Genomic DNA, 57,671 nt, shown 5'->3' with positions numbered 1-57,671 from the left:
AGCAGCTTGCGCTGGTCAAGGGCGGCCGTCAGCGAAGCGGCCAGGCTCGGGACGATCAGCGCGGCCGCCTCGGTCCCCGGGACAGTGACGGTCTGCTCGTCCAGGGCGACGAAGATTTCCTCGACCAGTCGCTCGGCCATCCTCGGCGCTTTCGGCCGCAGCAGGGTGACCAGCCGCCGGTATCCTGCCTTGCATATCTGCGCTGGTGACCCGAACCGTTCCAGCAGCGTGAGAACAGCCGGGTACTGCAACCGCGGCCCCAGGACTCGCTCCAGCGAGGGATGGATCTGACACGACGCGGTGTCGGTGGCGGCGGGGACACTGATCGGGGACCAGTTGGGGACCGGACGGTGTCCGCGCATCTGAACGCTACGCATGGCGGCACACGCATTGCTCCCTGACTTCTGGCCGTACGTGCAGAAACAAGGGATAGCCCCTATTCCTGGAGGTCAAGGGGTCGCGGGTTCAAATGCTGTCGTCCCGACTTGTGGGAGGCGCAGTTCGAGGGGCCGTTTCAGAGAGATGTGAAACGGCCCCTCGACCGTTGTCGGGGTCGGTTGCAGACCGACCGGCCCCGGCCGTGTCAGCAGACGGCCATGATTGAGCGCCTTTGGCCCGTGCGCAGCGCTTCTGTCACCCCGTCATGGGGGCCGGGGCGGCCCCAGTACCTCCGTGCCCGGACCCAGCGACAGCGGTGCGGGGAGCGCCTTTTCGACGGAACCGATGGGGCGGCCACCCGTGTCAACCGTCCGCCTTGGGCTTTGCGGACTCCTCGGTGGTCCGGAAGGGAGCTTCGAGTACCTGCCCGATACCCCCGAGGCGAGGGCCTCGGGCGACAGGCGGAGCAGCGCCCTGTCGAGGTATCACCGCGTGTCGAAGGCCGCCAGGTACTCGCGCCAGTGTGCCGCCGGATCGAATCCGGCAGGCCGTGTGAACGTCTCAGCCAGGGGCTCCAGTTCCGTGATCCGGGACACACGGCAGGTCCGTACGCCGCGCGCGGCCCGGCCACCAGGCAGTTGGTGTGCTGACCCGGACTCCCGCCTGTCCTTGCGGTCAGAACCGGCCGTGTCTGCCGGAGGCCCGGCATGAGGGCACCCGGACAGGACACGATCAGCACATGGAGAATCGGACGAGAACCTTGCCCACCACCCCCGTTCGTCTGGCCGGGCGGGGCATTGTGCTCAGGGAGTGGGACGAGGAAGACATCCCCACATTGGTCGAGATGTACGACGATCCGGAGATCAGCCGCTGGACTCCCGTACCTTCGCCGTTCGATGTGGACGCCGCTCGCGAGTACCTCGGGCGGGCCCGCAAGGCCCGGAGCGAAGGCCGTTGTGTGCAACTGGCCATCACGGCCGACGGCGGGCAGCCGCAGGGGGAGGTGTTGCTCTTTCAGGACGACCTGGACGACCGGGACATCGAGCTCGCCTACGGTGTCGGGCCCCGGTACCGGCGTCGCGGACTGGCGTCCGCGACCGTCGCGGACTGGCGTCCGCGGCGGTCGCGGTCGCCACCGAATACGCCGTTCAGCACCTGGACGCGAGACGGGTGATTCTGCGGACAGAGGTCGAGAACGCCCCGAGCGCCGGCGTGGCGCGATCGGCCGGATTCGTGCCCACCGCGGACGAGCTCGTCGCGCGGGAGGCGAAGGGGCGGAGGGTGCTGCTGCGGACCTGGTGCCACGGGAAGGGCGAACCGGAGTCCTGAGCCATCGGTGCCGCGCCGCGCCGCACCGCCTCCTCCCGTCCCGCAGCAGCGGACGCCCCAGGCCCACTACTCTGGTGCGAAGCAGTTGAAATGGGTCATAGCGGACCTCAAGGAGGCGTGATGAGTCAGCAGCCGGTCCTTCTTCCCTACACCGATCCCGCCTTCGTGGCCGACCCCTTCCCGGTCTACCGGCAACTGCGCGAGGACGGCCCGGTGCGGCGTGCCATCATCGCCGGCGGCCTGGAGGCATGGCTCGTCACACGGTACGAGGACGGCCTCGCGGCCCTCTCCGACCCGAGGCTGAGCAGTGACGTCAGTGATGCGTCGGACCCCCGGCTCATCGAGCGGCTGCCCGCCACCGACCGCGGATCCGTCCTGCGCAACATGCTCCGCACCGATCCGCCCGACCACACCCGACTGCGCCGCCTGGTGTCCAAGGCGTTCACCGCCCGCAGCGTGGCCGAGCTGCGGCCCCGCGTCCAGGAGATCGCCGACCGGCTGCTCGACAAGATCGCGCCCGACGGCCGTGCCGACCTCGTGGCGAGTTTCGCGCTGCCGCTCCCGGTCACCGTGATCAGCGAACTGCTCGGCGTTCCCCTGTCGGACCGGCACGACTTCCAGCGGTGGACCGACGACCTGGTCCTGCAGGGGGCCGAGCCGCCGGACCCGGCCCGGACGGACGAGGCATGGCGGCACATGCGTGGTTACCTGACCGGGCTCATCGGGGCGAAGCGGGCCCGGCCCGGGAACGATCTGCTCAGCGCCCTGGTGGCCGCCCGGGACGAGGAGCGGAGGCTGGACGAGGACGAGCTGATCGCCATGGCCTTCCTGCTGCTGGCCGCCGGGTACATCACCACCGTCAACCTCATCGGCAGCGGGATCGCGGCACTGCTCGCCCACCCCGACCAGCTCCGGCGGCTGCGGGAGGATCCGGCGCTGCTGCCGGGGGCGATCGAGGAATTCCTGCGCTACGACGGGCCGGTCAATCCCGGCATCGCCCGGTTCGCGCGCGAGGACGTCACGATCGCGGGTGTGGACATCCCGCGCGGCGCGACCGTGCTCGTGGCATCCGCCATCGCCGACCGCGACCCGGACCACTTCCCGGAACCCGACCGCCTGGACATCTCCCGGCAGGACAACGCCCACCTCGCGTTCGGGCACGGCATCCACTACTGCCTGGGGGCGCCGCTGGCTCGGCTGGAGGGCCAGATCGCCATCGGCACCGTCCTGCGCCGCCTCCACGGTCTCGCCCTGGCCGTGCCGCCCGGCGAACTGCGGTGGCGGCCGGGAGGGCTGCGCGGCCCGGAGCGGCTGCCCGTCACCTTCACCGCCGACACCCTGGCCTGAAGACGCCCGGCGGACAGGGAGCCGGTCGGGCCGCCGGGCTCAGGCGTAGAGCTTGCCCAGGAACGCGTCGAGGTTGCTCCTGGTCCGCGCCACCTGTTCCTCCATCGTCAGGGACTCCTCGAAGCGGCCACCGGGCGCCGGGGTCTTCCGGCCCCGGACGTACAGCGAACAGGCGAGGTCGGTGCAGATGTACAGGCCGACCGAGTTGCCCTCGCGCCCCGCCGCCCCGGTCTTGGGGGCGGTCATCAGCGAGACGCCGTTCCCCGGGTGCGTCGTGAGGCACAGCGAGCACATGCTCCGATGGAGGAAGCCGCGCTGCTTGGCGGGGAAGCGGAATGTCACGCCGATGAGTTCGCCGTCGCGTTCGGTGACGATGTAGCTGCGTCCGGGGGCGGAGAGATCCCGCCACCCCAGATAGTCCAGGTCGTCCCAGGGCTGCTCGTCGAGATCGCGGGGGAGCGGCAGACGCTTGGCCTCCCCCTTCGAGCAGTTGATGAACGATGTGCGGATGTCCTGCTCAGTCAGGGCCTTCATGCGAGGGACGCTAACGCTGCCTATGAGGGCTAGGCAAATGGTTAATGGGGCAAGGTTATGCGGCGGCGCCGGCGCCGCCCGCGCTGTCCGCGATCATCAGCCGGTGCGCCGGCGGGTGCTCGATCGACAGATCCGGGCGCCAGGCCGCGAGGACCTGGGCGGAGGGACCGAACAAGGACCTGGGCAGGTCGTCGAGCCCGGTCCACTGCCAGGCGCTGATCAGATGGGGCTCGGTCACCTCCGGGTTTCCCGACCGGACGGTCACCTCGGCGCCCATCGACACCCGGTTGATGCCCCCGACCACGTCGTGGAGCATGGCGAAGACACGCACGCCCGCCGCATCGACCTCCAGCCCCGTTTCCTCCCGGAGCTCACGGGCGGCCGCCTCGGCGATGGACTCATGAGTCGGGTCGACCTTGCCGCCGGGCAGCTCCCAGGTTCCGCCGTGGTGCCTGCCCAGGAGGATCCGCCCCCGGCCGTCCTGCACGATGACACCCACACCGAGCGCTGCCTGTGCCTTCGGCGGACGGGTGTTGCGGGAAGAAGTGTCCGGGGTTGTGGTCGTCATGGTGCTCCCTGTGTTCCTGGTGTTCCGGTCGTACGAGGCAGCCTACGGACAGGTCGTACCGCCGTCCGCCGCGCATCCGTCGGCCGGCGAGGAGGCCGGACATTCAGACGGTGAGCCGCAGCGAGGTCGCCGAGATGCCGAGCCGCACCGTCTGGCCCCATGTCAGCTCCAGTGCGTCCGCCTCCATCCCGTCGCCGAAGACCACCAGCCGGTCGGACTCGACGGTGAGCCTCAGCCCCTGCCGGCGTCCCAGCTCGCCCGCGACCTGTGTGGTGCCGGTCGTGGGGGACGGCCAGGCCTCGCGGACGAACCAGAGGAGGCGTCGGTCGGTGGGCGCCGGAAGGCGGAGGTCGCTGCGGCGTTCCTGCCACAGCGAGCGCAGCCACCCCGTGGCGCCGGTACCGGTGCCGACGAGCACACCGGAGGAGGCCTGCGGCTCGGCCGGGGCATCGGGGACGTCCGGGCCGAGCCGGTAGCGAGCGGTCTGATGGCCGGGCGGGCCGAGATAGATCTCGTTGAGGGCGAGGAGGCGCTGGGTGTCGTCGGACACCGCCTCGACCATGGTGAGTTCGTCCGCAGTGCCGCCGGGGGACGCGGCCGCCCGGAGAAGGGCGGCCGCATCCCGGGGCCGGTGGCGTACGAGCACGCCCGGATTGCGCCCGGGGTCGGTGTCGATGCCCACGACCGGCTGGCCGGAGAGGTACTTGGCGGCGTTGGCGACCAGCCCGTCCTGTCCGACGACGACCACCACGTCCTCCGGCCCGAACAGAAAGCGGTCGAGGTCCGCGCGCTCCACCCGCGACTGACGCCACTGAAGCGGTACGGCCGCCGCCACATCGGCCAGTGCCTGCTGGGTCTGCCGGTGCCGCTGCGCCACCCCGTCGATGGACCGGCCGCGGCTGGACAGGAAGAAGGCGGCCTGCCCGTGCGTGCCGTGCCGGGCCAGCAACTCCTCGTACTCGGTGGTGCGGTGGACCAGTACCGCGCGCGGCGCGAGGCTCATACCCGGGTCTCCGGGCCGGCGTTGCCGAGCTTGCTGAGCAGGCCGGTGAGCACGTCGGGGGAGAGGGTGAGGCTGTCGATGCGCGGCAGGTTCTCGGCGAGCCTCGTCGCCGCCAGGGCGTGCAGGGTCGCCGCGTCCACCTCTCCGTGCACCCGCAGCCAGGCCGCCTGGGACTCCGCCCGCGCGGCGCCGACCTCGCGGGCAGCTTCGGCCTCGGCCCGCGCCAGCCGCACCTTGCGGGCCGCTTCGGCCTCGGCGCGCACCCCGTCGGCCGCCGCGTTCTCCTCGGCCTCGCGGCGGGTGTTGGTACCGCGCTGCTCCACCAACTGCTCTTCCCTGCGGGCCAGTTCGATCTGGCTGGCGAGCTCGTTCTCGGCGATGGCCCGTTCCCTCTCCACGGCCACCGCACGGCGCTCGTAGGTGGCCCGGTCGGCTTCCTGCTGGATCTGCTCGCGGGCGGGGGTGCGCAGGGCGCGCTCCACCTCGGCCTCGGGCCGGATCGCCACCACCCGCACCGCGACCACATCGATCCCGGTGGCGGGCAGCCGCGGTTCGGCGGCGAGCCCCGCGGCGACCCGCTCGCGTACCGACGCGACACCGTCGACCAGCGCCTCGGCCAGCGCTGTCCTGGCCAGTACGTCCAGGGTGTGCTGCTGGGCGGTCTCGGTCAGCAGGGTGGCGATCTGCTCCAGCGGCGCACCGCGCCAGACCCCGGTGTCCGGGTCGACCGAGAAGTCCAGCCGGGCGGCGGCCTCGGCCGGGTCGCTGATCCGGTACGTCACGGTGGCCTGCACCGTCACGTCCTGGAAGTCGGAGGTGCGGGCGTGGAATGCCATCGCCAACTCCCGGTCGTTCACCGGGACTTCCGAGAGGGCGGCACTCAGTGAGCGGTACCAGAAGCTCAGTCCTGGCCCGTCGTGGGCCAGCCGGCCGCGCTTGTGGTGGCGGATGTGCGCGGTGGGCGCGGAGCGCAGATGGCGCCAGCCGAAGCGCCTGGTGATGTCGGCCATGTCGGACCCCCTCTTTTTCTCGTCATGAAGACGATAAGGGGAGTGGTGATTATCGTCAAGGGGACGAGAAAGGGGGATTGCCCGCCCCGGCCGACGTGTCCCGCGCCATTGCGAGGAATCTGGCCGGCACTTCACCCCCGCCGTGCACCGCCAGATCGGCGCCGTTGACGTAGGAGGCCAGATCGCCCGCCAGGTACAGGCAGGCGCGGGCCACGTCGTCCGGTGTCGCCATCCGTCGCATCGGGATGACCCCGGCCAGGGCTGCCACGCCGTCCTCGCCGTAGACCGATGCGGCGCTCTCCGTGCGGACGAGTCCGGTCGTGATGTGGTTGACGCGCACCTTCGGTGCCCACTCCAGGGCCAGTGCCCGGGTCAGTGCGAGCAGCCCGGCCTTCGCGGCCGTGTACGCGGCCGTGCCCGGCTGCGGGGTGTGCGCGGAGACGCTGCCTATGTTGACGATCGAGCCCCCGGTGTCCTGTTCCCGCATGACCAGGTTGGCGGCCTGTGACACGTAGAACGGGGCCAGGAGGTTGACGGCGACGATCTTCTCGACGAAACGTGGTGACACGGTGGCCGCGTCGGAGTCGGGGGAGCCGCCCGCGTTGTTGACGAGTACGTCCAGCCGCCCGAAGCGTTGCGCCGCTTCGTCGACCAGGGCGGCGGCGGCCGCCGGGTCACGGACATCGGTCGACCGGAAGTGCGCCCTGCGGGTGCCGCTCCCGGGCAGCTCGGCCGGTTCACCGCGGCCGCAGACCAGTACGTCCGCCCCGGCGGCGAGGAACGCCTCGGCGATCACGGCGCCGATGCCCTTCGTGCCGCCGGTGACGATCGCGGCCCGCCCCGTGAGGTCGATGGGATTGCCGATGTCCATGGGTCCGCCCCGCCGTCATCCGTCCTGCACGGTCGGGTAAATCTACCAACTGTTTGTTTGGTGGAACAGGGGTGGAAACCGCGGGCGGCCGGTGGCTCCCTCGAAGAGTCACCGGCCGCCCGGATGGTGCGCCGCCCCCGTCCCCACGGTGCGGCGCCGGCGGGTCGTCGTCATCCGCTCGGACAACGGCCCACGTCTGTCGGGACTAGTGCGCGGGCGCACTCAGTCCGAGTGAGGGAAGGATCGCGTTCTCGATGAAACGGGTGAGATACGCCTCGTCCGCGTTCTTTCCCTCCAGCAGTGGCCGGGCGCGCATCACGCCCAGGAGTTGTGCGGAGACGAACTCCGCCGCCGGGTTGTCCGGCCGGATCTCGCCGCGCTCCGCTCCGCGGCGCACCATGGCGTCGATCGCCGCGAGTCCGGGCACGATCAGGGCCTCGCGCAGCGCGCACAGCAGCTCGGGGCTCTGCAGCGCGGCATGGCTGAGTGCGTGCATCAGCGGGGTGTCGCGCCCCGAGTCCGCACCGATCGACCGTGCCGCCTCGCGCAGATCGCCTGCGAGGCTTCCGGTGTCGATGTGCGGAAGCAGTGCCTGTCGGGTGCCGTGCAGTGCGGCCACGACCAGTTCGGGCTTGGAGCCCCACTGCCGGTAGAGCGTGGACTTGCCGCAGCGGGTCCGCGAGGCCACCCCCTCCATGGTGAGCGCCTCGTAACCGGACTCTCTCAGCATGTCGAGCACGGCCACGTAGAACTCCTGCGCCCGCTCCGGCGTGATCTTCGAGCGGCGTGGCGTCTGTGCCGGTTCCTGTGCGGCTTCCTGCGGCGACATGTGCCTTTCCTCTCAGCGACTCTGCGACGAGGCCTTCGATACGCCAGTGTACCGATACGCGCGTGTACCGATACGTTCGCGTATCGGTACACTGGCGTATCGATGCGGCATGGACTGGACCATGCCGCCGTAACACCGCTTCGTCAGCAAAGGGGCACCGGGTGATGTACGCCGGTAGCGAGCCAGCAGATCGGGAGCCGGACAGTTCTGCCCGACCGCCCCTCGTCCGCGAACTGCTTCTGGTCGTGGGACTCTTCGTGATCTACAAGCTCGGCCGTCAGGTCGCGAACGGTCACGTAGACGAGGCGTATCGCAATGCCGGAAACGTCTGGGACTTCGAGCGCTCCGTGCACCTGCCCGGCGAGGGCGCGGTGCAGAGCCTGCTGCTGCACAACGAGACGCTGATCCACCTCGCGAACACCTACTACGCGACCGTTCACTTCCCGGCCACGCTGCTCTTCCTCGTCTGGCTCTACTGGCGCCGCCCCCGCCACTACATATGGTCGCGACGTATCCTCGCCGCACTCACCGGCGCCGCACTCGTCCTCCACCTGCTCTTTCCGCTCGCCCCGCCGCGGCTGCTGGCCGTCACCGGGCTGGTCGACACCGGCCAGGTGTACGGGCCGTCGGTGTACGGGGCGACGCCGGCGACCGACTCGATGGCCAACCAGTTCGCAGCGATGCCCTCGCTGCACTTCGGCTGGGCGGTGATGGTCGCCGTCGGGCTGATCGTCGCGACCCGCTCGCGGTGGCGCTGGCTGTGGCTGCTGCATCCGCTCGTCACCCTGCTGGTGATAGTCGGCACAGCCAACCACTACTGGCTCGACTCGATCGTCGTCTCCGCGCTGCTCGCGGTGGCCTTCGCGGCGCTGCGGCTGCCGCGCACGGCTCCGGTACGGGCACAGCTCCCGTGGCCGTCCACGACGGGCGAACCCGCGCCGCAGGCCGTTCCGTACGCCACCGATCCCGCCCTCCCGGCCGCATACGCCTCGACCGGGGCCCGGCGATGAACGCCACCGTGATCGCCGTCGCGCTGTCCCTGGTCTCCGCCGTCGCCTACGCCTCGGCCGCGGTGGCGCAGTCCCGGCTCGCCGCGCGGACCGAACGGGACGCCGGTGTGCTTCGGCTGCTCGGCCGGGGCGCCTGGTGGTCGGCGGTCGCGCTGAACGCGGGCGGTGCGCTGCTGCACGTCGCGGCGCTCAAGTACGGGCCGCTCACTCTCGTCCAGCCGCTCGGTGCCCTCACCCTGGTTGCCGCGGTTCCGCTGGGCGCCAGGGCCGCCGGACGCCGGGTCACCAGGACCGAATGGCGCGGCACGATCCTCACCCTGCTCGGCCTGGGCGCCCTGCTGATGACCGCGGGCGGCGTCGCCCCGCACGAAACACTCAGCCTGCCCGAGGCGCTGGCCGTCGGGGCCGGGACCATGGCCGTCGTCGCCGGACTCAGCCGTCCGGGAGCGCGCCCCGGTCTGCGGCACGCCGCTGCGTCCGGCATCACGTCCGGGGTCGCCTCCGCGCTCACCCAGACCTTGACCGTCTCGGTCACCGACCACACGGGCCCGCTGTTCAGCTGGCGTCTGATCGTCGTCGCGCTGCTGGTCTCCGCGTTCGCGATGAGCGGGCTGCTGCTCTCCCAGACCGCCTACCGGCGTGGTCTGGGCGCACCGCTGGCGGTTGTCACGCTCGCCAATCCGGTGGCTGCGGCGGCCATCGGTCTGGCCCTGCTCGGCGAACGCCTCCAGGGCGGGACGACCAGCCTGTGCCTGGCCCTGCTCGGGACGGTGGCAGCGATACGGGGTGTGATCCTGCTCAGCCGCGCCCAGGCGCAGACCTCGGCCGCCGCCGGTCCGGCCGGGGACGAGCCGAAGCCCGGGGCCGGGGCGCCGTCAAGGGTCGTCATCGCGAGCCGGGGGCCGATGGACCAGCCGACGCTGAGACGGGAACTGGGCCGGGCACCGGTGGGTGGTCCGTAATGCGTGGAAGCGATGCCTGCCGGCCGGTGGTGTGTCGTAGGAACGTGACATCTGCCCACCGAAGTGTCACGTGGAGAAGCAACTCACCGGAGAAGCGATGCCTGCCGGCCGGTGGTGTGTCGCGGGAACGTGACATCTGCCCACCCCACTGTCACGTTCTGAAACGACCCACCTACGGACCCGGCCTCTCTTCCTGGTCCAGTGCACGCGTCAGCCAGCCGATCCAGAAGTTCTCCAGATCGATGCCGCCGCGCAGCACCAGATGCCGCAGCCGGTCCTCCTCGGAGTTCCGCTCGGGCGGGAAGTCCCGCTCCTCGATCTCGAGATACTCCGCCAGCTGCCGACGGTGCAGCTCCAGGTGGCGACGGAGTTCCGCGTCCAGCCCGGGGGCCCCGACGACCGCCGCCGCCCGCATGCGCAGCAGCAGCGGATCCCGGACCTGCTTGGGGTCCTCGGGGCGGGCCACCCAGGCGCGGAGCGCCTCGCGGCCGGCCGGCAGCACCTCGTACTCCTTCTTCTGGCCGCGGGCGGGCTGCTCCGAGGGCAGCGCCCGGATCTGCCCGGCCCGCTCCAGCTTCCCCAGTTCCCGGTAGATCTGCTGGTGCGTGGCGGACCAGAAATAGCCGATCGACCGGTCGAACCTGCGGGTCAGCTCCAGCCCCGACGACGGCTTCTCGAGCAGGGCGGTGAGGATCGCATGCGGGAGTGACATGGGGTGCATCCTATGGACGGCCGGGCGTGGCCCGGCGCGGCAGCGGCCTCGTGGATGTCGTGGCCCCGTGGCGCGAGCGCTGGTCCACGAGGCCGCGGTGTCCGCGCGTCAGAGCGAGGCGGCGAGCTCCGTGCCCTGGCGGATCGCCCGCTTGGCATCCAGTTCGGCGGCTACATCGGCGCCGCCGATCAGGTGCGTCGAACGACCTGCGGCGAGCAGCTCCTCGTACAGGTCACGGCGCGGCTCCTGACCAGCGCAGAGCACGATCGTGTCGACCGGCAGGAGATGCTGCTCGCCGCCGACCGTGAGGTGCAGGCCCTCGTCGTCGATCCGGTCGTAGGCGGCGCCCGCGATCGTCGTGACGCCGCGGTGGCGCAGCTCGGTGCGGTGGATCCAGCCGGTCGTCTTCCCCAGCCCCGCCCCGACCTTGCCGGTCCTGCGCTGGATCAGATGGACGGTCCGGGGCGTCTTCGCACGTTCCGGGGCGCGGAGCCCGCCCCGCTCGCGGTATTCGGTGTCGACGCCCCACTGCCGGAAGAACACCTCGGGGTCACTGCTCGCGACGTCGCCCGAGTCGGTCAGGAACGCTGCGACGTCGAAGCCGATGCCGCCCGCCCCGATGATCGCGACCCGATCGCCGACGGGCGACCCGTCGCGCAGTACATCGAGGTAGCCGACCACGCTGGGGTGGTCCTGGCCCGGGATCCCGGGGGAACGCGGGGTGACACCGGTGGCAAGGACGACCTCGTCGAAGCCGTCGAGCGCGTCGGCCGTGACCCGAGTACCGAGCCGGAGCTCGACCTTCTCCTCCCGGAGCCGGGTACGGAAGTAGCGCAGCGTCTCGTCGAACTCCTCCTTGCCGGGGACCCTGCGCGCCACGTTCAGCTGGCCGCCGATCTCCTCGGCCGCGTCGAACAGCGTCACCTCGTGACCGCGTTCGGACGCCGAGACGGCGCACGCGAGACCGGCGGGTCCGGCGCCCACGACCGCCACCCGCTTCACGGTGCGGGTCGGCGACAGGGTGAGTTCGGTCTCGTGACAGGCGCGCGGATTGACCAGGCAGGAGGTGACCTTGCCGCTGAAGATGTGGTCCAGGCAGGCCTGGTTGCAGCCGATGCAGGTGTTGATCGCGTCGGCGCGGTCCGCGGCCGCCTTGGCGACGAAATCGGGGTCGGCGAGGAACGGCCGGGCCATCGACACCATGTCGGCGCGCCCCGAGGCGAGGACCTCCTCGGCGACCTCGGGAGTGTTGATGCGGTTGCTCGTCACCAGCGGTACGGAGACGGCTCCGCGGACCTTCTCCGTGACCCAGGTGTAGGCGCCGCGCGGCACCGAGGTGGCGATGGTGGGGATACGGGCCTCGTGCCAGCCGATCCCGGTGTTGATGATCGTCGCGCCCGCCGCCTCGATCTCGCGGCCGAGCCGCACGACCTCCTCCAGCGAGGAACCGCCCGGCACCAGGTCCAGCATCGACAGCCGGTAGATCAGGATGAAGTCGCTGCCGACCCGCTCGCGGACACGGCGCACGATCTCGACGGGGAACCGGATGCGGTTCTCGTACGAGCCGCCCCAGCGGTCGGTGCGGTGATTGGTGGCGGAGGCGATGAACTCATTGATCAGGTAGCCCTCGGAGCCCATGATCTCGACCCCGTCGTACCCGGCTCGGCGCGCCAGCTCGGCCGCCCTGACGAAGTCCTCGATGGTCTCCTCGACCTCGTCGTCGTCGAGGGCGTGCGGGGTGAAGGCGCTGATCGGGGCCTGGATCGCGCTCGGAGCCACCAGATCGGGGTGGTGCGCGTACCGGCCGAAATGCAGGATCTGCATGGCGATCCGTCCGCCCGCCGCGTGGACGGCCGAGGTGACCAGCGCGTGCTGCTCGGCCTCCGCCTCGGTGGTCATCTTCGCCCCGCCTGGGAAGGAGCAGCCCCGGGCGTTCGGGGCGATGCCACCGGTGACCATCAGGCCGACGCCGCCGCGGGCGCGCTCCGCGTAGAAGGCGGCCATCCGCTCGAAGCCGCGCTCGACCTCTTCGAGACCGATGTGCATCGAGCCCATCAGCACCCGGTTGGGGAGAGTGGTGAACCCCAGGTCGAGCGGGCTCAGCAGATTCGGGTACGGGCTCATGCGGCGGCTCCTCACGCAGTGTCGTCTGCGCCAGTTGTAGACCACCGGAACGCCATTGTGCAACAAGTTGCACAATGGCGTGGGTCTCATGGGTGCTAAGGCCGCCGTCCCCCGGACGGCGTAACACAGGGACACGTCGGCGCCCCGCGCCACGGAAAGTGGAACCGCGGCATCCGGCCGGCATCGACACGGATGCCTTCCACTGCACGCCCCCACCTCCACCCCCGAACCCCTGCGGAGACACCCATGGCCTGCCTCGACCGGCATGACCTCGGCCTGCTCGTCCTGCGCGTCGGCACCGGCGCGGTACTGGCCGCGCACGGCGCCCAGAAGCTGGCCGGCTGGTTCGGCGGCGGAGGCATCGAAGGAACGACCGCAGCGATGGAGGCGATGGGTTTCCATCCGCCGAAGCACAGCGCGGTCGCCGCCGGGCTCGGCGAGGCGGGCGGCGGAGTGCTGCTGGCCCTCGGGCTCGCCACCCCGGCGGCCGGTGCGGCGGCGGCCGGGGCGATGGCGGGGGCCGTGGCCGTCCACGCGCCCGCCGGGTTCTTCGCGCAGGGCGGCGGCTACGAGTACCCAGCCTTCCTCGGCTTCACCGCCGCGGCGATCGGCCTGACCGGGCCAGGGCGCTACTCCGTCGACCATGCGACCCGGCACGTCTTCAACCAGCCGTGGATGGTCGCCCTGGCCTTCGCGGGCAGTGCCGTCGCGGCGGCGGCCGTGGTCGGCAGGCGCACCAAGGGGCGGGTCGCGGTCGACCCCGACGCGACCTGACCCCCCGACAGGACAGGGACCGGGCGGCACCCCAGGGAGGGAGTCGTCCGGTCCCCCGCCACCTCGGGGTTTCAGCCCGGCAGTTTCCAGCGGCCGCTCTTCGCCGCCGCGATCAGCTCCGGCACCGTGCCGAACTTCACCCGCGGGCGCCCGCCGTCGCGGCCACGCGCGATCTCGGCCCTGTCGATGGCGGCCAGCCCCTTGGCGTCGACAACATGGCGGCTGCGGCTCCGGGCCAGCCGGAGGAACGCCTTGGGCGCGGGCGACGGTGCGGGCAGGGCGCCGGCCACGGCATCGTCCAGGAGCGTGCCGATGGTCTCGGCGGCGCAGGCACGGTTGGCCCCGATGCCACCCGAGGGCCCACGCTTGATCCAGCCGACGACATACGTCCCGGGCATCCCCGTCACCCGGCCGCCCTCGTGCGGGACGGTGCCGGTCGCCTCGTCGAAGGGCAGCCCCGCGACGGGCGCGCCGCGGTAGCCGACAGCCCGCAGCAGTGTGCCGGACGGAATGTCCAGCTCGCCCGGACCTCCCGTCACCCGCACGGCCCGTACGGCGTCGTCGCCGAGCACCTGGACGGGGGCGGAGTGGAACCGGAGGACGATGCGCCGTCCCGGCCCGGGCGTACGCGACCAGTCCACCGTCTCGCGGGTCACGTCCCGCAGCAGGCCGGCCTTCTCGTCCGGCGCCGCGCCGTCGATCGTCGCGCCGGTTCGCGGATCGTGGTCGTCGACCACCAGTTCCACGCCCGGCAGATGCTTGAGGGCGAGCAGTTCGGAGGCGCTGTACGCCGCGTGCTCCGGGCCCCGCCGGCCGAGCAGCGCCACCTCGCGCACCTTCGAGGCGCGCAGCGCGGCGAGCGCGTGATCCGCGATGTCCGTGCCGGCCAGGGCCGACGGATCCGCGACGAGGATACGGGCGACGTCGAGGGCGACATTGCCGTTGCCGACCACGACGACCCGTTCCGAGGAGAGGTCGACGGCGTCCGGTGCGACCTCGGGGTGGGCGTTGTACCAGGCCACGAACGAGGTCGCCGATATGCTGCCCGGCAGTTCCTCGCCCGGTACGCCGATGCGGCGGTCGGTGGAGGCGCCCACCGCGTAGACGACCGCGTCGTGGTGGGCGGCGAGCTCCTGAGCAGTGATGTCCTTGCCGATCTCGACCCCCAGGTGCATGCGTACCCGCGGGTGGTCGTGGAAGCGCGCGAAGGTGTCGCCCACCTTCTTGGTCGCGGGGTGGTCGGGCGCCACGCCGTACCGGACCAGCCCACCGGCCACGGGCAGCCGGTCGACCAGGGTCACCTCGGCGTTGGTGTGCAGGAGGAGATCCTCGGCGGCGTACATCCCGGCCGGGCCGGTGCCGACGACCGCGACGCGGATCGGTGCGAAGTCGGACGGCAGACTGCGCTCGAACGACGGGGCGCTCCAGTGGTGGAAGTTCGGTCCCGTGCCGACCGGATCGGGCTCCTGCCCGGCGAAGTACGCCTCGTTGATCGCGGCGTACCCCGCCTGCACGGCCGGCAGGCTGTCCACCGGGAATATGGCGTCGACCGGACAGGCGTCCGCGCAGGCACCGCAGTCGATACAGGACTTCGGGTCGACGTACAGCATCTCCGTGCTGCCGAAGGCCCGCTCCTGCGGTGTCGGATGGATGCAGTTGACGGGGCACACTGCGACGCACGTGGCGTCGCTGCAGCAGGTCTGGGTGATGGCGTAGGTCATCTCGTCAGCTCGGCTCGCTCGGCTCGGATCAGATCAGGTTGGCGCGCTTGTACAGAGCCAGCGCGGGCCTGGTGAGGAGGCGGGCCGAGGCCAGGAACTCCATGAGTCCCGAACAGCTGGACCGCATAAGGGACTTGTGGTGCTCGTTCGCCCCGGCCTCGGCGACGGCTCGCCGGGTGTCGAGTCCGGCGTTCTCGTACACCTGCCGGTTCACCATGCTGGTGACGATGAAGTAGGACGCGACCGCGATCACGAACGCGTTGAGCTGCCGGCGCAGCGGGCCCGCGTTCCGCAGCCGCTTGCGGGTCTCGTCGCGGGCGAACTTCATGTGCCGTGATTCCTCAACGACATGGATGTTGTTGATGGTCCGCACGAACGGCGCGACCCGTTCGTCCCGCATCCAGTCCCGCTGCATGACGTCGAGCACTTCCTCGGCGACCAGGATCGCGGCGTACGCGGCCTCGCCGAACGCGAGCGTCTTGAACGCCCGGCCGAGCTCCACCACCGCACGGCGCGGCCGGTAGGCGGGGGCGCCCAGCTTCGCCGCCCCGCGGGCGAACATGATGGAGTGCCGGCACTCGTCGGCTATTTCCGTGAGCGCCCACTGGAACCGCGGGTCGGTCGCGTCCGTCGTGTAGATGTCTCGCAGCACCATCTGCTGCAGGATCATCTCGAACCAGATGCCGGTGCTGGCCACCGACGCGGCCTCCTGCCGCGTCAGCTCCTTGCGCTGGGCATCGGTCAGCTCGTTCCAGTACGCCGTGCCGTAGAGCGTGCTCCACTCGGGGCTCGCACCGTGGAAGTCCTTGTCCAGCGGGGTGTCCCAGTCCACCTCGGTGACGGGGTCGTACGACAGCTTCGCCGACGAGTCGAGCAGCCGCCGGGCGACGTCCTGCTCGTCGAGCCGGTCCTGGTCCTCCGGCCGAAGGGTGCTGCTTGCCATGGTGCGGCTCCTCGATTCGACAGCTCGACTCGACGCCGGGCCGGCCTTGACCCCACCCCGTATCCGCTCTATGGGTGCGTGGTTGCCGAGCGCCTCCATCGCTTGTTAGACGTAGCGTCTAGCAAGCTGTTAGACGGAACGTATAGCAAGAGTGCCGTGCGGGCCTACCCCCCGTGCCGAATCCGCTCGATCGATCACCGGCGGGACAGGCCGGACAGCGGGTGAGACGGCGGTTCGATGTTCAGCGCACGGCGGGACGCCGGTGCGTGGCCCAGTATTCGTCGGCGGTGATGCCGAGCAGCACGACGTCGTGGTGACTGCCCGCGAAGAACTCGTGCTGCCGCAGCCGTCCCTCCTCCATGAAGCCGAGCTTGCGGTAGAGGGCGAGCGAGGCGTCGTTGAACGCATGGACCTCGACCTCGCACTTGTTGTGACGCTGCTCGGCGAACATATACGTGAGGAGCAGTTCGGTGGCCTCGGTCGCGTGGCCTCGACCACGGTGATCACGGGCGATCTCGATCCCGGTCCTGAACCGTCCGGCACGTGTGTCCGTCTCACCGACCGTCACGGACCCCGAGAACGTGCGGTCGGCCAGCGTCTCGATCACCAGCCGGAACGCCACACCGCCAGGAGCCCGGGCAGCACGGTCGGCCGTCCAGGCCCGGAAGCTCTCATCGGAGCGGGGCGGCTCGACCAGACCGGCGTTGCGGACGTCGACGGTGTCCCGTGCCAGGGACCGGAAGCCCTCCCAGTCCCCGGGCTCGACGCCGCGCAGACGCACCTTCTCACCGGTCCACATGTCGCTCATGACTTCCATCCCCTCAGCCGACCGCAGGCACTGATGGCCATGCTCTTCGAACGAGCAAGACTAGGGGCGGGAGGCACGGCGCATCGGTTCGGCCCGAGGATCCTGCTTCGTTCGACTCCGTTACGGGGAAAGCCTGTTGGCGCCCGTGCGGGGAAACCCCCCTCACGCGTCCGGCACCCAGCTCCCATGGAAGCCGAGCGGTACCCGTCCCGGCAGGTGGACGCGGGCCAGGGGACGGGCGGTGAAGTCCTGCGCGGAGAGGATCACCAGGTCGCTCGCGCCGTGATCCGGGTCGTGCACGTAGGAGAGGAGGTAACCGTCGTCCTCGTCACGTGCCCCGCGACGCGGCACGAACACCGGCTCGCCGGCCGCCGCGCCGTTCGGGAAGCGGTGCACCTGCCGGCTGCCGCGCAGCATGTCGTGTTTCACCAAACAGTTGGTGAACTTGTCGTCCGGCGGCGCCCCGTCGACCGTCTCGTAGGCGCGCCACATCTCCGCCGCGCTCGCCGTGTACGCGAAGCGGTGCCGCCGCGACACCAGGGACTCGTTGACGCGCGGGAACTCCTGCGGCAGGTCGTCGATGCGGGTACTGCGGACACGGCCCGCACGCAGGTCGATGGTCCAGCGGTCGAGCACGGGTGTGCCGGTCGTGGAGGGGCCGCCGTTGCCGCGGCCCGCGGCGTAGAACGGAGCGGGCATGGTGGTGAGCTCCATGACGATGGTGTCGCCCTGGTCGTAGGCGTTGAGCGTGTGCGAGTAGTACACCGGATCGATCTCGAACCAGCGGGTGGTGCCACCGCTCCGCGGCATCACCCCCAACCGCATCGGGTGCTTCGCGTTCCACACGTAGGGCACGGGTGCGCCCGCCTCGGCGGCTGCCGTGTCGAACGTGATCGGCACATCGACGATCACCACGTACTTCCCGGTCAGGGCGAAGTCGTGCATCATCGGCGCGTCCGCGACCGGGATCCTGTGGGTCCTTGCCACCCGGCCGGTCCGGTCGATCACGATGTGCCGAACGTGGTCCCAGGTCGGGTAGTACGCCACCGCGTGCAGTTCGTCCGCCGCCGCGTCGTACTTGGTGTGCGCGGTGAACGCGCCCTCCAGCGTGGAGCGGAAGTCGTACGGGCGCAGCGTGTTCAGCTCGCCGTCCAGTTCGTACGGCAGCGGCCCGCTCTCCTGGAGGGCCAGGATGCGCCCCTTGTACGGGACGACGTGGGTGTTGCAGGCGAAGTCGTCCGGCGGCACCTCGCCCGGATACGGCTCGCCCAGCTTCCGCGCCACCTGAGAGGAGCGCACCCAACGGTTGCGGTACCACTCGGCGCGCCCGCCGCGCAGCCGCACCCCGTGGACCATGCCGTCGCCGAGCATCCAGTGGTGGGCCCGCGGGTCCTCGATGCCCAGCGCGTCGGGTCCGGTACGCAGGTAACGGCCGTCCAGGTCGTGCGGGACCCGGCCGGTCACTTCGAGTCCGAACGCGGTGAGTTCCTCGGTGACCGGAGCGAAGGCGCCCTCCAGGAACGGGGTCGACCCGGGGCCTTCGGAAGCCGTGCCGCGGGTGGCGGCCTGCGCCGGAGCGGCGTAGTGGCCGAGACCGTAGCCTCCGACGGCGCTGCCGGCCGCCGCGAGTGCCGCTCCCCGGAGGATCCTTCGGCGTGTGTGACCGCTCATCGTTCTTCCCCGTCCGTGACCCGTGCCCGGCGGGTCCTCGCCGGTGCTGGGAACGAGTCTGCTGCGCGACCGGCGTCCGGTCGGTCGGCCTGGGGCCCCGGTCGGGGGTGTTGCCGGCAACACCCCCGACCGGGCCCACGACGCCCGGGCCGGCCGTCGCCGCCGGACCGCGGAGCCGACGCCTGAGACGTGGGCAGCGCCACGGCACGCAGGCGGATCAGGCGCTCGGGGCAGCGGCACGACAGGTGCACCGCGGGGACGGCCCCGGATGGCCCTGGTGGATGAAGGCGGCCCAGGCCGCCGGACGGTGGAGCTCCGGTCGGCGCGCCAGTTCGTCGAGCAGGTCGGCGCTGAGCGACCCCGGGTTTTCACGATCCGGGTCGAGCATCCACATCTGCGCGGCCCTCAGCGCGTCCACGGGGCTCCTTCCCTCGATGGCCAGGTAGTGGTGGAACACGGCCATCATCAGCGCCGCGGCCGAGTCCTGGGTGGCCCAACGGGATCCCACCACGTCCCGCGCACCGCTTGCCACGAAGGCGGTCGTCAAGGTGAGCGCCTCGTCGTGGTCGCGCTTGCTCAGGTCGGTCTCGCAAGCACTGAGCACGACCAACGGCCCGTCGGCGGCGCGCTGTTCGCCCCTCGGACGGTCGAGCAACCGCGAGACGGTCAGCAGGCCGGTGCTCCGATGTTCCTCCTGCCCGTCCTCCTCGGGCGCCAGGAGCAGCGCGGACGTGGTCGGGTTGGTGCCCGCCGATCCGTGGCACGCCACGTGGAGCAGGGACGGGCCGTGGGCGAGGGCTTCGAGGAGGTCGCCCGGAGTGCCGGACGCCTCGGGTTCGACGGGCGGTTCGTAGAACTCCCCGTACAGACGCGCCTGCGGATACAGGGACTGCTGAAGTGCCGCCACCTCCAGCTCCACGTACGGCAGGGTCATGGTGGGGTCGGCCATCAGGACGGGAGCGGAGGCGGGGGCCCGCCGTGCCCGCCGGACCGTGTCCAGGAACTGGCGGCCGGAGGCCGCGTAGCTGATCACCATGACCTGGCAGACGTAGTCGCGCGGCGCCCCGGCGGGCAGGCGGGCCGCGTGCCAGGGCACGATGCCGAGGCGCCCGCAGGGCACCAGCACGATCCGGGGCGGGCCGGGACGGTCCCTGCGCCGGTTCTCATTCGCGGCGAGCCGCTCCGCGACGCCGCTCATGACCGGGAGGATCACCGCCTCCGTCGCCCAGTCGCAGAGCTCGGACAGCGCGTGCTCCCACGCCTGCGCGGCCGCGGGAACGCCGGGCTGCTTCTGGTACTCGGTCGCGGCGTCCAGATACCGCTCCAGCGGGCCGCTCCGCGCACCGGACAGGAGAGGCAGGGCCCGTACGCCGGTACCGGTGTCAGGGCCCACCACCACCGCCATGCCCGGCTCGGTGTCCTCGCCCGTGAGCAGGTAGACCAGCGCGTCCGCGTCGCCCTCGGCCACCCCGGCCCTGAGCTCCTCGACCGTGGGGGTACGGAAGAGGACGCCGTCCGGGTCCCGGTGGCCCAGGGCTTCGAGGGCGTGGCGCCGCAGGGAGCTGGGCAGTTCCCTGGGGAGCGCGCCGGGCGCCTCATCGGGTCCGGCGCCGCCCCCGTCCCCTCCGTGGGCAGCCGACCGCCATTCCTCCGCGAGGTCGTGGTGGCCGAGTTGCTCCAGCAGGTCGGGTACGGCCCGTGAGGTGGACGCCGCTTGCAGTACCAGGGCCCGGCCCAGTTCCAGTGCGGCCACCGCTTCCTCGACCCGGCCCTGCGAGGCGGCCCATCGGGCGGCCCGCAACCCGCGGTCGGCGCCGGAACGGGCGGCCAGCAGGCCGTGGTCGGGGCCGACCTGGAGGACGACGTCACCGGCGAGCGCCCGGAGGGATTCAAGCGCCGCGTCCGTGGCCGCGTCCCGGTCCGCAGGGTCCCGGGTACGGCCCAGCCGGCGACGGTAGTTCTCCGCGAGCTGCCACAGGGCAGGGGCGGCGATCTGCGGCGACCGGCCCCGCCGGACATCGCCGCGGACCTGTTCCAGCGCGTCGATGGCGGCGTCCAGGTCCGCGGGGTCGTCGGTGGTGGAGTGCCGGAGGGTTGCCGTGAGCGCGGCGAGGTAGCGAGTACCCGTCGACGCGTCCGGGCCCGGCGGCACGGGTTCGGGCATGAGGTCCGGGTGCTGACCCAGCACAGCCCGCGAGGCCTGGAGCGCCTCGCGGACCATACGGATCTCCGCCTCGGGAATTCCGAGGTCCGCCAGGGGCGCGGCCGCGAGGGCCGCCTCCTTCTGCGCCAGGCCGCGCACGGTCATCCCGGTGTCGCCGGTGAGGTCACCGAGCGAGGTGAGTGCGGTGCCATGGGCCACTTCCACCATCCACCGGAAGGGGTGCCCGGCGGCCGTGGAACGTTCGAGTGCGTCCAGTTCGCCCGCCAGCCGCCGGCACTCCTCCTCGTTCTCCCCGTCCTCCGCCGCCAGCACTCTGCCGAACAGATCCATCGTGCGCACGGCGACATCGAGGTCGGCCGCTCCAGGATCACCGGCCGTCCACTGCTCGAAGAACTCGACGATCGACTCCTGGTGGCGGTGTGCCTCGCCGCTGTCCACGCGGCTGCCTCCGAGGGGTCCCGCCAACTGGAGCACCATGCGCATCAGGTTCTGGATCTCGGCACTCCGATGATGTTCTGCCGGCAGGCGGTCATGCTCCCCACCCAGCCGCTGCAGCAGCCGGCTGAGAGCTTCCGGATCGCCGGTGCTCATGGCTTCCCGCACGCCCAGCAAGGAGGCGAGCCACGCTCCTGTGACGGCGGTGCCAGCCTCGTCCTTCGCCTCCGGCCGCGGATCCGGCTCCGTCTCGGGGCCCGGCGGGACGGGCGGCTCGGGTGCGGAGGCCAGCAGGCCCAGCAGGGTCCGCAGCTGACCACCGAACGGCAGATCGGGGGGCAGCATGGCCAGCAGCGTCCCGGGGTCGGAGAGATCGGTCTGTGCCGCGTACGACACGAGGTCCTGCATCCGCCGCAACTCCTCCCGGAGTTCCGGGGGCACCGGCATCCCCCGGGTCTCGGCGACGAGTGCAGCGATCCGCTCCGCCTCGGCAGTGGCCCCGCCTTGTCCCGCGGCCATGGACCGGTCGAACACGGGCCAGAAGTCCTGGGGCTGCCCGACCGGGCGACCCCGGCCCGCCGCCCCGGCCTGCCCCGTTGTGAGCAGCAGGAACATCGCCGCCCACTGCCTGCCCTCGTCCGTCATCCGCTCGCCGACGGCCGTCGTACGGTCCCGCACCTCGTCGAGCAGGCGCCGGGCATGTTCCGGGTCGTCCGGTGTGCCGTACCCGGTGGCATGACGCGTGGCGAGCAGGCCGCCGAGGACCAGCGTGACCCTGCCGAGCAGTTCCCGGTCGTGGTCCAGCAGGCCACGCAGCTGGGAGAGTTCGGCAACCAGGCCCTCGGACTCCTCGGCGGACACCGGGTCGCTCTCCCCTCCCCGCCCGATCAGCCGCGCAGCCCGCTCGGTCGCCTCGGCGGCCCAGGTTCGCAGCGCCCGGATCCCCCCGCTCTCCTCGTCACCAACCATGTCTCCCCGCCCGTCCGTCGCAGTCCGGCTCCTTGCCGCTGTCTTCCCCACTCTTCCCGGCTCCGCTGGTCGGCAACAGGGCGAACCGTGGGTGATCTCCGGGCCGGCCCTTCACCCGGCACGCCGTCCGCTGCTTCGCTGTCTGTACGGGGGAACGAAGGGGAAGCAGCGTGGACATCGGAGTGCTGACCGCTCTGCTGGTGGCCGTCGTGGGCGTCATCGGCACACTGATGTCCGCGCTGCTGACCCAACGGGCGGCCGACCGCAGCAGACAGCGTGAGCAGGACCGGGCCGAGGAGGTGCGGGACCGGCGCGCCGAGGTGCAGGAACGGTGGTCGTGCTACGTGGCGCTCAACAGCTCCGGGCGACACTATCTGGCCGCGCTCACCGACCAGTTGCACGCGCTGGACCGTGAAGCGGGGCTGCCGTCCGTACGACAGCGGCTCACCGATGCGCGCGACCAGCACCGGGAGGTGTACGCGGAGGCGCAGATGCGGCTGCCGGAGCGGGTGCTCGACCACGCGGGCGCCGTCAGCCACGGTCTGGGGGCGGTCTACGGCATGGTCCGGCGCCTGGACGAGGGCCTGCCGCGGCCGGGCGACTCGGCGATCGCGGCGCAGGAGGGCATCGAGGTCCTGTGGGCCCGACTGCGGGAGATGCGGCGGGAGATGCGGGCCGATCTGGGTGTCTCCCGGTCGGACTCCGGTCGTGGTCGGGGAGAAGCTGGGCAAGTCCCGGCGGCGCCCGGGACGGATCGGCATAGTGGGGACGGTTGAGGTCAGTTGAGGACTGTGGAGGGCCGGCGGTGGCCCGGAGAGGCGGGATGCCGGTGAGCGGGGAGGGGAACGGCGGCGTCCAGGGCCTGCGCGCCTGGGTGTCGGACGCGGTGGGGCGGGTCAAGGGGCAGCTCCCCGGCCTGGGGGCGGGGTCGCTGTCGCCGCAGGCGCACGAGGCGTCGGTCGCCGAACTCGACCAGCTCAGCCGGTTGCTCGACCACGACGAGGGCCTGCGGGGCTCGGTGACCGTGTGGCTGGCCGGTGCGCTGACCCTGCGGCACGCGGCCGGCGGAGGCACGGACACGGACCGGGACCTGGCCGAGAGACTCCTCCGGGAGGCCCGGGACCGTACGGCGCCGCTGGGAGCTGCGGTGTCCGAGGAGGACCGGCGGTGGGCGGCACTGTTCCTGATGAGCCACCTCTCGCCGATCCGACCGCAGGCGGGGTTCGGTGCCACTCCCGACCTCTCCGTCTTTCTCGACTGGCTCACGCGGGCTGGGCCCACCGGCATGATGGCCGCGGCCACGGAGCTCGACACGCTGATGGCCGACGTGGTGGAACTCCCACTGCCTCCGGAGCTCCTGGATCCGCTGCGCCAGGCGCGAGGGACCTTCTCGGTGCCGTCGGCACAGGGGCTCTCCGATCTGCTGGCGGGGATGATGCCGGCCGATTCACCGTTCGCGGATCAAGCGCGCGAGATGATGGACCGGATCTTCAAGGCCGCCGGGGGCTTCGGAGGCGAACAGAAGGGGCACGGGCCGACGACTCCCGACGCGGAACCGGTCACCGAGCCGGAGCCGATTCCGCGGTCCGGTCCGGAGCCGGTCAACGGGTCGGAGCCGATTCCGCGGTCCGGTCCGGAGCCGGTCACCGAGCCCGAGCCGACTCAGAGGCCCGGTCCGGAACCGGTCACCGGCCCGGAGCCGACCGCCGCCGCCCCGAAGCCCGGGCCGGCGATCACTCTCGATGACGTCCGCCACATGGCTGCCGCGCTGGACGCCGTCAATGCGACGGCCGAGGGCCTTGACCCCCTCCTGCGCAGCGGTGATCCCCAGGCGCTCGACCGGCTCCTCCGCAGGCTGCGTTCCGTGCAGGACGTGCCCCTGCCGGGTGTGGACCCGACGCCGACCATGGAGAGCCTGCGGACGCTGCTCCTCGGCATCAGCCCGGCCGTGGGCGGCACCTATCAGGACGTGTCGGCCGGCCGCGCTCACATGGACACGATCCTCGGCCACCTGGAGGGAATCGCCGGATCGCTGCCGAAGGGAGTGGGCGACCCCACCGTCCTGGCCCGCGCGCTGGACCTCAGCTCCAGGGCGATGGCGGCGAAGGAGACCGAGGACACCGACGCCCTCCGAAAACTCCTGGCCGAGGCCGAAGCCCTGAGCGCGGCCGTCTCCGACACCGATCCGCTCCGCTTCGCGGTCGAGGGGGCACTCGGTTCGGTCCACGCCTCGCTCGGCATCGTGACCCGCGACAAGGAGGCGCTCCTGCGGGCCCTGCCGCACATGGAGAAGGGTGCCACCGGCGCCAAGGAGAGCGGGCTGCCGTTCGCCGGCGAACTGCCCGTGCCGTGGATGGAGAACTTCGGCCTGATCCGCGACGCCCTCACCGGTGAGGCGACGGCGGCCCCGGAACACGTCTCCCCGCCCCCGGACGCCTCGATGGAGGACCTCTACGCCTCCACGCTCGCCCTGGGCGCGCGCTTCGGCCGCGACCGGGATCCGGCCGTGCTCGACGCCCTGATCGACGAACTCGAACGCCTCCGGGACGGCGTACGCGCGAACAGGGCGCCCCGGATCGCCGCCGACGCGCTGTGGCACCTGGCCGAGGCGTACCACATGCGCAGTCTCCTCGGGAAGGACGCGCCCGACCCGGCGGACACGCGCGCCCTGGACGCCGCCGAGGAGGCGCTGATGGCGCTCGCCGCCGACGTCCTCCTCCAGGCAGGCGCCGAGCACGGGCTGCTGGCCGCCCGTACCGGGGCCAGCAGAGGCGTACGAGCTGCCCGGATGGCGGCCTCGTACGGAAAACTGCACGAGGCCGTCGCCGCCCTGGAGTTGGGGCGGGCCCTGGTCCTGCAGGCGGCCTCCACCTCGCCGGCCGTGCCCGAACTCCTGGAGGCGGCCGGACGCCACGATCTCGCCGAGTCCTGGCGGGCGGCCGCCGCTGGTCACGGTCCCGGCGACGCGGGCGAGGTTCCGGGCCTGCTGCCGAGTTCGCTGCGCCGCCAGGCCCTCGACGCCCTCGGTCACCGTCGCGAGGGCGGACTGCCGGGCACGCCCACGGCGGCCGAACTAGCGGACGGGATCGCCGAGGCAGGAGCGGACGTACTCCTCTACCTGGTGTCCGGCGACGAGGAGGGACCGGGCCTGGTGATCGCGGTGGGTCCGGAGCTCGGATTCGGCGCCGGCGCCCTGCCACAGCTCTCCGACGTGAAGGGCGGCCCGCTGGCGCGGTACGTCGACGCGGCGGCGGCACGAGACCTCAGCCCAAAGGACGATTTCGTCGTCCAGGCATGGGAGGAGGCTCTCGACGCCTTGTGCGACTGGGCCTTCCCGGCCCTCGGCCCGGTACTCGGCGGGATCGAGAAGCGCCTGGCGGCGGCCGACGACCAGTGGGAGGACCGGCCGCTCCGCGTCGTCCTCGTGCCCTGCGGGCGCCTGGGCATCGTCCCGTGGCACGCCGCGCGCCTGCCGGCGGAAGCGGCCCACGAGCGCCTCTGCCAGGTGGCGGTCATCAGCTACTCGGCGTCCGGAGGACAGTTCCTGCGGGCGGTGGGACGGGCGCCGAGGGACCCGGCGGAGGCCCCCGTGCTGGTCGCCGACCCGATGATGAGCCTCGACTACGCGGACACCGAGGTTTCCGCCCTGCGGGACGCGTTCTATCCGCACGCCCGGCTGTACGGCACGCTCTACGACAGGGAACCGGAGGAGATGGAGCGCGGAACGCCGGACGCAGTCCTCGGGTTCCTCGCCGACGGCACCTCCGTGCTGCACGTGGCCTCGCACGGAACGGCGGGCACCCGGCCCACGGTCTCGGCCCTGGACCTCGAATCCGACGAGGGCGGGCCGAGTCGGCTGACGATCACCCGACTGCTCGATCGCGAGCACCAACAGAACTCGGGGGACGGGCCGTTGGTCGTCCTGAGTGCCTGTCAGACCGATCTCAGCAAGCGGGATCACGACGAGGCCCTGACCCTCACCGCGGCGTTCGTCGCCGCCGGGGCGCGGGACGTCGTGGGATCGCGGTGGCTGGCCCAGGACAGCGCGTCGGCGCTGTTGATGGCCGTGTTCCACCACCGCCTCGTCGTCGACGGGCTCAGCCCCGTTGACGCCCTGAGGGCCGCGCAGGTGTGGATGCTCGACCCCCACCGCGAGGATCCGGGCTCCCTCCAGGGCGACCTGCTCAGGGAGATGCGCCGACCGGGACACGACCGCCCCGCGCTCTGGGCCGCCTTCGTCCATCAGGGTCATCCCGGCCCGAGCACGACGAACACAGCAGAAGGGACAGCATGAACGAGGAGGGCCGCGGACCGTCCGCGGAACCGTTGCTCGCCCTGATCCGCGAGCACCAGGGCACCATCCGCGCGGCGCTCGACGACGAGCAGTACGCGCTGCTGCTCAGCCGCCTGAGCGCACTCGCCGGGGCGCCGCCGGCCGACGACAGAGCGGTCCGCAGGGCGCTCCAGGGCGTCCGGCTGGCGCTGCGGCCGCTGCCGTTCGACCATCCGGTGCGCATCGCGCTGGAAGGGGTGCGGCTGGTGGCGGCGCCCCCCGGGCCGACGACCGTGACGGAAGCGCTGGCGCTGGTCGATCTGCTGGCGGCCCCGGAGCCCGCACCAGCCCAGACCCCGGATCCTGCACCAGCCCAGACCCCGGAGCCTGCGCCCGCCGCGACTCCGGACCCGGCGCCCGACCCAGCACCTGTCCAGACCCCGGACCCGGCGCCCGACCCGGCATCCACCCCCGCGCCCGGCGGCAGCGGCACACCGACGCCCGCCCCTTCGGCCGACCCCCTGCTCCGCGAGCCCGCGCTCACCGTGGCCGAGGCGACCGCCCGCTGTGGTGGCAAGCCGCCGCCCGAGCTGATCAGGCTGCCGGACCCGCCGAACGGCTACCGCTACCCGGAGTTCCAGTTCCCCGCGGGCGGCGGCACCCCGCACGAGGTCGTCCTCGTGGTCAACCGGCTGCTCCTGGCGGACATCGATCCCCGCGGCGCCGCGTCCTGGTGGCTGGGCGGCAACACCTGGCTGGGCGGGTCCCCCGCGTCGCTGCTGGGACGACTGCCCGACCACGAGCTCGTCGGCGCGGCCGCCACCCTCGTGGAGGGAGAATGATGAACGACTGCCCGCACGGGACCAGGTTCTTCCCCATGATCAAGGAGAAGCTGGTTCCCCGTCTCAAGGCGATCCCGGCCGGCACGGAGCTGTGGCGGGTGCACAAGTCCAAGTACAGGGCGGATCAGTTCAACCCGACCCTCGCCGACATCCATTTCAATGGCGGCCGCTTCGAGGGCACCTTCCTGGACCCGTACCACAGCCTGTACGTGGGCGACTGCGCCTTGACGGCCGTCGCGGAGAGTGTGCTTCGCTCCGTGCCCTGGAACGGCGGCAGGAGGGTGGTCCCTTACGCCACCGTCCAGGGCAGGTCGCTCAGCGTGCTGCGCACCACGCGCGAACTGACCGTGGTCTCGCTGATCAAGGAGGCCGACCTGGCCGCAGTCCAGCAGAATGCCGACCTCCTCGACGACGAGAGGAGCTACGCGAAGGCACGGCGCTGGGCGAGCGAGATCAGGGCGCAGAGCCCCGACGCCATGGGGCTGGAGTGGCAGTCCCGCCGGAACCGGCCCGAGTCCGCCATCGTGCTCTTCCATGATCGCTTCGACGACCGCGACGGCAGGGCCCTGGAAGTGCTGCCCGAGCGGGGAATCGCGGATCTCGGTTCCTCGGAAGGTCTCAAGGAGGTGAACCGGCTCCTCGACCCGTTGTGGGCAGAGGTGTCGGAGCCCGAGCGCCCGTGACTCCCGCCGGGGTGACCGGCCGCGGCTTGTCCACCTGCGAGAGGTGATGCCATGGTGGGGCCATGGCATCACCGAACTCTGACTACGCGTCACTTCTGGCCGAGTTGAAGGAAGTCAGGCGCGCGGGACTGGTCCGGCTGAGGGGACGTGCGCTGCCCGCGATCGAGGCGGCCGCGGAGGCGGTCGCCCCGCCCGGCGTGCAGGCTCCGGGAGCGCCCGTCGAGGTGTTGCTGCGGAGCGCGGTGGGGCGGCTGGACGCGGGGACGCTGCGCACCGCCGCCGAGTACACCCTGGGCCTGGCCCAGGGGACGCGGGACTGGCCGGCGTCCTCCCGTCGCGCCAGGGCGGCCGCGGTCTACGGGGTGAGTGTCGAGCGGTTCCGCAAGGACCAGGAGACGATGGTTCTCGGCCAGGTCGCCGAGCACATCGTGCGGCTGGCGGCGGAAGCGGCCGGAGCGGACTCGGGTACGGACGCGGTGAACGGGTCGGATGCGGGCGGTCCGGGCGCAGCGGAGTCACATCGGACGGTGGAGGTACGGGCCGCCGGCCGCCCGGTCCGGCTCACCGTGCACATGCACCCCGTCGACCTGCTGCGTGACGTGGACGTGGTCGTCTCGCCGTCCAACGTCCACTTCGCGCTGCCCGAGCCGTACAAGTCGTCCGTCGCCGCGTCGCTGCGGCGGGCGGCGGGCGCGTACGGAGTGACCGGCGAGGTCCTGGCGGACCCGCTGCCGGAAGAACTGCGCAGGTGGGCCGAGCGGCACGGCACTTCGGGGCGTGCGGTGCGCACCGGCACCGTGGCGGCCACCGGAGCGGGGGCCCTGGCCGCGCAGGGAGTACGGCGCATATACCACGCGGCGATCGCCGTTCCCCGGGCCGGGACCAACGACTACGACGTGCTGCCCGCCGACGTCACCCGGGCGGTGTCCCAGGTCCTCGCGGTGCTCGCCGAGGAGCACGAGCACCATGCGCCACCGCTGCGTTCGGTGTGTTTCCCGCTGCTCGGTTCGGGCCGCGGCGGACTGCCGTACAACGTCAGCCTGAACGCCATGTGGGCAGCCATTGAGGCGGAGTTGGCGCGCGGTGCGCGCTGGGACGTCCACTTCGTGGTGCGCACCGCCGAGGCGGCGGCGCTCGTCGAGCGAATTCCGGCCGGAATCCGCCCGGCGTACGACCGGAGGCCGACCGGCTGATCCGGTGGAATGGAAGGGCGCACCGGTGCGCGGGGCGGCGCACGCGGCGGCGCACTGGGGAACGGGGGATCTTCGTGTGGGTAATCTCTGTCGTCACACCAATAGTTGACGTTGTGTCATCTGGTGTGTGCGCATGAGTGGTGGGATGGAAAGGTGGGGTCATGGGGCACCGGGCCGCATCGTCACATGGCCGGCTCCCGACGCGTACGTCCTGGTCGAAGGTGTGCTGCTGCGCGTGCTCCCGGACTCCCCGGGTATGGCGCCGGGCACGGAGGTCGTCGTGTGGTTCGACGCATCGCGGCGCCGGCTCGTCGCTCGTGCGGCGGCCGGGGCGGACAAGAGCGGAGCGCGCGGAGATGAGTGAGTACGACTTCGGACTGGCACAGGGCTACGACGAACGGCAGCCGGTCGTCCTGCTCCTCGACACCTCGGCCTCGATGGGGCGTCCGGCCGGGAGCCCTCGGATCGACGAGCTCAGCGAGGCCCTGGCCCGCTGGTTCGACGGGGTACGGGCGGAGCCGAGGCTGCAGGCGCGGGTGGAGGTGTGTCTGATCACCTTCGACTCCCGGGTCCTGGTCTTCGATCCGGACAGGGAACGGCTGGTGCCGGTCGAGGAAGCCGCGCCGGACCGGCTGTTCGTGCCGGTGGACCGGATGCGCCCGCCCCGGCTGACGGCATCCGGACTCACCCGGATGACGGAGGCCGTCGAGACGGCGCTCGACCTGGCCCGGGAGCGCCACCGGGAGCTGCAGGCACGGCAGGTCCAGGCGCGCAGGCCGTTCCTGTGGGTGCTGACGGACGGCGCGCCGAGCGATGCGGACGGGGAGCCGGTCGCCCCGGAGGTCCTGGCCGGTACGGCGGAGAAGGTGCGCCGAGGCGAGGAGCGGGGCGAATGCGTGCTCCAGGCGATCGGTGTGCGCGGCGCCGATCTGGAGCTCCTGCGGGTTCTCGCCCCCACGGGCGCGCTGATGCTGGAGGGTCTGGACTTCGGACAGATCCTCGACCTTCTCTTCCAGAGCTCGGACCGGATCGGGGCGGTCCAGGCCGCCGACGAGATCCATGGTCAGGTGGCCGACCTCATGGACCGGCAGAGGCGCCTGCGGCTCCTTGAGGAGAGGTACCAGTGATCGTGGCGGGGGCCGCCGTCCAGGGAGCGGCCCACCTCGCCCGCGGGCAGGGCTGCCAGGACGCCTTCAAGGCGGTCGACCTGGGGGCGACGGCCGTGCTCGCCGTCGCGGACGGCGCCGGCAGCCGGGAGCGCAGCGCGCTCGGGGCGCACCTCGCCGTCGACACCGCCTGCCGGATGCTGGCCGCGGACATCCCGGAGGCGGGCGACGCCCCGGAGACGTGGACGGGGTGGATCGCCGCGGCGGGCGCCGCGGTGATCCTGGAGCATCAGCGGACGATCGAGGGGGTGCTGTCGGCGGCAGGCCCGTCCGGGCCGGTGGACGCCGGCGCGCTGGCCGCCACGCTGGCCGCGGCGGTCGTACGGCCGCCCTGGGCGGCTTTCCTCTCGGTGGGTGACTGCTTCGGGACGGTGCTGACCCGGGAGCCCGAGGGGACCGGGCCGGCTCCCGGGGTGCGCGAGCGGTGCCATCTGGTCCTGCCGCCGCCCGCTCCCGGCGCGCCGGAGACGGTCTTCCTCTCGGCGCCCGGGGCCGCGCTGCGCCTGCGGTCCTTCGTGGTGTGGGAGCCGCGGCTCAGCGGAGTCGTCCTCGCCACCGACGGCTGTGCGCCCCTGACGCTCGACCACCCTTCGGTGCGGGAACTGCCGGTGGAGGCCGGTCCGTTGCCCGCCGAGCGGTTCTTCTGCGGGCTGGCCGCGACGCTCCGCGCCAACGGCGGTGACGCCGCCCCGCTGCGGGCGCTGCTCTCCGGACCCGAGGCGGCACGGACCGGTGACGATCTGACCGTGCTCTGTGCCCTGACGGACGGCGAGTGACGATGACCCTCACGCTGGTGTCCGGCAGCGGGCACACATGGCGCCTCACGCGGCGGATCGGCAGCGGGTCGGAAGGAGTCGTCTACGCCGTCGACGACGCGCGCCCCCTGGTGGCCAAACTCGTCCCCGACCCGCCGGACCCGGCCGCGTACCGGCGCCGCATCGCCCGGCTGGTACGCCAGCGCCGCGAGCCGCGTACCGTCCGGCTGTTGTCCGCGACGCCCGTGCCCGTCGCCTGGCCGATGGCCGGGGTCCGCGCCGGCGGCCCGGGAGCCGACGGGGTGGACGGATACCTGATGACCGACATGCGCCACGCCCACCAGCCGTTCGCGCACCTGCTGACCCCCCGGGCCCGGCGGGCGCACCTTCCCGGGGCGACCTGGGCCACGGCACTCGCCGCCGCCCTCTCGCTCGCCCGTCTCCTCGCGAATCTGCATGCCGAGGGCTATGTGGTGGGCGACCTGAAGCCGGACAACCTCTGGGTCGACGCGCACGGCCGGGTAGGGATCGCGGACGTGGACTCCTGGCAGTTCACGGACGGCGGCGAGGTGTTCCCCGGGCGGATGGGCAGCCCGGGGCACACGGCGCCCGAGCGGATCGGCGCGCCGGCCGGCACCGCACCGGACCGGGCGTCCGACGACTTCGTCCTCGCCGTCCTGGTCCATCAGCTGCTGATGTGCGGGCTCCACCCCTTCGCCGGGCACCCCGCGACCGGCGGCGACTACCTGTCGTACGACGACAACGTCCTGCACGGCCGGTGCCGCCTGCTCGACCGGACCTCGGTGGCCCTTCCCCGCTCCGCGCCGCCTGCCGACCTGCTGCCCCGGCGCCTCACCGGCCTCTTCCGGGCCGCGTTCGGCGGGGTGCGGCCGCATGCCTCGGCCTGGGCCGAGGCGCTGGCGGCCGAAGCGGAGCCGGCGAAGCTGCGGTCCTGCCGACGGAACACCCTGCACGTGTACACGGCGGAGCGGCCCTGGTGCCCCTGGTGCGACCTGGCCGACCGCGGTGCGGAGTGCTACCGGGCAGGCCAGGAAAGCCCGGAAGGCCCGGAGAGGAACACCGTATGGCAGAGGTGACCCGGCTCTCGGTGGCGAGGAGACTCGACCGCTGCACCGTCCTCGGACCGGGCACGCGAGCCGTGATCTGGGTGCAGGGCTGCCCCCTTCGCTGCCGTGGCTGCGTGGCGTCGGAGACGCTGCCGTTCGAAGGGGGAACCGTCCACACCGTGGCCGAACTCGCCGACTGGCTCGACGGGTTGCCCGGCATCGAGGGCGTCACCCTCTCCGGCGGCGAGCCGTTCAGCCAGGCGGCCGGGCTCGCGGAGCTGCTCGACGCCGTACGGGAGCGGCGCCCCGGCTTCAGCGCGATGGCCTACTCCGGATTCCGGCACGAGGCCCTGCTCCGGGGCGGCCCGGACCGGCGCGCGCTGCTCCGGCGTCTCGACCTCCTCGTCGACGGCCCGTACGTCGCGTCCCGGCGGCACGGACTGCGCTGGCGCGGCTCGTCCAACCAGCGCGTCATTGCGCTCACCGGCCGTTACGCGCACGTGGGAGCCGAGCCCGACTCCAGCGCGGGCGTGGAAATGTCCGTGGAGGCAGACGGATCGGTGTCCTGGGCGGGAGTACCGCCGACTCCCGGATTCCGGGAGGGACTTGAGGAACGACTCGCGGAGCGGGGCTTCGTCCTGCGTACCGAGGAACGGAGGGAAGCATGAGCGGATCACCGAAGTACAGCACCGTAACGGTCGCGCCGGCCTACGCGCGACTCGAGGCGCAACGGCGCCGCGCCCGGGAGACGGCGCGCCGGCGGCTGGAGGCGCAGCGCGCCAGGGAACGGGCCGAGCGCGCCGCAGTACGGGCGAAGGAGGCGGCGGCGCGCCGGGAACGGGCCAGGGCCGAGGCCGAGCGCAGGGAGACCGAGCTGGCGAACCGGCGGGCCGTACGACAGCAGGACCATGCCGCCCGGTTGCTCCGGGACCAGGCCGGAGCCGACGGGCGCCGGCTGGCCGAGGTGCGGGAGCTCCTCGACCAGGTCCGGACGGACGGCCTCGAGGCGCAGGCCCTGCGACAGCGGCTGGACCTGCTCCAGGGCCGCGTCGACCGCGCCGGAATCCCCGGTGGGCACCCCGGTGGGGCGGCCGACGGCCTCGGCGGCGCGATCGAGGAGCTGCGCGGGCGGATCGTCCTGCTCGTGGGGGAGGCGCGGGAGTCGGGCCGGGGCGCCGACCACGGAACCGTCCTGGCAGGGTTCGAGAGCCGGCTTGCCGGGATCGGACCGGAAGCCCGGGACCGGGATCCGCAGGGGTACCAGCAGTGCGTCGGCCTGGTCGGCGAGCTGCGCGCCGCGACCGGGCCCGGCGGGGAGACCCGCTTCCAGGCCTTGCTGGGCACCGTCGAGCACGCGCTCGCCAGGCATGCCGCGACCGCCGGGGAACGGGCCGCCGAAGCGCTCCGCGAGGCGGAGCGGGCCCGGGAGACCCAGCGGCAGGCGGAGGAGCGCGCCGTTGCGCAGGAGGCGGCACGGCAGGCGGCGCGGGACGCGGAACAGGAGCGTCTCGCGGAGCAGATCGCCGAGGCGGCGGACCGGCTCGGTGTTGTGCGGCAGGCCGTGCAGGAGGCGGTGGCCGAGGCCCGGGAGCTTGCCGAACCCGAACTCGCCGAGCGGATCGAGGCGGCACTGACCGCCGTCACGGCTCCCCTCGCGGCCGGTGCGGGGGCGGCCGCCCTGACGGCCGTAGCCGCCCTTGAGGGGCTGCTCGTCAGCGCCGAATCCCAGCTGGACGAAGCCCAGTTGGCCTATACGCGCCGGATGGATCTCGCTGAGGCGCTCCAGGACGCCATGATCGGCGAGGGCTTCGCCTTCACCGGCGGCGCGGAACGGGACGGACGCCTGCTGCTCAGCTTCGAGCGTCCGAGCGGTGCCACGTACGAGACCACGGTCACCGAGGACGGCGAGGGCACCCCCGTCCTCGTCTACCACGTCGACGGCGAGCCGGATGTCGTCCTGCGCCCGGAACCGGACGGCGCGGTGTGCGACCGCACCGAGGACCTCCTGGAGCGGGTGCACGAGGCGATCGTCGAACGGGACGGCTTCGTTCCCGGCCGACTCGCCTGGCAGGGGAAGCCGCCGGGGCGGCAGGCCAAGCGGCGGCCGGGCGAGGAGGAGCAGGTGCGGACCCGATGAGTACGGTCGACCGGGCGAAGCGGCAGAACGGCGTCGGCGGCACGGAGCACACCCCGCAGGAGGGCCACCGGAACGGGCATGCCGGGGAGGGACAGCCGACCGCCGCGGATGCCATGATGCCGCTGTGGGCGGTGTCCCTCGGCTGGGAGCTGCGGCGCGGGCGGCAGGTGATCCTGGACGGGCAGATCAGGGACCGCTGGTGGTTCGCGGACCGGCCGGCCTCCTTCCGCTCGGTGGTCGCCGGCCTGCTGGAGACCCGCGGGGCCGAAGTCGTCGGCTGGTGGGACCCGGTGGCCGGGCTCACGTTTCCGCTGCCGGGCCACGCGGAGCGCTTCGACCGGCTGCGCGACGGGCGCCCGCCGGAGCGGGCGGATGCTCCCGACGGGGTGTCCGAGGCGCCGGCCGGAGGTGCGGAGGGCGGGCCGCCGTACCGTGAGGAGGCCGGGGACGGCTCTTCGGACGGCGCGGCCCGCTCCCGACGCGGAGGCGAACGGGACCGCGGCCGAGAACGCCTGTTGGCGCCGCGCCGTTCGGGCCGGCCGCGCACCTTCGAGGACGTCGTCGCCACGGTGCACCGTCTGGCGGCCTCGCCCGACGCGGCCACCGCCTTCGTCTTCGAGGACGTCGACCACCATCTCCCGCCCGGCCGGCCCGAATCGCTCCTGGGCTATCTCAGGCTGCGCGCCGCGATGACGGACGCCGTGACCCCGCGCCCCGCCGCCGGACCGGCCCCGCACGCGCGCAACGCGGTGCTGTGCGCGGTGGGAGATGTCGGGCGGCTGCCCGGCTGGTTCCACCTGGAGGACCCGAGGATCGCCGCCCTGCACATCGGCCCGCCGGACCCGAGCGAGCGACGACTGTGGCTCACCTGGCTGCGCCAGGGCTTCAACGGGGCGCAGGACTCCTCGCGGGCCGACCTCGAAGCACTCGTGGGGGCAACCGACGGGATGACGGGGTGGGACATCGAGTCGCTGGCCCGGACGTCCTGGCTGCGCAACGCACCCTTGCAGAAGCCGGACAAGCTGCTGGAACTGCACCGGCTCAACGTCAGCGTCGACCCGTGGACCCAGCTCGACCGGGACACCGTCGCACGGGCCGCCGACGTCCTCGGTACCCGGGTGGTCGGCCAGTCAAAGGCCGTCGACGCCGTGGCATCGGCCCTCCAGTCCGCCTTCGTGGGCGTCGACTTCGGGAGTTCGGGGACCGCCCGCCCCCGGGGCGCCTTCTTCTTCGTGGGGCCCACCGGCGTTGGCAAGACCGAACTCGCCAAGTCCGTGGCCGAGTTGATGTTCGGTGACGAGAGTGCCTATGCCCGCTTCGACATGAGCGAGTACCAACAGGAGCACGCCGCCGAGCGGCTGGCCGGCGCGCCGCCCGGATACATCGGCCACGAGCAGGGCGGCGAGCTGACCCGTAGGGTGCTGGAACGGCCGTTCAGCGTGCTGCTCTTCGACGAGATCGAGAAGGCCCACCCCAAGGTGCTGGACAAGTTCCTCCAGATCCTGGAGGACGGCCGGCTCACCGACGGGCGCGGCCAGACGGCGTACTTCTCCCAGTGCCTGATCATCTTCACCTCCAACACGGGGGCGGAGCAGCTCCGGGACCTGCTGGAGGAGCGCGAGGAGCTCTCGTACGCCCAGCTGGAAGCGCACTTCACCCGGGCCGTGGAGGAGAAGTTCCGGCAGATCGGCAGACCGGAGATCTACGGTCGGCTCAAGCCGGGCGTCGTCGTCTTCGACATGCTGCGCCGTGAGCACGTCGTCCGGATCGCCGACCGGCTGTTGCGCCAGCTCGCCGAGTCGGTCCGCGAACGGCACCGCGTGGAGCTGGTGTCCGACCTGGACACCTTGCGCCCGTGGATCACGGAGCGGATGGCGGACCCCGAGCACCAGGCGTACGGCGGCCGGCAGATCCGCAACGAACTGGAGCTGGTGCGGTCGGCCGTCGTCGGCCATCTGCTGGCGCACCGTCCGGAGCCGGGTTCACGGATCCGGGTCGGCATCGGGACCGACGGCACGGCGCGCGTCACCGTCGACGGCACGGAGCCGTTCGTGGCCGAAGGGAGCGGGTGAACATGATCGCCATCGACCTGGGACACCGCTTCGGGCGCGTCGCACGCATGGGTCCCGACGGGCTGCAAGAGGTGACCACGACCCGGCTCGTCGGTGTGGACGGCGTCCTCGACCCGGTCCGGGCGCTGCCGCTGCTGTTGGACGCCGCCGTCGCGGAAGGGACCGCGGTCACGGGAGAGACCGCGGTCCTCGGGCTTCCCGTCGCGGGCGGCCGGGAGGACGAGCTCCGGTACGCGGTGGAACACGCCGGACTCGGCGTCGGACGGGTCGTCCCGGAATCGGTCGCGGTGGCCCTGCACTACGGGGCGATCGCCGAGGGCGTCGACCACACGGTCCTGGTCTGCGACCAGGGGGCGACGACGCTGGACCTGAGCGTCCTCACCATCGCCCCCGACCTCACCGTGCACGTGGTCCGCGCAGTCAGCCTCCGCAACGGCGGCGACGACTGGGACGCGGCGATCGCCGCCGTCCTCACCGGACGGTTGCCGGACGTCGCGGACCCACTCGGAGCGGCGGAGACCGTCCGACGGGCGCTCGACACCTCGGACGGTGTCACCGTGCCGGTGTCCGTGCAGGGCACGACGGGCGAGCGGCACGCACTGGCCCTGGATCCGGCCGCCGTCGAAGGGGCTGTGGCGCCGCTGCGAGAACGCGCGCTCGCCGCTGTCCGCGACCAGCTCACCGCCGCGGAGCCCGCGGTGGACACCGTGCTGCTCGCCGGCGGCATGTGCGCCTCGCCCCGGATGCGGGCCGGCATCGAGGCCCTCCCGGCCGCGGGCGGTCTGACCGTGCGGTGCGACCGCCCCGAACGGGCCGTCGCAATCGGGCTGTTCGCGCTCCGGGACTTCGGCGTGCTGCGCGTCGTCGCCGGGCCCGCGGCCGGACCGGGGCGCCCGGAGGCCGGGTACGCCGGTCCGGGCTCCGGATACCCGTACGTGGGAGCCGGGAACGCCATGGACCGGGACCCGGAGCCCGTTGTAGCCGCCACGGACCCGGAGCCGCGCGCCGGTCGCACCCTTCCGGAGGACCCCGAGCCCGGCACGTGGCAGGGTGGCGCGTCAGCAGCCGAGGACAAGGACAGCGGTGGGCGCGGCTCCGGGGCCCCGGAGGCCGAAGCGCCGGGTCGCCCGGACCCCGGACAGTCACGTCCTGACCCGTCGTACGCAGAGCCGCCGCACGCCGACCCGGCGCACGCCGAACCCCCGCGCCGCCAACCGCCGCGCCCCCAACCCTCCCGCACCGAACCCTCCCGCGCCGAACCCCCGCGCCGCCAACCGCCGCGCCCCCAACCCTCCCGCACCGAACCCTCCCGCGCCGAACCGTCGCACGCCGACCTCGGGCCCTGCGAACCGGGTCACGACGAGCCGCCCCACATCCCCGCGCAAGGCACCGGTCCCACGCCCGAATCACCGCCCCCGCCCGTCAGCGGCCCCTACGACACAGCGGCCCCGACCCCAGCCCCCTCCCGCACGCCCACGGGATCCCGGATCGATCCCCCGGCCCACTTCGCGATTCCGGTCGACCAGCTCCAGGTCGTCCGGCGCGGGGACCACCTCCTCGTGCTGTGGGCGTGGCCCGACGGCGCGCTGAGCGCCCGGGTCCGCTGGCGCCGGGAGGGAGGCGGCACCGGTGCGACTGCCCCCGCCGAGGGGGATGTCGTGTGCCGGCGCCGGGTGTACGAGCACGACGGCGGGTTCGACCTGGCCGTCGGGCGGGAGGCCGTCATCCTCACCGTGGAGGCGTTGGTCGCCGAGCTCAGCGACGGCTGCGAAGGCGCGTCGTCGTTGCTCGTCCCCGCCGCGCCGACGGTCGTCGCGTACGAGCCGAGTGTGCGCCGCCGCCTCAGGGGCCGGGTGGCGTCGGTCTCCTTCACCTCCGAAACGGGCTGCGACCTGCCCGCCCTCCGTATCGTCCACAGCCTCGGCCGCTTCCGCCCCACCAGTACGGCCGAGGGCACCGTCCTGCACGAGGTGCCCGCGCAGCGGCTGGCCGCCGGCACCCCCTTGACCGTGGAGTTCCCCCTGCCCGCGACACGCGGCCCGTCCTGGCTGGTCTGTTTCCCGGCGTCCGACGACACGGACACCGGCACAGGCGCGGGGACCGACTCCGGTATCGACATCCGCCCTGCGGCGCTGCACAGACTGCGAGTCACCTGATGGCCAAACACCTCACCTGTCCCTACTGCTACGAGAAATTCGGCCCGCGTGAGATCCGGTTCCGCTGCAACAGCCGCCTGAGCCGTACGGGGAAGCAGTGCCTGCGCCGCCGCGACCAGGTCCTGGACCAGCGCAAGGGGCCGCGTCGCAGCCACGACCTCGGTCCGGAATTCGGCGCGGACGGTCGCAGGCCCACAGCTGTCTGTCCGGACTGCGACGGCGAGACCACCTACCGGATCTGCCCGGTGTGCCACTCCGAACTGCCCGTTCAGTTCGGCATGGTGGACAACCGGCTGATCGCCATGGTCGGCCCGAAGGCGTCCGGCAAGACCGTCTACATGACGGTGCTGCTCCACGAGATGCGCAACCGGGTGGGCGAGGCGTACGGGGCTGCCCTGATGGGTTCGGACGACGAGACGATGCGGCGCTACGGCTCCGACTACGAGGACCGTCTCTACCGCGACAACCAGATGTTCCCCGGCACCCAGACCGCCTCCACCACCCTCAACCGCGTGGACCCGCTCGTCTTCCGCTTCGGGCTGCGCCGGCGCACCCTGCTCGGCGAGCGGCCGCAGCACACCGTGCTGTCGTTCTTCGACACCGCCGGTGAGGACTTCAGCTCCCGGGAGAACGTGGAGCTGAACACCCGCTATCTGGCCGGCGCCGACGGCATCGTCCTGCTCCTCGATCCGCTCCAGCTGCCGGGCGCCCGGGACGGTGCCCTGCCCGGCACGCCGCTGCCGGGCACCGAGGGCCTGGACACCCCCATCAACGTCCTCTCCCGGGTCACCAACCTCCTGCTGGCCCCCCGTTCCGGCCGGTCGGCACAGAAGATAGACATCCCGATCTCCGTCGTCTTCTCGAAGATGGACGCCTTCTGGCACCTGCTCGATCCGGGCAGTCCGCTGCGCGACTACGCGCCCCCGCGCGGCCGCTTCGACGTGAGCGACAGCCTCAGCGTCCACGAGGAGGTGCGCCGACTCCTGAAGGACTGGGACGGAGTGGCGATCGACCACTTGCTGGACAACCATTACAGCCGCTACCGGTACTTCGGGGTCTCCGCCCTCGGCCGCAACCCCACGCCCGACGCCCGGGTCGCCCCCACCGGCATCCAGCCGTACAGGGTGGCCGACCCGCTGCTCTGGCTGCTGAGCGAGTTCGGTTCGGTGCCGAAGGCGGGCCGGGGATGACGCTCTTCCAGCAGCTCTACTACACCTCCTGCGAGCACGGGCTCAGCGGGTTCTCCGGATTCCAGTTCAACGCCGTCAGCGCGGGCGTCACCGCCGGGACCCGGCAGACCGTGGAGGCGCTGGCCGGGTACGAGCCGCCGCGGTCCCTGGTGGAGTCGGACACGCCGGAGGCTCTGGAGCGCTGTCCGGTCAACCTCTGCTACCGGCCCGACGACCGGGAGGGGGCGGGCGCCACCGCGCTGTGCGTGCGGTACGTGGGCCGTGACTCCGCCCGTCGCTTCGGCAACTACTTCGCCCACGCCCTGCACAGTGAGGACTTCACAGCGGCGGGGCGCGGGCTGCTCCCCATCGAGCTGTGGAACTCGCCGGTGTGGTCCCGCGAGGTGTCCCCGAGCACGGAGATCCCTGCGCTCGCGGGTCCCTCGCCGGGGCCGCTCGGGGCCCGGGGCGTGAGCGCGTTCCTGCGAGGCCATCCCCACGCGGCCAGGCTGCCGGAGCTGCTCGCCGCCGTCTTCGCCGCGCTGACCGAGCACGGTTCGGTGGTGGTGATCGACGAGACGACCGAGCGGATCGCGCACTGGTTCGCCGCGGTGTCCTACCTGCTGCCACCCCCGCTCGCCCGCGGCCTCTCCTTCGCCACGTACGTCCTCCGGCCGGCCCGCAGCCAGCTGCACCTGATCGGCACGGTCCCCGAGGCACAGCTCGCCTTCGGACCGGACGAGGAAGCGGCATACACCGTGTTCGACTTCGCGCGGGGCGTCTTCCCCGAGGTCCACGTCGGGGACCTGGTCCGCCTCCTGACCAGGATCGGCGTCGGCTCCGTCCGCCCTGTCTGGTCCTGGACGGCGGACTACGTCCGGGGCGGGGAGAAGACACCGGACGAGTGGTACGCGCCAGTTGCCGCGGCGGCGGCCTCGGGCGGCATCACGCTCACCACTGCCGACGCCCACGCGGTGATCGACTGGCTGGCCGGGGCCGATCACCTGGGGGCGCGCCGGGTTGCCGTCGCCGCGGACATCCACCGCGAGCACCGGGACCTGGACGACCGTCGGATGGCAGTGCTGAGTGCCGCCGCGAAGGCCGGCGGCGGCACGGCAGTGCACCAGGAGATCGAGGGAAGGCTCCACGGGTCGCGCATGCGGGCCTACGCTTCCCCCGCCGCGGACGCCGTCGCACCCGTGCCGATCACGGACCCGGTGGCACGCGATCGGGCCACGGCCCTCTGGGAACGGCTGCTGGAGGCCCAGGCGCGGAACCCGCACGAGCGGACGCGCCTGCTGCTCTGGGCACTCGGCGCCCACCTCCCGGTGGAGCCGGAGGTCATGGCGCGTGAGACGCTCACCCTGGCCCGCGCACTGGTCGGTTTTCCCATCCCCGGCCCGCGGTTCCGATCCGACGTGTCCGAGCTCCTCGGTTCCCTGCCGGTGATGAGGACGTCCCTGGTCACGGCGGTGGAGGAAGTGCTGGAACAACGCGCGGGACAGGAGCAGCTGTTCTCCCAGTTCCCCGCCGAACTGCTCCGCGAGGACGACCTGCAGGGCTTCCCCCTGCTCCAGGAACACCGCCTCCTGGCGAGGGGCGAGCGCGAGCCCACGAACACGGTCCCGATCATGTTCCGGATCCTGCGGATCCGTGGGCGCACGTCGCCCGACGAGGACCTGCTGTCCGGTCTGTGGCGGGGGCCCTCTCGCACCTGGACCCACCGGGAGGCGACCCGTATCGCCGAGGAGCTGCCTTCCACCGTGCCGGTGGACGAGGCGGTCGGGGAGTGGTTCGACCGCACCCTGGGCCAGCGCATCGAGGACGAGGCCACGCTCGATTCCTGCCTCGACCTGTGCCGAACGCTCGCCCCTCCGAGCCGCTTCGCGTGGCTTCCGGCGAGTGCCGGAGAATACGTGCGGGTCACGCTCCGGCTGGACGACGCGCTCCAGGACGCCCACGAGGCCACGGAACTCGTCGACGCGTTCGCGATCCCGGAGACCGGCACGCGGTCGGCCCCACGGGCGCTCAAACGCTTCCGGCTGGTGCCCGCCATGCTGCGCCTGCCCGCCGACATCGGGCGGCTCCGGGGTCGGCTGGCGGAGTTGAACCACCGCGATCTGGACCGGTACCTGTCGGTCGTGCACCAGCGGGTGACGCGCGGCGAGCGGATCGACGACGTCATGCTCAGTCATGTCGCCGCCGTCGTGGCCCTGCCCACGGGAGCGCCGCTCTCCCAGGCTCACGAGGCGACCGTCGCGGCGATCCGCGCCCGTACGCGGAAGCACTGGCGCGTCACGGACCTGAAGCGTCTCGAGGAAGCGGTCCGGCCCCACCGGGCCGAACTCGCCGACCGCTACGCCGAGGAGGTGGAGGCCGTCCGGCGGCGCGGTCCGCTGAGTCTGGGCAGCAGGTTGGCGTCCCTCGGCCGCCGCTCAACACCCGCCCCGTCCGACACTCCCGCCTCCGTGAATCCCGACAACTCCCGTAAAAAGAAGGGGCGGTGACTCGCCGTGGCAGAAATCGTCGCGTTCGTTTTCATGCCCGTCGCCTTCATGTTCGCGCTCGGGGCGTACCTGCCCTTCGTCCCGGTCATCGCCGCCCTGCGGGGCCTCGCCCTCGTGGTGCAGCTGCTCACCCGGCACGGACAAGCACTGGTCGGCGTCATGTACCGGCGCACCCCTGAGTTCCGGACACTGCCGCCCTACCGGCCGCAGGACGAGGAGGTGAAGGCGTACCGCAACTACTTCTTCGGGCCGGGCTTCCGTGACCTGCGCCAGCTCCTCACGCTGACCTGCCGGTCGTACGCCACGACAGTCGGCGATTCCTTCCGCGCCGTGACCTCGCGCCAGTTCGTCGCCCCGGCGCGCACCCGCGCCCTGACCGTGCCGTACGGCCTGACCCTGTACCTGGGACTCTGCCTGGGCACGGTACTGGCCCCGCCGCTGATCGGCCTGCTCCTCGGCCTGCACGCGCTCGTTCTGGCCCTGCTCACGGCCGGCGCCCGGACCATCGCCGGAGCCCTGCGGGCCGTCGACCGGGCGACGCTGTGGATGCGACGGCTGCGTACCGGAATGCTCTGCCCGCACTGCTTCGAGCGCGTGCCCTATCCGGCGTACGACTGCCCCGCCCCCACGTGCCGCCGCCGGCACACGGACATCCGCCCCGGGACGTACGGCATCTTCCGGCGCCGCTGTGAGTGCGGGCGGCGCATGCCGACGCTGCTGATGCTGATGAGCCGGAACGGGCGGCTCCAGGCGTACTGCACCCTCCCGCACTGCGGGAAGCCGATGAACACGGACGCCGGCCACATGCCCGAGGTGGTGATCCCGCTGATCGGCGGGCAGGCGGCGGGCAAGACCCAGCTGATGGCGGCCATGCTGCTGTCCCTGGAACACGCGGCGGCGAACGGCGGCCCGGCGATCGCCCTCGCCGACGAGGAGTCGGACGCCAACTACCAGGTGCTCCGTGAGGTGATTCGCATGCGGGGACACACCCTCGCCACGCAGAAGTCCCTGCCCAGGGCCCACTCCTTCGTCCTCGGCCGCGGCCGTTCCCAGCGGCTGGTCCATCTCTTCGACACGGCCGGTGAAAGGTTCGTCGACCGCGACGACACCGACGCGCTGCGCTACGCGCGGGCAGCGCGGACCTTTGTCTTCGTCCTCGACCCGATGGCCGTGAAGGCGTTCTGGACCGCACTGGAGCCCGCTCCCGGACCCCTCCTCGACCGTACCCTCGGCTCCACGGTCGACCCGGAGGAGGTCTTTGCCCGCTCGGTCCAGGCGGTGGCCGCGATGGGTGCCCCGCTGGAGCGTTCCCGGCTGGCGGTCGCCATCACCAAGACGGACCTGCTCACCGAGCACGGCCTGGTACCGGCCCGTACCGAGGACAGCGACGACACCCGGACCTGGCTCCGTGACGTGCTCGGCCTGCGCAGCCTCGTGCGAGCCATGGACCTGCACTTCCGGGAAGTCCGCTTCTTCCGCACGGCCGCCGTGGCGGACGAGCGGGCCGGCGTGGACGCCAGTGTCACGGGATTCGTCGACTGGTGCCTGCGGAGCTGATCCGGGCGCCGACGAAGCGAATTGCCTGAACAGGGCGTTCATCGACACCGAGGCCGGTGGCCCGGGGCGCTGCGCCCGTGACGGCACCCGATGCCTGATTCGCACGGTTCATGGAGGGGCCCGCGTCAGCGAACTCGGCAAGCAGTCGAAACAGTTCGGTCAAGCACGGCCGCATGGGCCGGCAACGGGCCGTTGCAGGCTGCGGGAACAGCCCTTGACGGGGTGATGTGGAGGAGGTGTGTGCGGTGGACGACAGGCGATCTCCCGTATACGCAGTGCGTGTTAGCTGCCCGGCGGTCGTGATCGAATGCGTACGGGGGAGATGCGGTGGGCGACGACGGCTACCAGATAGAAGCGGGAATGACGGGCCAAGCCCGGCAACTCGACGATGCCGGCACGGACATGGACGGCGTCAGCTCGGCCGTCAAGTCCCGCAAGACCTACTCGTACGACGATGCCGGCGGCAATGACGCCGCGTCGGCACTGAACGCGTTCGTCAAGGCATGGGAGGCCGAGGCGAAGACGCTGGCGTCGGCGTTGCACGAGCTCGGTGGCAAGGTGCAGTTGGCGAAGAAGGCCTACCACGGCACCGACGGCCTGGTGAGGACGGGCGTGGACAGCGTCCACGTCGGCGGTACGAGCGCTCGCACCGACACATCGACGCAGGGCGGGCGCACCTCGGTCCTGTCGGGCTACTGAGGGACGGGCCGATGTCGTTCTTTTCCTCTCCTTTCGAATCCCCTTCCTTCCGCCTCGCGTGGCTTGCCGGACTGTCCAAGAAGATGCTCGGTGCCGGGAGCAGGAACGAGCTCCTCGACCTGATCGACGACGCTCTCTCGGTGCCCGCACCGGGTGGGGACCAAGGCGTTCTGGAGGGACTGGCCAGCCTCTACCGCGGCCAGATCGGCCACGTCGAAGGCGTCTTCGACCAGGTCGACCGGGTGGGCCGCAAGGGGCTTTTGGAGGTGTGGGTCGGCGACACGGGCGTCCTCGCCTCCGACGTGGTGAACGCCGCCGGACGGGCCGTGACCCAGATGAGCGAGGCGTTCCAGGGATGCGCGTCGGTGCTGCTGACGCTGGCCGACGCGATCGGTGCCGCGCAGCGCAACGACGAACGGGGCCGTGGACAGCTGCTGGAGCAGAAGAAGATGCTCGGCGGCAAGGACGGGTTCTTCGACAACCTGCACGAGAACGACGAGGAGGAGTGGGACCGCAAGAACGCGGCCCACTTCGGCTCCTACGCCGTCGACCTGATGCACGACGCCGTCTCCGAGGCGCAGGAGGCCACCCGCATCGCGGCCCGGGACCTGAACAAGTGGGCCGCCGAGGCACGGGCCGGGAAGACGGAGACCAGCGAACTCACCGCCGTCGACAAGCTGATGCTCGCCGACACCGGCGTCGCGGGCGCCGACACCGAGCTGAACGAGATCCTCACCGCCGGCGACCTGGAGCGCGCGTCGACGCGCATGGACCAGCTGAGTCTCGACGACGAGACGGCCATGGAGCGGATGCTGGCGAAGTCGGAAACTCCACAGGAGCGGGCCTACCTGATGAAGGCCCTGGCAGCCGGTCACAGCGTCGCCGAGATCGGCGCATTCCAGGACAAGATCCACGGCAAGGACCCCGACTGGATGCGCCGGCATCTCACTCCGGTGGTCACCGCCACGGACAGCATGAACGACGAAGGCCTGGCGCCGGACGGCGCGAACAACAACACGGACTTCGTCACGTTCGACGGCCAGCGGTGGATCCAGGGCGGCGACGGCTCCGAGGGCACCTGCGTGGCCTCGTCCACCGTCACGTCCCGCGCCATGGTCGACCCGCTGTACGCGCTCGACCTCACCGGCGGCCCCGACGGGCAGCAGGACGACCCCGAGGCCTTCAAGCAGCGGCTGGTGGCCGAACAGCACCGGCTGCACACCGAAGGCGAAGGCGGCGAGAACTGGGGCGGAATGGGGTCCGAGGGGCAGGAACGGATCAACGACACCGCCGTCGGCAGTGCCACCGGCAGTGACTACGAGCGCCAGGACCTGAACAGCGCCGCCGACCGCAGGGCGGTCCTCACCGAAGTCGAGAAGTCGGTGGCGCAGGGGCGGCCGGTGCCGGTCGACGTCTCGGGCGAGGAGGGCGCCCACGCGATGACCATCATCGCCCAGGAGGGTGACATGCTTCAGGTGTACAACCCCTGGGGCTCGACCACCTGGGTCAGCGAGGACGACTTCATCAACGGCCACATGGGCAAGGCTTCCAACAGTGATCTCCCCAACGCGTACAGCGTCTATCTTCCGCGGTAGCAGGGGCGGTGCCGCGATCGCGGCGGCAGCGCTCCTCGCTCTCGCCACGGGCTGCGGCTCGGGCTCCGACGAACCGGCCGGCGGCTCCACGAGCAGCGCGAGCCGCCCGGTGGACGACACCAGCATCACCGCCGAGCCGGGCGAGCGCTTCACGCTCACCGTCGACCAGAACGCCTCCACCCGCGAGTACTGGTACCTGGTCGGCCCCGAGCCCGACAGCTCGGTGCTCGTCAGCCGGGGCCAGGACTACGCGTCGGACTCCGGCGACGCGCCGGTGCCCGGCGCCGGCGGCCGGCTCACCTTCACCTTCGAGGCCAAGGGCAAGGGGACCACCCGGTTCACGCTGCTGCACTGCACCTTCACCACGTGCCAGGGCAACAACTCCACACTGCGCCCCGAGACGGCCGGCCCCTCCGCCACCCCGACCACGGGGGCGGCGTCCCCTTCCCAGGCTCCCGAGCGCATCACCTACACCGTCACCGTCGGCTGAGCCCCAGCGGACCAGTCGGACGAGACGAGACACCAGAGGCCCCGCCATGAACGACAACGCCCCGTACCCGCCGGACCTCACGGACGACGAGCTGGCCCGGCTCGACATCACCGTCCTGCTGCGTTACGGCCTCACCGCCGAGCCCGGCAACCGGCGCACCGCCCTGTTCGGCGACGGCGCCGCGGCCGCAGCCGTCATCCTCGACCGCCTCGGCACCGAGCCGCGCTCGGTCGCCTTCCTCGCCGACATCGTGCGCGCCGGCGGGCTCGCCCACGCCGCGCAGCTGCCCGAGCCCCTGCCTCGCCCAGAGGCGGCCGACGTGATGAGGGAGTGGCTGCAAGCGGGCACCGAACTCATGGGCGGGATCGCCGCCGACGACACCGCGGCCACTTGGTTGCGCGCCGTCGCGACCATTGTCGAACTGAAGCAGCTGACCCGGGCGCGGGACCGGAGCACGTGATCCGAGCTGCGTCATGAAGCCGAACACCCTCAGGCTCTGGCTGGGCGGTCGAGCCACTTGACGTCGGTGTGGACCAGTTCGCCGGACCGGGCGTGTTCGTAGCGGCGAACAGCCTTGCCGGTGGCCCGGTCCAGGCCCGTGTCGCAGATCGTGCGGCGGGATGGTTTTGCCGATGAGTTCCCCGTCCTCGAACGGTCCAACCAGCGACACGACCGTTCTCGACAGGAGTGCCATGTCCACCATCCAGCCAGTGATCCTGACCGCCGACCAGGACGTTCTGCTCGACTTCTATACGAAACTGTTCGGCGCTGAGGAGATCTTCCGGGAACCGGCGAAAGGCCCGACCTTCTACCTCGGCTTGCGCATCGGCGACACCGACCTCGGGTTGGTGGCCAGGACGAACCCGGGGACCGGTGCGGCGCCGCGGATCCTGCTCAGCATCGGTGTCGACGACGTCGAGGCGACGCTCGGCCGGGTGGCGGCCTTGGGCGGTACGGTCCGCAGCGGTCCCAACGACATGCCGTGGGGACAGCGCGTCGCCCACATCCAGGATCCCGACGGCAACCCGGTGAACCTGACCCAGCCGATCCCGGCCCGGTGACGCTGTTCCGCACGTGAGCCGCTTTGCGTACGGATCACCCGCGAGCGTGCTGCGGATCTGGGTCCGCCATGGCCTCCGGCCATGGCGGACCCGTACCGTCAAGATCTCCCCGGACCCGTTCCTGATCGACAGGATCCGTGACGTCGTCGGCCTGTATCCGCCTCCCGGGGAGTGCCCGAGCGGCGGGGTTTCGCCTGCGTGAGCCACGGCGCAGTCGGCCTGTTCGCAGCCCTGAACACGATTGGCCGCTCGCACACCCCCGGTTCCGCTGCACCCCGCCCCGACCTGCTCGTCGTGGGTCAACCAGGTCGGTCGGGCACGGCGACGGTGCCGGTCGAGGCCGTCGGGCTCACCAACGGTCCAGATACTCGTAGCCGTCGAACGTGCCGTAGGTGCCGCTCACCTTGGTTATGGTCACGGCGTGCTCCCCGTCGCCCAGCCGAGGGGTCTCGTAGACGACGGTGTTGCTCTGACGCGAGGGCGACCGGGTGTCGACGGTCACCGCATTGCCGCCGTCGACGGTGATGGCCAACTCGCCCTGGTCGGCGTTGGTCTCCCCGTAGATGCGAACCCGGGAACCGGTGAACCGGAAGGAGACGGTGGATCCGTTCTCCTTTGCGTAGAGGAGATCGTCGTGGAAGTCCCCGAGTCCACGACCGGAGGAGAGAGACCAACCGGAGCCGGTCGTGCTCGGGTCGGTCTCGTTCACCCGGGTCCACCGGTGCGGATCGGCCGGCCGCCCGACGGAGATCGGATGCGAGGCGACGGCGTCCGGGACGGCCACTTCCACGAAGGTGCTGCTGATACGGCGCTGCTCCAGCAGGGTACGACCGGCGTAGATCCGGGTGCGGTCGGTCAGGCCACTCACGGCCAGCAGCCGCGTGCCGTCGGCCGAGCGCGGGGATTCGTAGCGCAACTCCAGCGGGCCGGACCGGGAGAGGGCCCGGCGGGCCGGCTCCAGCCCGGCCTCGGCGAACTTGGCCTCGGGGACGTCGGCGAGCGTGGGCGAACTCGGGATCTCGGTGTTGTTCCCCGTGACGACGGCCAGCGGGTCCGGTGGGCAGGGGTATCGGCCGACGCGGCCCGACAGGTAGTTGTTCTCCGTCCACAGATAGCCGGCCGGCGAGCAGCCGCCCTGCGAGGCCCCGGCGGTCTTGAACGCCACGTTGCCGTCCCAGGTGATGAACTGCGAGCCGGCATCGTCGTAGTAGGTGAAGTTCGTGTCCGGGCGGTCGTTGAAGGCCACGTTCCCCGACGCACGGAACCCGTTGGCTCGCGTGGCGGCGATGTCGAGGGTGCCATCGGCCTTCTCGACGTACTGGGCCTGGTGGCCCTCGACGTATATCGCCCCGCCGTCGCGCAGCTCCTGCATGTAGTTGTGGATCAGGTTGTCGCTGATCACGTTCCGTGCGTTGACGTTCGGGTTGTTGCCCGGATTGTCCGCGTCGGTGGAGTGTCCTTGGACGATGCCCGCGGTGATGCCCGTGTAAGGGGTGTCGAAGACCTCGTTGTGATCCATCCGCAGGTCCTGCCCGAACAGGATCGTGACGCCCGGAGCAGCTTTGTAGTCCCGTCCGACCGCGTGGATCACGTTGTTGGAGACTCGTGTGCCCTTGACGACCTCGTTGGTGCCGATCGTGTCTCCGGCCACCGCTGCCGCGTCCGGGGCGCAGTGTTGTTTGATGCCTGAATGCGTGCCGGCGTCCCACGGCTGGGGATCGTAGGTGCAGCCCAGATAGATGCCGGTCGAGGAGGTGTCGGTGATGTGATTGCCCTCGATCACGGTGCCGGTGGCGCCGTAGCGCACGCTCAGCCCGGCGCCGCCTAGCGCGCGGAAGGTGTTCCCGACGAACCGGACGTCGCGACTCGCGGTCACGTCCACATTGCCCAGTGGCTGGCTCAGCGCGCCGTAAGGGCAGCTGCCCGCCGGTGTGGTCACCGCGCACTTGCCCTGGTTGGGTGCGCCGGTGATGTGCAGGTTGGACTGCACCTCGGCGAAACCGGTCCGCGAGGGACCGAGCCAGGTCGCGTAGGAGAACTGCAACCCCTCGAAGACCAGGTCGTGTACGGGCTCGGCGAGGGTGCCGCCGACCGTCATCAGCCGCTCCAGGCGGGGAAGTGTGACGTCGAGGGTCTTCATGTCGGCCCCGGCCTTGGGAGCGTAGTAGAGCTTGCCGGCGTCGGAGTCGAGGAACCACTCACCGGTCGACAGCAGTGAGTAGTGGTTCTCGACGCGTGTCGGCACGGTCGAGGTACTCATGTTGGGCAGGCCGCCGCTCTCGATCGGGGCACGCGGGGGGCGCTTGGTCATCCCGTCCCAGCAGGTGTCGAGCATGGTTACCGTGGTGCTGCCCTCTTTGGGAGTGACCGAGTCGACCAGGCACCGCGATTGCGTCCACGGTCCGGTCTTGCCGGTATAGACGAACTCGACCTTGCCGGCGTCCTCGGGCGAGAGCGCGTCGAGCCACTTGCGCGAGGCGTCGTGGGTGACCTCGTACCCGGTGGACGTGCCCGTCCACGAGGACGGGAAGTCGAGTTCGCCGGCCCCGGCCTGCGCGACCGGGGCCCAGGCGCCGTCCACGTAGAGCTGGCGCGACCGGCTTCCGACCGGGACGTCGGCGACCCAGATTCCGCGCTCGTCGTCGTGTTCGGTCCACCCGGTCACCCGAGTGCCGCCGGAGATGACGACCTTGCCGGGGTCTGCCGCCCGCCACACCACCGGGTGCTCGGCAGTGCCGGAGTCCTCAGCGGTGTAGCGCAGCGTCTTGGACAGCTCGTAGCGGCCGCCCAGCAACTCCACCGTAACTGCTGCTCCAGTACTCACGAGGTGCCGCGCCTTCGCCTGGGCGCCGTCGAGATCGCAGGGAGCGGTGGCGGTGCAGTTCAAACCCTTTCCATCGGGCGCCGCGACGACGTGGATGGTTGCTGCCTGAGCGGGCGCAACTGCGGCTAACACCGCCGTCACGGAGACCGCAGCGGCGGCGAGGCCAATTGCTGCATTGCGTAGAAGGGTTGAGATAAACATCGGGTTATTCATCGCGTCCTCATCCATGGACGTCAGGGAGCTCGGAGGAACACTCGTTGGAGTCTTGCCGAGGAACCCAGTCATACATCCGATGAATCGTGCCGTCTAGACCCCAGGCGCGTCCCCGTGCGACCCGTCAAGGCGCGTTGAGGTTGATCCGTCCCACCATGAGTTGCAGTCGTCCGGTCCCGGACTGTGTGACGGCTCTGAGTGCGGCCGAGCAGGGGGCGTCGTCGGCTGCGGCCAGCCGGTCGCGGACCACCTGCCGGCCGGATTTCGGTGGCGCGGGCGAGCCCGAGGTGCATGCCGAGAGCAGCAGTCCCGAGAATTTCCTGGCGTACGTGCACTATGCGGCCCGCCTCGTCGATCCATGCCTCGGCATCGATTGCGGTGGCGGGGCTCAGATTGCGCCCGGCTGTCCTGCCGACCGATTCGATGTCTTTCGGGGTGAGGCGGGCCGACACGCGTACGGGTTCGCTCCCCCGGTGCACGGAGGCGCTGTGACCGAGCACGAGGTGCACGTACTGCGGAAGCCGGTCCATGGGCGTCGCAGCCCTGCGCGAGGACCGGCGGTTCGTGGGCGTCGAACTGTCGGCGCACTGCGCCGATGTTGCCGAGCGAAGGCTCCAGGCGGAGCCGACCCAGGACGACTTCGTACTGGCCGGACCGGAGGCACGAGCATGAGACCTGTCAGGCCGGGGCCGACGGACCGCCGACGCACCAACAACCCGCCATTCACCGCGATCGACCTGCGCCCGGCCCCCTACGGTGTGGCTTGCGTGAATCTTCTCTGCGACGTTCTGGCCGAATGGGTACCACGCGATACCGTGCGGCGGCATGAGTGGGTGCTCAACGCTGGGGCGCTGACGGCGAGGTGCCGGCCGACGGTGTCTGTCTTTCGGACTTGCCACTGCGTAGCGGACCGACGGGCGCTCGCGTCTTCGAGGGCCCATGCCGTTCCCGTGTCGCGCCCCCTGCCAGTACCGCTGGGCACCGGTGCAGCTGATCCTGCCCCGGCGCCCTGCGGTCCGGTGTCCGCTGCCTGCTCAGCTCGCTGCGGAGAGAAACATCCCTCGTCGGGGAGGGTGTGCCGGACCTTGCTGCCCTTCTTGTGCGGCGAGATCCTCGGCGTCCCTCATGAGTTCGAGCAGTGAGCCACGTGCCCGGGCCACGCGTGAGCGAACCGTGCCGACCGGGACACCGATGGTTGCGGCGGCCTCCGCGTAGGGGAGTCCGACGAGTTGTGTGAGCACGAATGATTCACGACGTTCCGCCGGAAGAATCGCCAGCAGTTCCGCGAGTGCGATCCCGTCGTCGAAGCCGGGCAAGCCGCGGGGCTGTGCCTTCTCGGCGGCGGACTGCCAATCGTCCCGGTCCGAGATTCTGGGACGGGCTGCGGCACGGCGCAGGCTGTCCACGACGGTGCGGCGGGCGATCGAGAGCAGCCAGGTACGGGCTGATGAGCGCCCCTCGAACCGCTGGAGGCTGCCGAGTGCACGCAGGAAGGTCTCCTGCGTGAGGTCATCGGCTGATTGAGGGTCGGCGCTGAGGTATGCCACGTAGCGCCAGACGTCGCCGTGCAAGGCGCGTACGAAACGGTCGACTGCGGCGGGTGAGCCATTGCGCGCGGCCAGCGCCAACAGGGTGACGGGCTCGTCGGCGCTGTGGGTATGACGTGAGGCGCGGAGGTGGGCTACCGCTTTCTGCGGTGGCAGGGCAGGGGGCATCGCCTGATGTCCTTCCGGGGTCCGGGATCCGGCTCCGCGGCAGCGGCGGGCCGGTGAGGGGTGTACGGCATCGCTCGTGGGCGATGCCGATGCCCGAGGCATGCGGTGAAGAACACCGGCACGTCGGGAAACCGGCTGTCAGATGACAGCGATCCCGGACGGTGGCCCCCGCGTGGTCAGGACGTGGATGAGGAAGAGCTGCCGCAGCGCGGGGGACCGGTGGCCACGGCGAGCGCTGATGCGCGGCCGATGGGGCGGTGCGGGGAGACGGAGAAGCAGGCACAGCGGCGCGACGATCCACCCGGCGAAGGTGCGCAGCAGGCGGAACGCGGCCCGTTCCCCGTAGGCGAGCCAGAGTCCGCACAACAGTGCCGCCATGAGATGCGCGGCCAGCATCCCGGCCGATGACAGGCCGGCCATGGAGTGCCCCGCGGGCATGACGGTCGACGGGTCGGCCATCGCCTCCATGCCGGAATGAGCGTGTTGCATTCCGCCCGTCATGGTCATGCCTGTGGTTCCGGGCGGGGGCTGGTGCAGCCGGCTGCCGAGCCCGGCTTCGGTGACGATGCGTACGGCTTCCGGCTCGGGGATCGAGGAGGGGGTTGCCGGACCGCAGAGCAGGGCAGCGGCCCACTGCTGAGCGAAGGACGGGCTGTCGGTCACAGCGGGGTGCACGGTTGCCTGTGCCAGCGAGAATCCGGTGTGCAGTACGCCTTGGGCGGCAACCATCATCGAGGTCACGGCGAGAACGCCGCGCTCACGGCCACTGAGGAACCAGGCAGTGGCCGCAGATGCCACGAAGGCGGCGGCCATGGCCCACCAGGGAACGCCCGTTCCGGACATGAGCACGTGGCCGAGGGCAGCGAGCAGCACACAGGTCGCTGCGAACACCGCAGCGCGTACCGCTCGACAACATCGGCCTGGAGTCATGGCGGGCCCATCCTTGCACTCCTCCGTCGGCCGTCACGGGTGGGTACGCAAAGTCGGGACAGGCACCCCCAGCCTGCCGATTGTGGCGTATGCCACATGAATTGCGGGGAACTCCAGTGTTGTTCGGCCCGACTCCTGACGTGGCGACAGGTGAACCAGTGGCGTGGGACGGAGACACCGGTGCGGACAGGACAGGGAGTGCCGGCGGCCCTGGCATCAGGAGCCGGCCGGTCGCTGACGGCGCTGCTCACCTGCGCCATGGCGTTCTCGATGCTGCAGCTCTTTCTTCTGGGAGCCCTCGGCCCGCGACTCGTCGACGAGCTGGGGATCTCTCCCGCAACGCTCGGGCTGACGACGACGATCGGTTTCGGGACCGCGGCGGTTCTCTCCCCGGTGGGCGGCCGGATCGTGGACCGGATCGGCCCCCGGCGGTCCCTCGTTGCTCTGCTGCTCGTGTCCGCCGGTGCGCTGGCCCTGATCGGTGCGGCGTCCGGTACGGGATTCCTCCTGGCCGCCGTCGCCCTGGGAGGTCTGCCGCAGGCGCTGGCCAATCCGGCTACGAACAAGGCGATCCTGGCCGCCGTCGTGCCGGCCCGGCGTGGTTCGGTGACCGGAATGAAGCAGTCGGGTGTGCAACTCGGGGCGTTCGTTGCCGGTCTGCCGCTTGCCGCACTGGCGTCGGGAGTGGGGTGGCGCGGTGCGGTGTGGACGGCGTCCGGCACAGCTTTGGCCGTGGCTGCGTGGGCCATGCGTGCGTTGCCTGCCGATCCACCGGCAAAGGAGACTTCGCTCCGTGCCTCGCTGGTGCCGCGGGGAGCCCTTGCCTGGCTGGCGGGATTCTCGTTGCTGCTGGGCAGCGGCATTGCCTCGGTCAACACCTATCTGGCGCTCTTCGGCGTCCAGGAGCTCGGAATGAGTCCTTCGACGGCCGGTGCTCTGGTGGCCGTACTGGGCGTGGCAGGAATTGCCGGCCGGGTGGGCTGGTCGAACGCCGCCCGGCCAGGGCGGGCCGAGTGGTTGCCGGGTTGGCTGGCGGCCGGTGCGGTCGGAGCGGCTCTCCTGCTGGCCGGTGCGCTGTTGGCTCACCCGCTGGTCTGGGTGGCGGCGACGGCCGTCGGTGTGTTCGCCGTTGCGGGCAACGCCGTCTCCATGGTGCTGGTGATGCAGCGTGCCGCCCCCGGACGCGCGGGGCAGGACTCGGCACTCGTCTCTGCGGGCTTCTTCGCCGGCTTCGCCCTGGGCCCACCCGTCTTCGGAGCACTCGCGGAAGCCGGCCGCTACGGGCCCGGATGGCTGCTGGTGGCCGCGGAGTTCGCGGCGGCCGGGGCCGTCGCCTTCGCATGGGCCGTGCGGGAGAACAGGCCGTCCAAGGCGGTTCCGGCGTGACGGTGGCCGGGGACCGGATTGAACGCGCACTCGCGGACATTCTGTGCCGGGCAGGTGTCACCAGGGACGAAGTCGGCGCACGTTTCCCGCTGTTCGCCGACCCGGAGACGGGCCGCTGGGAGACGACCGGTCGTGGATCGTGGACCGGCGGGTTCTGGGCGGGGCTGTTGTGGTTGCGGGCCCGGTACACCGGTGACGCAGCCGACCGGGGCGTGGCCTCGGACTGTACGGCTCAGCTGGCCGGATGGGTGGAGGCGGACACCGCCACCCGCGGTCTGATCCTCTGGTACGGGACCGCCCTGGCCATCGGCGACCCGGGGGCGGACGAGCTTCGTGGCCGAGCAGCCCGAGCCTGCCTGGATGCTCTGGACCCCGAACTGGGCCTGGTTCCCTGGGGGGCCGCGCTGGGCGGCCCCGGGCTGCTGGCACGTGTGGATGCCGTGCCCGGCATTGTGCCGCTGCTTGCCTCCTCGGGTGCCGAGGGCGCCGCGGCTGCCGCGTCCCACCTCCACCGGCACATCGATCTGTGCCTTGCCGATGGGGCAGTGGTGCCCGCCCTGCGGTTCGAGCCGGACAGGGGCTGGCGGCCGTGCGACGAGCCGAGACCCGGCTGGAGCCGCGGGCGACCGTGGCTCCTGCTCGCCGTGGCTGACGCCCTGCATCAGCCCAGGACCACGCGGTGGAACCGTCAACGGCTGGAAGCGACGGCTGCGGAGCTGGCCGCCGCACTGACCGGGGCGCCACGGTGGGGCGTTCCGCCGGCCGACGAGGGAGAACCGGACGGGCCGCAGGACACTTCGGCCGCCGCGATCACAGCGGTGGCGCTGCTGAAGCTCGCCCTGGTCCCGGGACCCAGGGCAGCTGAGTACCACTCCCGGGCATGCTCGATCCTGGCCCACCTCGTGACCGTGCACCTCTCCGGGCCGGCCGGATCCCGGCCCACCGGGATGCTGCTGAACGGCTGCTACGACGCCGGACGATCGGTTGCCGTGCGCCACGAACTGATCTGGGGAGACTTCTTCCTGGCCCTCGGGCTGGCGGCCCTGGTCGGGCTGGTCGACATCCGCACGGTGTAGACGAGGCAGGCCGCTCAGGTTTCGTAGGCGCGCAGTGCACGACGGGCGACGGAAGTGATGTGCAGCTCGTCCGGGCCGTCCAGGATCCGGGAGGCTCGCCCGGTACGGAAGAGCGCGGGCAGAGGAGTGTCGGGTCCCAGACCGGCCGCGCCGTGGACCTGGATGGCCGCGTCCGTCACCTGCTGCAGCATGCGGGCGGCAGCTACCTTGGCCAGGCCCACCTCGACGTGCGCGTCCAGCCCGGCAGCGATCCGGGTCACCGCCTCATGGACCAGCGGACGGGTCGTGCGCAGTGCGAGCAGCGACTCGAAGACATGCTGCTGCACGAGCTGGTGACCGCCGAGCGGACCGCGTGAGCCGGTACAGGCGTTGACACGCTCGCACATCAAGTCGAAGGCCCGCTGTGCTTGGCCGGTCCAGCGCAGGGCCCGCAGAGTACGGCCCAGCTGGAGACGTTCCCCGGCAATGGTGAGAGCGCTGCCCCGCTCCCCGATGAGATGGTCGCCGGGGACACGGACACCGTCCAGTTCGATCTCCGACTGGCCACCAGCGCCAAGAACGGGAAGCTCGCGCACGACGCGGAAGCCTGGTGCTCCGGTCGGTACCAGGAACAGGGAGAGGCCGCCGCGGTCCGTGGACCAGTCGGTTCGGGCCAGAACGGTCACCAGGTCGGCGTCGGCGGCTCCCGAGGTGAACCACTTGCGGCCACTGATCCTCCAGCTCCCATTCGCCTCCTCCACGGCCCGGGTACGGGTCATTGAGGGGTCGGTACCCGGGACACCGGGTTCGGTCATCGCGTAGCAGGCCCGGAGCTCCCCGGCGCCGAGCCGTTTCGGATACTCCTCGCGTATGCGTGTGCTGCCGTGACGGTTCAACATGAGCACATCCAGCAGCGAAGCCGACCCCAGGGCGGCAGGCCCGTGGTCGCTTGCCCCTTCGGCCTCGGCCACCTGCGCGTACTCCGTCAGAGAAAGCCCACCACCGCCCAGCCCGGAGGGCAACGGCAGGGCCCACAGCCCTTCCTGCTGGGCCAGGACGCGCAGGTCGCGCAAGGTGGCGGCGGCGACCGGCCCACCGGCGTCCAGCACCCTCTCGGCCGGCATCACCCGTTCACGTATGAAGCGGCATACCTGACTCCTCAACTCAGCCGCCACGCCTGCGTTTTCCGAGACCTGCTCGCGGTCGTCCACCACATTCCTCCGGTCTGCCGGGAACCCGTGGAAGCGACAGTCCGACTGCCTCTCCACGGAACTGGTCGGGCGCGCAGGTGCCCTGGTTCCCGCGTTCAGGACATCCCCGGCGCCGGCCACCGCCGCGCCAGGAGAGGAGAGGCATGGCGTCACCAGTCACCACACAGACCGTCCGCCCACTGGACGGGCTCGACCTGGAATCGTCGGGGCCTGCCGGCCTCGTAGCGCAGCACCTTCGGCTACTGGGAGCCCGCGTCAGCCCGGAGCCGGCCGGGCCGCAGTCCGCGACAACTGCGCGGACCGTGCTGAGCGGCCAGGGAATTCTGCCCATCGAAGCGGAGGTGAACCGGGCGGATCCGCAGAGCGGGATCACCGACGAGGCCACGGTCCAGGCCGCCACCGGGATCATGGCCGTGCACGGGCGACGAGTCGGCGGACCGCGCGGCCTTGCCGTCGACTACGCCACCACCGCCGCCTCCGTGCTCACGGTTCAGGGAATCCTGGCAGGGCTGTTGGGGCAGCTCCGTGGGGGAACGACCAGTCGGGTCGGCACGAGCGTCGACCGGGCCGGACTACTGGCTGTCTCCCAGTACCTGGCCGCTGCGGGAGCTGACGAGGGCGAGGCTGCGGAACTCGCGCCAGGGGGGCCGCCCTTCACCGACGCGGACGGCACACTCTTCGAGCTGGAGACCCTGGAGCCCGGGGCCTGGGCCGCGTTCTGGCGCGCCTTGGAAGCACCCCCCGAGGCGATAC

The 57,671-nt window shown here is 71.7% G+C and carries 46 protein-coding genes and 2 pseudogenes (2 of these 48 only partly in view); 30 read left to right on the top strand and 18 right to left on the bottom strand.

The window, feature by feature from the left end:
- Nucleotides 1–290: pseudogene (locus tag OG842_RS04820) on the bottom strand (transposase) (its annotated part extends 378 nt beyond the left edge of the window); the annotation flags it as partial.
- An 827-nt stretch (nucleotides 291–1,117) separates the two neighbouring features.
- Here OG842_RS04820 and OG842_RS04810 point away from each other — a divergent pair.
- From OG842_RS04810 to OG842_RS04800, 3 genes are all read left to right on the top strand, one after another.
- Complete coding sequence (locus OG842_RS04810; RefSeq protein WP_266727731.1) at nucleotides 1,118–1,552, top strand: GNAT family N-acetyltransferase; 435 nt, start codon at nucleotides 1,118–1,120, stop codon at nucleotides 1,550–1,552.
- Nucleotides 1,549–1,707, top strand: coding sequence for a hypothetical protein (locus OG842_RS04805; RefSeq protein WP_353962594.1), 159 nt, complete (start codon nucleotides 1,549–1,551; stop codon nucleotides 1,705–1,707). Before OG842_RS04810 ends, OG842_RS04805 begins: the two co-directional genes overlap by 4 nt.
- Before the next feature lie 120 nt (nucleotides 1,708–1,827).
- A complete protein-coding gene (locus OG842_RS04800) occupies nucleotides 1,828–3,054 on the top strand; it encodes a cytochrome P450 family protein (RefSeq protein ID WP_266727730.1) in 1,227 nt (408 codons plus the stop codon).
- 39 nt (nucleotides 3,055–3,093) lie between these two features.
- On the opposite strand, the gene OG842_RS04795 is transcribed toward OG842_RS04800, so the two are convergent.
- From OG842_RS04795 to OG842_RS04770, 6 genes are all read right to left on the bottom strand, one after another.
- Complete coding sequence (locus OG842_RS04795; protein WP_266727729.1) at nucleotides 3,094–3,588, bottom strand: FBP domain-containing protein; 495 nt, start codon at nucleotides 3,586–3,588, stop codon at nucleotides 3,094–3,096.
- Between the two features lie 55 nt (nucleotides 3,589–3,643).
- Nucleotides 3,644–4,156, bottom strand: a complete 513-nt coding sequence (locus tag OG842_RS04790; RefSeq protein ID WP_266727728.1) for a nucleotide triphosphate diphosphatase NUDT15 — start codon at nucleotides 4,154–4,156, stop codon at nucleotides 3,644–3,646.
- A gap of 103 nt (nucleotides 4,157–4,259) precedes the next feature.
- Nucleotides 4,260–5,159 (bottom strand): hypothetical protein, encoded by a 900-nt coding sequence (locus tag OG842_RS04785; protein ID WP_266727727.1) that lies wholly within the window; start codon nucleotides 5,157–5,159, stop codon nucleotides 4,260–4,262.
- Nucleotides 5,156–6,169, bottom strand: a complete 1,014-nt coding sequence (locus tag OG842_RS04780; protein ID WP_266727726.1) for an SPFH domain-containing protein — start codon at nucleotides 6,167–6,169, stop codon at nucleotides 5,156–5,158. Before OG842_RS04780 ends, OG842_RS04785 begins: the two co-directional genes overlap by 4 nt.
- A gap of 55 nt (nucleotides 6,170–6,224) precedes the next feature.
- Complete coding sequence (locus OG842_RS04775) at nucleotides 6,225–7,040, bottom strand: SDR family oxidoreductase (RefSeq protein WP_266727725.1); 816 nt, start codon at nucleotides 7,038–7,040, stop codon at nucleotides 6,225–6,227.
- A 205-nt stretch (nucleotides 7,041–7,245) separates the two neighbouring features.
- On the bottom strand, nucleotides 7,246–7,869 hold the full coding sequence (locus OG842_RS04770; RefSeq protein ID WP_266727723.1) for a TetR/AcrR family transcriptional regulator: 624 nt from the start codon (nucleotides 7,867–7,869) through the stop codon (nucleotides 7,246–7,248).
- 161 nt (nucleotides 7,870–8,030) lie between these two features.
- Here OG842_RS04770 and OG842_RS04765 point away from each other — a divergent pair, with 161 nt between their 5' ends.
- A complete protein-coding gene (locus OG842_RS04765) occupies nucleotides 8,031–8,879 on the top strand; it encodes a phosphatase PAP2 family protein (protein ID WP_266727721.1) in 849 nt (282 codons plus the stop codon).
- Nucleotides 8,876–9,841 (top strand): DMT family transporter, encoded by a 966-nt coding sequence (locus OG842_RS04760; RefSeq protein ID WP_266727719.1) that lies wholly within the window; start codon nucleotides 8,876–8,878, stop codon nucleotides 9,839–9,841. The genes OG842_RS04765 and OG842_RS04760 overlap by 4 nt, the downstream gene beginning before the upstream one ends.
- A 172-nt stretch (nucleotides 9,842–10,013) precedes the next feature.
- Here OG842_RS04760 and OG842_RS04755 read toward each other — a convergent pair whose 3' ends face one another.
- Together OG842_RS04755 and OG842_RS04750 are read right to left on the bottom strand one after the other, a co-directional pair.
- On the bottom strand, nucleotides 10,014–10,553 hold the full coding sequence (locus OG842_RS04755; protein WP_266727717.1) for a PadR family transcriptional regulator: 540 nt from the start codon (nucleotides 10,551–10,553) through the stop codon (nucleotides 10,014–10,016).
- A gap of 108 nt (nucleotides 10,554–10,661) precedes the next feature.
- Nucleotides 10,662–12,677, bottom strand: coding sequence for an NADPH-dependent 2,4-dienoyl-CoA reductase (locus OG842_RS04750; RefSeq protein WP_266727715.1), 2,016 nt, complete (start codon nucleotides 12,675–12,677; stop codon nucleotides 10,662–10,664).
- Between the two features lie 246 nt (nucleotides 12,678–12,923).
- On the opposite strand from OG842_RS04750, the gene OG842_RS04745 reads away from it, so the two are divergent.
- A complete protein-coding gene (locus OG842_RS04745) occupies nucleotides 12,924–13,451 on the top strand; it encodes a DoxX family protein (protein WP_266727713.1) in 528 nt (175 codons plus the stop codon).
- A gap of 71 nt (nucleotides 13,452–13,522) precedes the next feature.
- Here the strand turns inward: OG842_RS04745 and OG842_RS04740 are convergent, their stop codons facing one another.
- The 5 genes from OG842_RS04740 to OG842_RS04720 all read right to left on the bottom strand — a co-directional run bounded on the left by OG842_RS04740 (nucleotide 13,523) and on the right by OG842_RS04720 (nucleotide 22,162).
- Complete coding sequence (locus tag OG842_RS04740) at nucleotides 13,523–15,172, bottom strand: FAD-dependent oxidoreductase (RefSeq protein ID WP_266727711.1); 1,650 nt, start codon at nucleotides 15,170–15,172, stop codon at nucleotides 13,523–13,525.
- A gap of 28 nt (nucleotides 15,173–15,200) precedes the next feature.
- Nucleotides 15,201–16,115, bottom strand: a complete 915-nt coding sequence (locus tag OG842_RS04735) for an AurF N-oxygenase family protein (RefSeq protein ID WP_266727710.1) — start codon at nucleotides 16,113–16,115, stop codon at nucleotides 15,201–15,203.
- A 241-nt stretch (nucleotides 16,116–16,356) separates the two neighbouring features.
- Nucleotides 16,357–16,923 carry a GNAT family N-acetyltransferase gene (locus tag OG842_RS04730; protein ID WP_266727708.1) on the bottom strand — a complete coding sequence of 189 codons (567 nt, stop codon included), beginning with the start codon at nucleotides 16,921–16,923 and terminating at the stop codon, nucleotides 16,357–16,359.
- Between the two features lie 162 nt (nucleotides 16,924–17,085).
- Nucleotides 17,086–18,594 (bottom strand): carotenoid oxygenase family protein, encoded by a 1,509-nt coding sequence (locus OG842_RS04725; protein WP_266727706.1) that lies wholly within the window; start codon nucleotides 18,592–18,594, stop codon nucleotides 17,086–17,088.
- 217 nt (nucleotides 18,595–18,811) lie between these two features.
- The gene (locus OG842_RS04720; RefSeq protein WP_266727704.1) at nucleotides 18,812–22,162 is read right to left on the bottom strand and encodes a CHAT domain-containing protein; all 3,351 of its coding nucleotides are present in this window, start codon (nucleotides 22,160–22,162) and stop codon (nucleotides 18,812–18,814) included.
- 170 nt (nucleotides 22,163–22,332) lie between these two features.
- Between OG842_RS04720 and OG842_RS04715 the strand changes: the two genes are divergently transcribed.
- From OG842_RS04715 to OG842_RS04620, 20 genes are all read left to right on the top strand, one after another.
- Nucleotides 22,333–22,938 (top strand): hypothetical protein, encoded by a 606-nt coding sequence (locus OG842_RS04715; RefSeq protein WP_266727703.1) that lies wholly within the window; start codon nucleotides 22,333–22,335, stop codon nucleotides 22,936–22,938.
- A gap of 53 nt (nucleotides 22,939–22,991) precedes the next feature.
- On the top strand, nucleotides 22,992–26,456 hold the full coding sequence (locus OG842_RS04710; protein ID WP_266727701.1) for a CHAT domain-containing protein: 3,465 nt from the start codon (nucleotides 22,992–22,994) through the stop codon (nucleotides 26,454–26,456).
- Nucleotides 26,453–27,277 (top strand): hypothetical protein, encoded by an 825-nt coding sequence (locus OG842_RS04705; protein ID WP_266727699.1) that lies wholly within the window; start codon nucleotides 26,453–26,455, stop codon nucleotides 27,275–27,277. Before OG842_RS04710 ends, OG842_RS04705 begins: the two co-directional genes overlap by 4 nt.
- A complete protein-coding gene (locus OG842_RS04700) occupies nucleotides 27,274–27,960 on the top strand; it encodes an RES family NAD+ phosphorylase (protein WP_266727697.1) in 687 nt (228 codons plus the stop codon). The genes OG842_RS04705 and OG842_RS04700 overlap by 4 nt, the downstream gene beginning before the upstream one ends.
- 62 nt (nucleotides 27,961–28,022) lie before the next feature.
- Entirely contained in the window at nucleotides 28,023–29,153 is a 1,131-nt protein-coding gene (locus tag OG842_RS04695) for a macro domain-containing protein (RefSeq protein ID WP_266727695.1), read from the top strand.
- A gap of 356 nt (nucleotides 29,154–29,509) precedes the next feature.
- Complete coding sequence (locus tag OG842_RS04690) at nucleotides 29,510–30,280, top strand: vWA domain-containing protein (protein WP_266727691.1); 771 nt, start codon at nucleotides 29,510–29,512, stop codon at nucleotides 30,278–30,280.
- Complete coding sequence (locus OG842_RS04685) at nucleotides 30,277–31,095, top strand: protein phosphatase 2C domain-containing protein (RefSeq protein WP_266727689.1); 819 nt, start codon at nucleotides 30,277–30,279, stop codon at nucleotides 31,093–31,095. Before OG842_RS04690 ends, OG842_RS04685 begins: the two co-directional genes overlap by 4 nt.
- A gap of 2 nt (nucleotides 31,096–31,097) precedes the next feature.
- Complete coding sequence (locus tag OG842_RS04680) at nucleotides 31,098–32,171, top strand: protein kinase domain-containing protein (protein ID WP_266733428.1); 1,074 nt, start codon at nucleotides 31,098–31,100, stop codon at nucleotides 32,169–32,171.
- The gene (locus tag OG842_RS04675) at nucleotides 32,159–32,809 is read left to right on the top strand and encodes a 4Fe-4S single cluster domain-containing protein (protein ID WP_266727687.1); all 651 of its coding nucleotides are present in this window, start codon (nucleotides 32,159–32,161) and stop codon (nucleotides 32,807–32,809) included. Before OG842_RS04680 ends, OG842_RS04675 begins: the two co-directional genes overlap by 13 nt.
- Nucleotides 32,806–34,278: a hypothetical protein gene (locus tag OG842_RS04670; RefSeq protein ID WP_266727685.1), complete on the top strand. Its 1,473-nt coding sequence runs from the start codon at nucleotides 32,806–32,808 to the stop codon at nucleotides 34,276–34,278. Before OG842_RS04675 ends, OG842_RS04670 begins: the two co-directional genes overlap by 4 nt.
- Entirely contained in the window at nucleotides 34,275–36,350 is a 2,076-nt protein-coding gene (locus OG842_RS04665; RefSeq protein ID WP_266727684.1) for an AAA family ATPase, read from the top strand. Before OG842_RS04670 ends, OG842_RS04665 begins: the two co-directional genes overlap by 4 nt.
- Before the next feature lie 2 nt (nucleotides 36,351–36,352).
- The gene (locus OG842_RS04660) at nucleotides 36,353–38,506 is read left to right on the top strand and encodes an Hsp70 family protein (protein ID WP_266727682.1); all 2,154 of its coding nucleotides are present in this window, start codon (nucleotides 36,353–36,355) and stop codon (nucleotides 38,504–38,506) included.
- A complete protein-coding gene (locus OG842_RS04655; RefSeq protein WP_266727681.1) occupies nucleotides 38,506–39,696 on the top strand; it encodes a TRAFAC clade GTPase domain-containing protein in 1,191 nt (396 codons plus the stop codon). The genes OG842_RS04660 and OG842_RS04655 overlap by 1 nt, the downstream gene beginning before the upstream one ends.
- Nucleotides 39,693–42,182, top strand: a complete 2,490-nt coding sequence (locus OG842_RS04650; RefSeq protein WP_266727680.1) for a GTPase-associated protein 1-related protein — start codon at nucleotides 39,693–39,695, stop codon at nucleotides 42,180–42,182. The genes OG842_RS04655 and OG842_RS04650 overlap by 4 nt, the downstream gene beginning before the upstream one ends.
- 6 nt (nucleotides 42,183–42,188) lie before the next feature.
- A complete protein-coding gene (locus OG842_RS04645) occupies nucleotides 42,189–43,739 on the top strand; it encodes a TRAFAC clade GTPase domain-containing protein (RefSeq protein ID WP_266727679.1) in 1,551 nt (516 codons plus the stop codon).
- Between the two features lie 327 nt (nucleotides 43,740–44,066).
- Nucleotides 44,067–44,438, top strand: coding sequence for a hypothetical protein (locus OG842_RS04640; protein WP_266727677.1), 372 nt, complete (start codon nucleotides 44,067–44,069; stop codon nucleotides 44,436–44,438).
- An 11-nt stretch (nucleotides 44,439–44,449) separates the two neighbouring features.
- On the top strand, nucleotides 44,450–46,033 hold the full coding sequence (locus OG842_RS04635) for a peptidoglycan-binding protein (RefSeq protein ID WP_266727675.1): 1,584 nt from the start codon (nucleotides 44,450–44,452) through the stop codon (nucleotides 46,031–46,033).
- 109 nt (nucleotides 46,034–46,142) lie between these two features.
- Entirely contained in the window at nucleotides 46,143–46,523 is a 381-nt protein-coding gene (locus OG842_RS04630) for a protease inhibitor I42 family protein (RefSeq protein WP_266727673.1), read from the top strand.
- Nucleotides 46,524–46,569: 46 nt separating this feature from the next.
- Complete coding sequence (locus tag OG842_RS04625; protein WP_328512084.1) at nucleotides 46,570–46,983, top strand: hypothetical protein; 414 nt, start codon at nucleotides 46,570–46,572, stop codon at nucleotides 46,981–46,983.
- Nucleotides 46,984–47,215: 232 nt separating this feature from the next.
- Entirely contained in the window at nucleotides 47,216–47,584 is a 369-nt protein-coding gene (locus OG842_RS04620; protein WP_266727670.1) for a VOC family protein, read from the top strand.
- A 349-nt stretch (nucleotides 47,585–47,933) separates the two neighbouring features.
- Here OG842_RS04620 and OG842_RS04615 read toward each other — a convergent pair whose 3' ends face one another.
- Nucleotides 47,934–50,471 (bottom strand): right-handed parallel beta-helix repeat-containing protein, encoded by a 2,538-nt coding sequence (locus OG842_RS04615; RefSeq protein WP_266727668.1) that lies wholly within the window; start codon nucleotides 50,469–50,471, stop codon nucleotides 47,934–47,936.
- A gap of 660 nt (nucleotides 50,472–51,131) precedes the next feature.
- Between OG842_RS04615 and OG842_RS04610 the strand changes: the two are divergent.
- A pseudogene (locus tag OG842_RS04610) lies at nucleotides 51,132–51,293 on the top strand (site-specific DNA-methyltransferase); the annotation flags it as partial.
- Nucleotides 51,294–51,655: 362 nt separating this feature from the next.
- Here the strand turns inward: OG842_RS04610 and OG842_RS04605 are convergent.
- Nucleotides 51,656–52,336, bottom strand: coding sequence for a sigma-70 family RNA polymerase sigma factor (locus OG842_RS04605; RefSeq protein ID WP_266727666.1), 681 nt, complete (start codon nucleotides 52,334–52,336; stop codon nucleotides 51,656–51,658).
- A gap of 138 nt (nucleotides 52,337–52,474) precedes the next feature.
- Nucleotides 52,475–53,227 carry a hypothetical protein gene (locus OG842_RS04600; RefSeq protein WP_323185702.1) on the bottom strand — a complete coding sequence of 251 codons (753 nt, stop codon included), beginning with the start codon at nucleotides 53,225–53,227 and terminating at the stop codon, nucleotides 52,475–52,477.
- A 219-nt stretch (nucleotides 53,228–53,446) separates the two neighbouring features.
- On the opposite strand from OG842_RS04600, the gene OG842_RS04595 reads away from it, so the two are divergent.
- Entirely contained in the window at nucleotides 53,447–54,652 is a 1,206-nt protein-coding gene (locus OG842_RS04595; RefSeq protein WP_266727663.1) for an MFS transporter, read from the top strand.
- Entirely contained in the window at nucleotides 54,649–55,728 is a 1,080-nt protein-coding gene (locus OG842_RS04590) for a sugar ABC transporter permease (protein ID WP_266727661.1), read from the top strand. Before OG842_RS04595 ends, OG842_RS04590 begins: the two co-directional genes overlap by 4 nt.
- Before the next feature lie 14 nt (nucleotides 55,729–55,742).
- Here the strand turns inward: OG842_RS04590 and OG842_RS04585 are convergent, their stop codons facing one another.
- A complete protein-coding gene (locus OG842_RS04585) occupies nucleotides 55,743–56,882 on the bottom strand; it encodes an acyl-CoA dehydrogenase family protein (RefSeq protein WP_323185796.1) in 1,140 nt (379 codons plus the stop codon).
- Between the two features lie 179 nt (nucleotides 56,883–57,061).
- Here OG842_RS04585 and OG842_RS04580 point away from each other — a divergent pair, with 179 nt between their 5' ends.
- Nucleotides 57,062–57,671, top strand: partial view of a CoA transferase gene (locus OG842_RS04580; RefSeq protein WP_266727658.1) — the beginning only. Its footprint extends 1,166 nt past the window's final position; only the first 610 of its 1,776 coding nucleotides appear in the window; its start codon is at nucleotides 57,062–57,064; its stop codon lies beyond the right edge, outside the window.

Origin of the sequence: Streptomyces sp. NBC_00376 (assembly GCF_036077095.1) — a bacterium.
GTDB lineage: Bacteria > Actinomycetota > Actinomycetes > Streptomycetales > Streptomycetaceae > Streptomyces.
Note: the sequence above shows the minus strand (reverse complement) of the source record. Positions and strands in the feature narration are given on the sequence as shown.

Excerpts from the sequence above, each read along its gene's own strand:
- OG842_RS04775 (WP_266727725.1), bottom strand. The coding sequence starts at position 7,040 with ATGGACATCGGCAATCCCATCGACCTCACGGGGCGGGCCGCGATCGTC.
- OG842_RS04660 (WP_266727682.1), top strand. The coding sequence starts at position 36,353 with ATGATCGCCATCGACCTGGGACACCGCTTCGGGCGCGTCGCACGCATG.
- OG842_RS04755 (WP_266727717.1), bottom strand. The coding sequence starts at position 10,553 with ATGTCACTCCCGCATGCGATCCTCACCGCCCTGCTCGAGAAGCCGTCG.
- OG842_RS04810 (WP_266727731.1), top strand. The coding sequence starts at position 1,118 with ATGGAGAATCGGACGAGAACCTTGCCCACCACCCCCGTTCGTCTGGCC.
- OG842_RS04670 (WP_266727685.1), top strand. The coding sequence starts at position 32,806 with ATGAGCGGATCACCGAAGTACAGCACCGTAACGGTCGCGCCGGCCTAC.
- OG842_RS04745 (WP_266727713.1), top strand. The coding sequence starts at position 12,924 with ATGGCCTGCCTCGACCGGCATGACCTCGGCCTGCTCGTCCTGCGCGTC.
- OG842_RS04635 (WP_266727675.1), top strand. The coding sequence starts at position 44,450 with ATGTCGTTCTTTTCCTCTCCTTTCGAATCCCCTTCCTTCCGCCTCGCG.
- OG842_RS04790 (WP_266727728.1), bottom strand. The coding sequence starts at position 4,156 with ATGACGACCACAACCCCGGACACTTCTTCCCGCAACACCCGTCCGCCG.
- OG842_RS04665 (WP_266727684.1), top strand. The coding sequence starts at position 34,275 with ATGAGTACGGTCGACCGGGCGAAGCGGCAGAACGGCGTCGGCGGCACG.
- OG842_RS04760 (WP_266727719.1), top strand. The coding sequence starts at position 8,876 with ATGAACGCCACCGTGATCGCCGTCGCGCTGTCCCTGGTCTCCGCCGTC.
- OG842_RS04605 (WP_266727666.1), bottom strand. The coding sequence starts at position 52,336 with ATGCCCCCTGCCCTGCCACCGCAGAAAGCGGTAGCCCACCTCCGCGCC.
- OG842_RS04705 (WP_266727699.1), top strand. The coding sequence starts at position 26,453 with ATGAACGAGGAGGGCCGCGGACCGTCCGCGGAACCGTTGCTCGCCCTG.
- OG842_RS04730 (WP_266727708.1), bottom strand. The coding sequence starts at position 16,923 with ATGAGCGACATGTGGACCGGTGAGAAGGTGCGTCTGCGCGGCGTCGAG.
- OG842_RS04680 (WP_266733428.1), top strand. The coding sequence starts at position 31,098 with ATGACCCTCACGCTGGTGTCCGGCAGCGGGCACACATGGCGCCTCACG.
- OG842_RS04700 (WP_266727697.1), top strand. The coding sequence starts at position 27,274 with ATGATGAACGACTGCCCGCACGGGACCAGGTTCTTCCCCATGATCAAG.
- OG842_RS04655 (WP_266727681.1), top strand. The coding sequence starts at position 38,506 with ATGGCCAAACACCTCACCTGTCCCTACTGCTACGAGAAATTCGGCCCG.
- OG842_RS04795 (WP_266727729.1), bottom strand. The coding sequence starts at position 3,588 with ATGAAGGCCCTGACTGAGCAGGACATCCGCACATCGTTCATCAACTGC.
- OG842_RS04725 (WP_266727706.1), bottom strand. The coding sequence starts at position 18,594 with ATGAGCGGTCACACACGCCGAAGGATCCTCCGGGGAGCGGCACTCGCG.
- OG842_RS04800 (WP_266727730.1), top strand. The coding sequence starts at position 1,828 with ATGAGTCAGCAGCCGGTCCTTCTTCCCTACACCGATCCCGCCTTCGTG.
- OG842_RS04785 (WP_266727727.1), bottom strand. The coding sequence starts at position 5,159 with ATGAGCCTCGCGCCGCGCGCGGTACTGGTCCACCGCACCACCGAGTAC.
- OG842_RS04690 (WP_266727691.1), top strand. The coding sequence starts at position 29,510 with ATGAGTGAGTACGACTTCGGACTGGCACAGGGCTACGACGAACGGCAG.
- OG842_RS04620 (WP_266727670.1), top strand. The coding sequence starts at position 47,216 with ATGTCCACCATCCAGCCAGTGATCCTGACCGCCGACCAGGACGTTCTG.
- OG842_RS04780 (WP_266727726.1), bottom strand. The coding sequence starts at position 6,169 with ATGGCCGACATCACCAGGCGCTTCGGCTGGCGCCATCTGCGCTCCGCG.
- OG842_RS04695 (WP_266727695.1), top strand. The coding sequence starts at position 28,023 with ATGGCATCACCGAACTCTGACTACGCGTCACTTCTGGCCGAGTTGAAG.
- OG842_RS04740 (WP_266727711.1), bottom strand. The coding sequence starts at position 15,172 with ATGACCTACGCCATCACCCAGACCTGCTGCAGCGACGCCACGTGCGTC.
- OG842_RS04735 (WP_266727710.1), bottom strand. The coding sequence starts at position 16,115 with ATGGCAAGCAGCACCCTTCGGCCGGAGGACCAGGACCGGCTCGACGAG.
- OG842_RS04675 (WP_266727687.1), top strand. The coding sequence starts at position 32,159 with ATGGCAGAGGTGACCCGGCTCTCGGTGGCGAGGAGACTCGACCGCTGC.
- OG842_RS04750 (WP_266727715.1), bottom strand. The coding sequence starts at position 12,677 with ATGAGCCCGTACCCGAATCTGCTGAGCCCGCTCGACCTGGGGTTCACC.
- OG842_RS04625 (WP_328512084.1), top strand. The coding sequence starts at position 46,570 with ATGAACGACAACGCCCCGTACCCGCCGGACCTCACGGACGACGAGCTG.
- OG842_RS04650 (WP_266727680.1), top strand. The coding sequence starts at position 39,693 with ATGACGCTCTTCCAGCAGCTCTACTACACCTCCTGCGAGCACGGGCTC.
- OG842_RS04770 (WP_266727723.1), bottom strand. The coding sequence starts at position 7,869 with ATGTCGCCGCAGGAAGCCGCACAGGAACCGGCACAGACGCCACGCCGC.
- OG842_RS04720 (WP_266727704.1), bottom strand. The coding sequence starts at position 22,162 with ATGGTTGGTGACGAGGAGAGCGGGGGGATCCGGGCGCTGCGAACCTGG.